Below are 55,822 nucleotides of genomic sequence, written 5' to 3'. Positions count from 1 at the left end.
GGCTACTCGCTGACCGTGCCGATCACCAACCCGGACATGGCCCCGACTTCGACCATTCTCGACGAGACCTACAAGGTCGCGATCACCCGTTTCGACAACCGCATCCGCGTCGGCGGCATGGCGGAAATCGCCGGTTTTGACCTGTCGCTCAACCCGCGTCGGCGCGAAACCCTGGAGATGATCGTCAACGACCTTTATCCTCAGGGCGGCAATCTGGCCGAGGCGAGCTTCTGGACCGGTTTGCGTCCGACCACGCCGGACGGTACACCAATCGTGGGTGCCACACCGTTCAAGAACCTGTTCCTCAACACCGGTCACGGCACCCTGGGTTGGACCATGGCGTGCGGTTCCGGTCGTTTGCTGGCCGATCTGATGGCGAAGAAAAAGCCGCAGATCAGCGCCGAAGGCCTCGATATTTCCCGTTACGGCAACAAGCCTCAGGAGTCCGCAAAACATGGCAATCCAGCGCCAGCTCACCAATGAGCGCATGAGTCAGATCGTTACCCACAACGGCACCGTGTATCTGGCCGGTCAGGTCGGCGATGACTTCAACGCCGGGGTCGAACAGCAGACCCGCGACGTGCTCGCCAACATCGAGCGTTTGCTGGATCTGGCAGGGACTGACAAGCAGCATCTGCTGTCGGCGACGATCTACCTGAACGACATCGAGGCGCACTTTGCCGGGATGAACTCGGTGTGGGATCAGTGGCTGCCCAAAGGCGCCGCCCCGGCCCGCGCCACCGTCGAAGCGAAGATGGCCAAGCCGAGCATCCTGGTCGAGATTTCCATCGTCGCCGCGTTGCCGTAACCGTTTCAAAGATCCCTCTCCCGGCGCTGTTGGCGGTTCACGCCGTCAGCCAGCGCCGGTTTTTATTCCCATGACCGCCTAGAAGTCTGCCGCCATGCGTCCTGCCCGTGCCCTGATCGACCTAGAAGCCCTGCGCCACAACTACCGAATTGCCCGCGAAGTCACTGGCGCCAAGGCGCTGGCGGTGATCAAGGCTGATGCCTACGGGCACGGCGCGGTGCGTTGCGCCCAGGCGCTGGAAGCCGAGGCCGACGGGTTCGCCGTCGCCTGCATCGAAGAAGCACTGGAGCTGCGCGCGGCGGGCATCAAGGCCCCGGTGCTGTTGCTCGAAGGCATTTTCGAAGCCGATGAACTGGCGCTGATCGTCGAGCATGATTTCTGGTGCGTGGTGCATTCGTTGTGGCAGCTCGAAGCCATCGAGCAGGCGGCATTGAGCAAACCGATCACCGTGTGGTTGAAGCTCGATTCCGGGATGCACCGTGTGGGCCTGCATCCGAAGGATTACGCGGCGGCCTATCAGCGCCTGCTGGCCAGCGGCAAAGTGGCGAAGATCGTGCTGATGAGCCACTTCGCCCGCGCCGATGAGTTGCACGAGCAGAGCAGCGCCGATCAGGTCGCGGTGTTCGAAGCGGCGCGTCAGGGCCTGACGGCCGAAGTCAGCCTGCGCAACTCGCCAGCGGTGCTCGGTTGGCCGCAGATCCCCAGCGACTGGGTACGCCCGGGCATCATGCTCTATGGCGCCACCCCGTTCGAAGAAGCCAACGCCGTGGCCGAGCGCCTGCAACCGGTGATGACCCTCGAATCGAAAGTCATCTGCGTGCGTGAATTGCCCGCCGGCGAGCCGATCGGCTACGGCGCCAAATTCATTACCGACAAGCCGATGCGCATCGGCGTGGTGGCCATGGGGTATGCCGACGGCTACCCGCGTCAGGCACCGACCGGCACGCCAGTGCTGGTGGCCGGTAAACGCAGCCGGATTCTTGGCCGTGTGTCGATGGACATGCTGTGCATCGACCTCACTGAGGTGCCGGAAGCAGAACTCGGGTCGACCGTCGAGCTGTGGGGCAAAAACATCCTCGCCAGCGAAGTGGCGCAGTGGGCGGACACCATTCCGTACCAGATATTCTGCAACCTGCGTCGGGTGCCAAGGCTCTATTCCGAGGGTTGACGCCGCTGCGGGGGCCAAGTGTTGTAAATACTGAACGCTGTCGCCATGATAACGCTCAATATTCTTACAACATCAGGAGGCTCCCGCCTTGGACGTCGGTGAACGACTGCAATCGATCCGCAAGCTCAAAGGGCTTTCCCAGCGTGAACTCGCCAAACGCGCGGGCGTCACCAACAGCACCATTTCGATGATCGAAAAGAACAGCGTCAGCCCTTCGATCAGTTCGCTGAGGAAGGTACTGGGCGGGATTCCCATGTCCATGGTCGAGTTCTTTTCCGAAGAAATCCTGCAGGAAGTCCCGACCCAGATCGTCTACAAGGCCAACGAGCTGATCGACATCTCCGACGGCGCGGTGACCATGAAGCTGGTCGGCCGCGCGCACCCGAGCCGGGCCATCGCATTCCTCAACGAAATCTACCCGCCCGGCGCCGATACCGGCGAAGAAATGCTCACCCATGAAGGCGAGGAAACCGGGATTCTGGTGGAAGGTCGTCTGGAACTGGTGGTGGGGCTGGAAACTTTTATTCTCGAAGCCGGCGACAGCTACTATTTTGAAAGTACCAAGCCGCACCGTTTCCGTAATCCGTTCGACGCGCCTGCGCGACTAATCAGCGCAGCCACGCCGGCGAATTTTTAAACACAGAGGCGCCAGGCCATGACGGCGAAGGCATCCGAAGAGTTTTTCCACTGCGCGGTATAACCCCTTCGACTATGGGGTTGTTTCAGTGTGGCGGGCTACCCGCTATACTTGCGCCCGCCTGCGAACCGTGGCCGCAGGCGTGAATAGCCACCATTGAGGGTGAACGCGTGAACCTAATTATGAAAATGCTGGCCGCACCAGCAACCGTACTGGCCCTCTGGGCTGTCAGCGCTCAAGCTGCGACGAATGACGACATTGCCAAGCGCCTCGAGCCAGTGGGCCAGGTGTGCGTTCAGGGGCAGGAATGCAAAGGAATGGAAGTCGCTGCCTCTGCGGGCGGCGGCGGTGGTGCGAAGACCCCGGATGAAGTGATTGCAAAACATTGCAACGCTTGCCACGGCACTGGTTTGTTGGGCGCCCCGAAAATCGGTGACACCGCCGCCTGGAAAGACCGCGCCGATCATCAGGGCGGCCTCGACGGCATCCTGGCCAAAGCCATCACCGGCATCAACTCCATGCCACCCAAAGGCACCTGTGCCGATTGCTCGGATGACGAGTTGAAAGGCGCGATCCAGAAGATGTCCGGCCTGAAATAAGCCGCGCTTCTGACGAAAAAGACCGTCTTCGGACGGTTTTTTTGTGCCTGCGATTCGCGACGTGGGCTGTCCTTTGCAGCAAAGTCGAGGCAAGCTCGGTCTACCTCTATTCACGGAACGGGCAGGAGGCTACAGATGGTGCAGTTGTGTTCGATCGAACAGGCGGTGGACGAGGTGCTCGCACGCTTGCCGGCGCATATCCACATGGGCATGCCGCTGGGGCTGGGCAAGCCCAATCACTTCGTCAACGCGCTGTACCGGCGCATCAAGGGCCTGCCCGAACGGCAACTGACCATGTACACCGCGCTGTGCCTGGGGCGGCCGACGCTGGGCGACGGTCTGCAGAAGCGCTTCATCGAACCCTTCGTCGAGCGTGTATTCGGTGATTACCCCGAATTCGATTTCCTCACCGACCTGCGCCGCGACAGCTTGCCCGCCAACATCCGCATCGAACAGTTCTTCATGCAGCCCGGCAGCCTGCTCAACAGCGCGCCGGCCCAGCAGGATTACGTCAGCAGCAACTACAGCCACGCCGCCCGCGACATCAATGCCGCCGGCCTCAATCTGGTGGCGCAGTTACTTGCCAGCAGCAGCGAACATCCCGATCGGTTGAGCCTGAGCTGCAACCCGGACATCACCCTCGACCTGCTGCCGATGATCGCCAAGCGCCGTGATGCCGGGGAGACCATTCTGCTGGTGGGTCAGGTGCACACCGACCTGCCGTACATGCCCGGCGATGCCGAAGTCGATATCGACACCTTCGACCTGCTGATCGACGCGAAGGACAGCAGCACGCTGTTTTCCACGCCGAACATGCCGGTGGGCTTTCAGGATCATTTCATCGGTTTGCACGCCAGCACGCTGGTGCGCGACGGCGGCACCTTGCAGATCGGCATCGGCTCGATGGGCGATGCGCTGACCGCCGCACTGCTGGCACGGCAGGCGGACAACGCCGGTTATCAGGCCCTGCTCAATGACATCAATCTCAGCCAGTGGGCGCAGTTGATCGAACGCGAGGGCGGCACCACGCCATTCGCCAAAGGCCTGTATGGCTGCAGTGAGATGTTCGTCAATGGTTTGCTGGTGCTGGCCGATGCCGGGATCATCCGGCGCAAAGTCTACCCCGACATGCAGACTCAGGAGCAGGCCAACGCCGGCACCCTCGATGAAGCGGCGCAGACCGATGGCATCTCGGTGCACGGTGGCTTCTTCCTCGGCCCGCGCAGTTTCTACGAGCGCCTGCGCGAGTTACCGCAGAGCAAGCGCCTCGAATTCAACATGACCCGCATCAGCTACATCAACGAGCTGTACGGTCAGGAAGAGCTCAAGCGCTTGCAGCGCCTCGATGCCCGGTTCATCAACACCGTATTCACCATGACCCTGATGGGCGCGGGTGTGGCCGATCAACTGGAAGACGGGCGGGTGCTCAGCGGGGTTGGCGGGCAATACAACTTCGTCGCCCAAGGCCACGCGCTGCACGATGCGCGCTCGATTCTGATCCTGCGCAGCTGGCGCGAGTCCGGCGGCGAGGTCAGTTCGAACATTGTCTGGGAGTACGGCCACTGCACGATTCCACGGCACCTGCGTGACATCGTGGTCACCGAGTACGGCATCGCCGACCTGCGCGGCAAGTCCGATGCGGTAGTGATCGAGTCGTTGCTCAATATCAGCGATTCACGCTTCCAGTCGGGGTTGATCGAGCAGGCACAAAAGGTCGGCAAGCTGCCGAAGGACTTCCGCCTCGATCCGCGATTTGCCGACAACACCCCGCAACGCTTGCAGGCCATCGCCGCAAAGCATCCGAACCTGTTTCCGGAGTATCCGCTGGGTTGTGATTTCACCGCGATCGAGCGCGATCTGTTGCGAGCGCTGAACTGGCTGAAAAGTAAGTTCAAGCTGAGTGAGATATTGGAGCTGGGCAAGGCTGCGCTGGATGCGCCGGAGGCTGCGTTGTATCCCGAGCATCTGGAGCGGATGCAGCTGACCAGCCCGGAAGGCCTGAAAGAAGACCTGTTCCAGCGCCTGCTGCTCACCGGCCTGAAGGCCACCGCGCAATAAAAAACGACAAAAAACTGTGGGAGCGGGCTTGCCCGCGATGGCGGTGTATCAGTCAACGTGGATGTTGAAGGATAGGTCGCCATCGCTGGCAAGCCAGCTCCCACAGGAATTGCGGTGTATTCGCGTCTTTCAGCCGTTACTCGATGAAGGTGACGACACCATCCTTCAGCGACTTCACGCGAGCCAGCGATTCAACGCGATAGCCCTGCGAGTCCAGCTCGGCACGCCCACCCTGGAATGACTTCTCGATCACGATGCCCAGACCGGCAACCGTGGCGCCAGCCTGTTTGATGATCGAGATCAGCGCCTGCGAAGCCTTACCGTTGGCCAGGAAGTCGTCGATGATCAGCACGCGGTCGCTGCTGGTCAGGTGACGCGGGGAGATGGCCACGGTGCTTTCGGTCTTCTTGGTGAACGAGTAAACGGTCGCCGACAGCAGGTTTTCGGTCAGGGTCAGGGACTGTTGCTTGCGGGCGAAGATCACCGGCACGCCGAGGTTCAGACCGGTCATGATCGCCGGGGCAATGCCCGAGGCTTCGATGGTGACGATCTTGGTGATGCCCGAATCCTTGAACAGCGTGGCGAATTCGTCGCCGATCAGCTTCATCAGGGCCGGGTCGATCTGGTGGTTCAGGAAGGCGTCGACCTTCAGGACCTGGTCGGAAAGCACGATGCCTTGTTCGCGGATTTTCTGGTGCAATGCTTCCATGAAGCTGTCCTCATTTGGCGCTTTGTGCGCCGAAGGTCTAGTAAAAAGTGGTCAATTCTAGCGCTTTAACATCGCGCGTATATCAGCCAGTGCGCTGTTGCCCCGCACGGCTTTGACTTCGGTCGGTGTGTCGTCGTTGCCTTCCCACGCCAGATCGTCCGGCGGCAGTTCATCGAGGAAGCGGCTGGGCGCGCAATCGATGATCTCGCCGTACTGTTTGCGTTTGGCAGCGAAGGTGAAGGCCAGGGTCTGACGCGCGCGGGTGATGCCCACGTAGGCCAGGCGGCGTTCCTCTTCGATGGTGTCGGCTTCGATGCTGGAGCGGTGCGGAAGGATTTCCTCTTCCATGCCCATGATGAACACGTAAGGGAATTCCAGGCCCTTGGACGCATGCAGGGTCATCATCTGCACGCCTTCGGCGCCGTCCTCTTCTTCCTGCTGACGCTCGAGCATGTCGCGCAGGACCAGTTTGCCGATGGCGTCTTCGACGGTCATCTCGCCGTCTTCGTCTTTTTCCAGGGTGTTCTTCAAGGCCTCGATCAGGAACCAGACGTTGCTCATCCGGTAGTCCGCAGCCTTGTCGCTGGAACTGTTGGTACGCAGCCAGTTCTCGTAGTCGATGTCCATGACCATGCTGCGCAGGGCCGAGATCGGGTCTTCGCCGGCGCACTGTTCACGGACCTTGTCCATAAAGCGTTTGAAGCGCGACAGGCGATCGGTGAAGCGGCTGTCCAGATGCTCGCCCAGACCGATTTCGTCAGTGGCGGCGTACATCGAGATCTTGCGTTCGGTGGCGTAGTTGCCGAGTTTTTCCAGGGTCGTGGAGCCGATTTCCCGACGCGGCACGTTGATCACCCGCAGGAAGGCGTTGTCGTCATCCGGGTTCACGATCAGGCGGAAGTAGGCCATCAGGTCCTTCACTTCCTGACGCCCGAAGAAACTGTTGCCGCCGCTCAGGCGATACGGCACTTGGTGATGCTGCAACTTCAGTTCGATCAGCTTGGCCTGGTAGTTGCCGCGATAGAGAATCGCAAAATCGCTGTACGGGCGGTCGGTACGCAAGTGCAGGCTGAGGATTTCCATGGCCACGCGCTCGGCTTCGGCGTCCTCGTTGCGGCAGCGGATCACGCGGATCTCGTCGCCGTGGCCCATCTCACTCCACAGCTGCTTTTCGAATTCGTGCGGGTTGTTCGAGATCAGCACGTTGGCGCAGCGCAGGATGCGGCTGGTGGAGCGGTAGTTCTGCTCCAGCATCACCACTTTCAGCGACGGATAGTCGTCCTTGAGCAGCATCAGGTTTTCCGGCCGCGCGCCGCGCCAGGCGTAGATCGACTGGTCGTCGTCGCCCACCACGGTGAACTGGTTGCGCTTGCCGATCAGCATCTTCACCAGCAAGTACTGGCTGGCGTTGGTGTCCTGGTATTCGTCGACCAGCAGGTAACGCACCTTGTTCTGCCACTTTTCGAGAATGTCGGCGTGCTCTTCGAAGAGCTTTACCGGCAGCAGGATCAGGTCGTCGAAGTCCACCGCGTTGAACGCTTTGAGTGTGCGCTGGTAGTGGGTGTAAACGATGGCAGCGGTCTGTTCCTTGGGATTGCGCGCGTTTTCCAGCGCCTGGGCCGGCAGGATCAGGTCGTTTTTCCAGGCGCCGATCATGTTCTTGATCTCGTCGACGCCGTCGTCGCCTGCGTATTCCTTTTGCATGATGTCGGTCATCAGGGCTTTGACGTCGGTCTCGTCGAAGATCGAGAAACCGGGTTTGTAGCCCAGCCGCGCATGCTCCTTGCGGATGATGTTCAGGCCCAGGTTGTGGAAGGTGCAGACCGTCAGGCCGCGACCTTCACCGGCACGCAGCAGGGTGCCGACCCGCTCCTTCATCTCGCGCGCAGCCTTGTTGGTAAAGGTCATGGCGACAATGTACTGGGCGCGGATGCCGCAGTTCTGGATCAGGTGCGCAATCTTGCGGGTGATCACGCTGGTCTTGCCGGAGCCAGCGCCGGCGAGCACCAATAGAGGGCCGCCGACGTAGTTCACGGCTTCTTGCTGCCGGGGATTGAGTCGGGACATACGAAAATTCGGGAGTCGTTGACGAAATGGGCCGGCATTTTAACAGGCTCAGCGATTTGTGCTGCTCTCTCCGACTTGTGACGCACCACGCGATTCAAATTTGCCGGTTTTGTTACTTTCGCGGAGGATACACGGTGATTTTGCGGCTAATGTTCTCATTCGTGACACAAAATAACGTTCTGATAATCGTTGTCATTGAACATCGCAACGGCATAATGCCCCGCCCACATCATTGCAGAGTCTAGGGAGCTAGCTTGTCTACGCCTGTCGAACCCTTGCGTTTGCTGCTACTGGCCGAAGAGCCAGCGTGGACAGCGTTATTGCGCGAGTGTCTGGCTCCGATGGGGAGCGCGGCGGTGCTGATCAGCGCGCCGAGCTGGGAGTCGGTCAGCAGTCTGTTCGAAGACAATCGCCACGCGGTGTTATTGACCGTTCCCGCGTTGCAGCCGGCCCCGGGCCGTTGCAGCCTGCCGACGGTGTTGCTGCTGGAGCACGAACCCGCCACTGCGCCGGTGGGTGTCAGTGACTGGCTGGTGTTTGACGCGCTTGACGCCGGCATGCTGCGCCGCTGCCTGCGCCACGTGCGTGAACGCGGCGTGCTGGAAAACACCCTGCAACGCCTGGCCGAACAGGATCCGCTGACCGGCATCGCCAACCGTCAGGGCTTCCAGACCCTGCTCGCGGCGCGTCTGGCGGAAAACGACGGCCGTGGCCTGGCCCTCGGGCATCTCGATCTCGACAACTTCCGCCACGCCAACGACGCCCTCGGCCATCAGGCCGGCGACCGGCTGATCCTGCAGGTCGTTGCGCGGCTGAAAAGCCAGCTCGAGGCCGGTGATCAACTGGCGCGGCTGGGCAGCGACGAATTTGCCTTGCTGATCGACACTCGCCGTGCGCCACAACGCGCCGAGTGGATGGCCGAACGCATCACCGAAGCCTTGTCCGAGCCGTATTGGGTCGATGGCGAAAGCCTGTTGATCGGCTCCAGCCTCGGCATCGCCCATGCCCGCGCACAAGGTGGCGCCGATCCGCTGATGTGGCATGCGCACATCGCCATGCAGCAGGCCAAGAGCACCCAGGGCTGCACGTTCCATATCTTCAACGAACGCATCAATCGCAACGCGCGGAGCATGGCCGACCTCGAAAGCGAACTGCGCCGGGCCTTGCGTCGTGATGAGCTGGAGTTGCACTACCAGCCACGGCTGAATCTGGCGGACGGGCAAATCGTCGGCCTCGAAGCGCTGGTACGCTGGCGTCATGGCGAGCGTGGTCTGCTGCCGCCGAGCGAATTCGTGCCGCTGGCTGAACAAAGCGGTTTGATCGTGCCGCTGGGTTACTGGGTGATTTCCCGCGCCCTGCGTGACATGCAGGCGCTGCGCGAGCGCGGGCTGCCTGCGCTGCACATGGCAATCAACCTGTCATTCCGCCAGTTTCAGGACAGTCAGTTGCTGCCGACGCTCAGTCGGCTGATTGCCGAGCGTGGGGTCGAGGCGCAGTGGCTGGAATTCGAACTCACCGAAACCGCCGTGATGCGCCGCAGCGATCTGGTCAAACAGACCATGGATGCCCTCGGCCGCCTCGGCGTGCGCTTCTCGCTGGATGACTTCGGCACCGGGTTCTCATCGTTCGTGCACCTCAACAGCCTGCCGATCACCTTGCTGAAGATCGACAAGAGCTTCGTCGGCGGCATGGAGCAGCGCGAAGAGAACCGCAAACTGGTGCACGCAATGATCAACCTCGCGCACAACCTGCATCTGGAAGTGGTGGCCGAAGGCGTGGAAACACCGGAACAGCTGGAGTTGTTGCGCGGCTTTGGCTGCGACCAGGTGCAGGGGTATCTGATCAGCCGGCCGTTGCCGTTGGCGGAGTTGGTTGAGTACCTGACGTTTGGCTCAAGCCAGCAGGTTTCTGTGGAGGCCGTTTAAAAGATCGCAGCCTGCGGCAGCTCCTACACAAATCCCTGTAGGAGCTGCCGAAGGCTGCGATCTTTTGATCCTAATCTGCGCGAACGGCCTCAAACCTCTGTGACACAGGCTCCAGCCGGATCATCCGCTTCATCTTCCATTCAAACGCCAGCGTCAGGCTCACCGCCGCACACGCCAGCCCCAGCGCCAGCCCCCACCAGACGCCCGTTGGCCCCCAATGCAGGTGAAACGCCATCCACCACGCCGCCGGCGCGCCGATCAGCCAATAGCAACCGAGGCCGACCAGAAACGTGGTTTTAGCGTCCTTGAGTCCACGGATACAGCCCATGGCAATCGTCTGTGTACCATCGAACAGCTCAAACCATGCCGCCACCGCCAGCAGGCTCACCGCCAGGCGGATCACCTCGGCAAACGCCGGGTCGTGGTGATCGAGGAACAACCCGACCAGTTGATTCGGCAACAGCCAGAACACCATGGCGAAACCCAGCATCACCACTGCGCCGAAGACGATGCCGACCCGGCCGGACATGCGTGCATCGCTCAGTTGCCCGGCGCCGTAGTGCTGGCCGACGCGCATGGTGATCGCGTAGGACATCCCCGCCGGCACCATGAACGCTACCGAAACGATCTGCAGGGCAATCTGGTGTGCGCCCAGTTGCGTGCTGCCCATGGTACCCATGCACAGCGCGGCGAAGGCGAACAAACCGACCTCCACGGCATAGGTGCCGCCAATCGGCAGGCCGAGTCGCCACAGTTCTTTCAGATACTGACGATTTGGCCGCGACAGGCCGGCGCGCAACGGGTAAGCGTCGTAGGCCGGGTGCCGACGGATGTGCCAGGCCAGCGCCAGCGCCATGCAGTTGGCAACGATTGCCGTGACCAGGCCGATGCCGGTCAGCCCCAGTTTCGGCAGGCCGAACAGGCCGGTGATCAGCGCGTAATTGAGCAGGAAGTTGGCCACAGTGCCGCCCAGGCTGATGACCATTACCGGCGTCGCCCGGCCGATCGCACTGGTAAAGCCGCGCAGGGCCATGAAGCTCAGATAGCCGGGCAGGGCAAAGGGCAGGGCGATGAGGAATTGCCCGGCGGCATGGACATTGGTTTCGGTTTGGCCGAACAGCAGTAACACCGGTTTCAGATTCCACAGCAGCAGACCGGCGCCCAGCGCCATCAGCCATGCCAGCCATAATCCGGCCTGAGTCAGGCGGGCCGCGCCGATGATGTCGCCGGCGCCCTGCCGGATCGCCACCAGGGTGCCGACCGCTGCGATCACGCCGATGCAGAAAATCGACACGAACGAATAACTTGCCGCGCCCAGTCCGCCACCGGCCAGCGCTTCGGGACTCAGGCGCGCCATCATCAGCGTGTCGGTCAGCACCATCAGCATGTGCGCCAACTGTGAAGCAATCAACGGCCCCGCCAGCCGCAGGATGGCCCAGAGTTCGGTACGCACAGGATGCTGCATGGTCATCACCACCCATTTATCAAAGGGAACACGAGACCGTCGATTCTCGGCGCTTGGCAGGGTTTGCACAAAAGGATAAAAAGGATGGGTGGCATGATTAAAACTCATCATGAGAACACCCCGTCGGGTTGACCGGATGCCGCTAGAGGAGCTTTGTGTATGTCCCGTCGTCTTCCACCCTTGTATGCCCTGCGCGCATTCGAAGCGGCGGCGCGGCACAGCTCGTTCACTCGGGCGGCCGAGGAGTTGTCGATCACCCAGAGTGCCGTCAGCCGGCACATCAAGACGCTGGAAGAGCATTTCGCCTGCAAGCTGTTTCACCGCAGCGGACGCAACCTGCAACTGACGGAATCGGCGCGGATGTTGTTGCCCGGCATTCGCGAGGGCTTTGCAGCCCTTGAGCGCGCCTGCAACACCTTGCGCGCCGAGGACGACATCCTGCGCATGAAAGCGCCATCGACCCTGACCATGCGCTGGCTGCTGGCGCGACTCAGTCGTTTCCGCCATCTGCAACCGGGTAACGAAGTGCAATTGACCAGTGCGTGGATGGACGTGGATTCGGTGGATTTCAACAATGAGCCATTCGATTGCGCGGTACTGCTCAGTGACGGGCACTTCCCGCCGGACTGGGAGGCCAGCCTGCTGTTTACCGAAGAACTGATCCCGGTCGGCGCGCCGAACCTGCTGAACGATCAACCCTGGGACGTGGCGCGGCTGGCCTCCACCGAGTTGCTGCACCCGACCCCGGACCGGCGTGACTGGCGCAGTTGGCTGGAGCATATGGGGCTGTCCGATCAGGTCTCGCTCAAGGGTGGGCAGGTGTTCGATACCCTCGAACTGGGCATGATCGCTGCCGCCCGTGGCTATGGGGTATCGATGGGGGATCTGCTGATGGTCGCCGAGGATGTGGCGCAGGGCCGCTTGAGCCTGCCGTGGCCGACTGCCGTCGCCAGTGGCCTGAATTACTACCTGGTATGGCCGAAAACCCGTCCGGGAGGTGAACGTTTGCGCCGTCTCAGTGATTTTCTGCAAGGCGAAGTGCGCGCCATGGTGCTGCCGCAGGTCAAGCGCTTGAGCTGAAACGTTAGAGCCGCCACAATGCCGGCCTTGCGCCATAACCCCGCTATTTACTCAAGTATTCGGTTTAACCGCCGAAAATGAGCATGTGGGACCGTCGTGCCGGTCTCCACGATTCCACCCCCATTATTAGAATTTTCCGAGCAGGTGCTGCGATCAAGGAGGATCCGGTGGCTCGGCCAGGAGCTGTTCATGTCTCAACCTCGCGCTCGGATCGCTTCGCAGCTGGGCCTCGCGCTCGCTGTGATATTGGCGATCGTCATCAGCGGCAGTACGGTATTCGCCCTGCGTTCGCTGGATTCCGCCAATCTCGCCACCCGTGAAGAACACCTCGCCAGTGAGGCGAGGCTGCTGGCTGACCAGTTGAGCACCTTCCACGGCACGCTGCGCGAGAGCACGCAGCGCCTGAGCGGGTTGTTTGAGAAGCGTTTCAGCGCGGGCCTGAGCATTCACCCGGATGAACCGGTGAACGTCGCCGGCACCCAGACCCCGGGCCTGCACCTGGGCAGTGAAGTGCTGAACAACAACTTCAAGGAAGTCGACGAGTTCAAGCAGATGACCGCTGGTGTCGCCACGCTGTTCGTGCGCAGCGGCGAAGATTTCGTGCGCGTCAGCACCTCGCTGACCAAACAGGACGGCACGCGCGCCATCGGCACTTTGCTCGATCATGCGCACCCCGCCTATGCCAGGTTGATGGCGGGGCAGGGCTACGTCGGCCGTGCCTTGTTGTTCGATCGTTCCTACATGACCCAATACACCCCGGTGCGCGACAGCAGCGGCAAGGTGATTGCGGTGTTGTTCGTTGGTTTTGACTACACCGATGCGCAGAACGCCCAGTTTGCCAATCTCAAGCGTTTCCGCATCGGCCAGACTGGTTCGTTGGCGCTGCTGGATGAGCAGAATAAATGGCTGGTGGCGCCGGCCGGCGTGCAAGCGCTGGATCAGGCCGTTCCGGTGATCAAGGGGCTGGCGGCGAAACCGGGCAAGGGTGAGTTCTGGAGCGACACCTCTGAAGACTTTTACAGCATTGCTGTTCCGTTCGAGGGCGGGCCTTGGTCGGTGGTGGCGAGCATGCCGAAAACCGAGATCCGCGCGGTGACCTGGAGTGTCGGTACGCAACTGGCTATCGGCAGTCTGCTGGCGATGTTGTTGGCGGTCGGTTCGGTGGTCTGGCTGCTGCGCAGCAAACTGGCGCCATTGAGCGATCTGGTACGTCAGGCCGAAGCCTTGGGCGCCGGTGATCTGAGCGTGCGCCTGAACGTGTCGAGCAATGACGAGATCGGCCAGCTGTCCCGCGCGTTCAACCAGATGAGCCAGGCGCTGTCGACCATGGTCGAGCACATCCGCCGCGCCTCGCAAGAGGTCAACAGCCGCGCCCAGGCGCTGTCCGGTTTGTCCGGCGGTGCGTACGAAGGTATGGAACAACAATCGGGTGAAATCACCAGCATGGCCGGCGCGGTGGAAGAGTTCAGCGCCACTTCGCTGAACATTGCCGACAACATGGGCGCGACTCAGCGTCTGGCGCAGGAAAATGCCCAGCAAACGCAGATCGGTCGCAGCTCGATGGAAGAAGCTTCGTCCTCGCTGGAGCAAATCGCTGGCGCGCTGAACACCACGGCGTCCGTGATCAACACGCTGGGTCAACGCTCTCAGGAAATTGGCGGCATCGTCAGTGTGATCACTTCGATTGCCGAACAGACCAACCTGCTGGCGCTCAACGCGGCGATTGAAGCGGCGCGGGCCGGTGAACAGGGCCGTGGTTTTGCCGTGGTGGCTGATGAAGTGCGTAACCTGGCGTCGCGCACCCGTCAGGCGACCGATGAAATTTCCGGGATGATCCACAGCATCCAGCAGGAAACCGGCAACGCCATCAGCACCATGGAACAGGGCAATGTGCTGATGCAGGAAGGCCTGTCGCGCAACGCCAATGTGGCTTCGGCGCTGGCGCGGATCGATGAACAGAGCCGTTCGGCAGGGCAGCAGTTTGCGGCGATTACCACGGCGACGCAGGAGCAGAGCAGCACGGCGACGCTGCTCAGCAGCAATCTGCAGAGTATTGCGCTGGCCAACAGCGAGCAGCGTGAAGTGGTTTCCAACCTCGCGGTCACCGCCAAAGAGCTTGAAAAGCTGGCGGCGGATCTGCGTTCCGAGGTTGATCGCTTCCGTTGATTCGGCCTTGATATAGCTTTCGCGAGCAGGCTCGCTCCCACAGTTTCCGGGGTCGCTCATAAATCGTTTGAGCACCCGAATACTCTGTGGGAGCGAGCCTGCTCGCGAATGCAACGCCGCCGATCCATGGCAAATCACTCTATATGTCTCTCATCTTTTCTTGCTGAAACGTTTCCGCAGCGCTATAAAAATGGCACAACTCCAATAAAGGCTGCTGCCATGACCCCGCTCAAACTCGCCGTTGCACTCGGCGTACTCTCTGCTGCTTCCCACGCCATGGCCTGGGATTACGTACTCCTCGATACCAACAAACCCGCGCAAAACTGGACAATCACCAGTGAGCAGCTCGGGGTGAAAACCGACAAGGCTTTCTCCGTGAGTCTGCGAACCTTGCACGGCGGACGACAGGAAGGTGTCAGCATCGTCGATATCGATAACGGCATTATGAAACTCTCGGTGGTGCCAACCCGTGGCATGAATGTCCTGCAGGCCTCCGTCGGTAATGTACGCATGGGTTGGGATTCGCCGGTCAAGGACGTGGTCAACCCGGCCTTCATCGAACTCAATGGGCGCGGAGGTCTGGGCTGGCTGGAAGGCTTCAATGAACTGGTGACCCGCTGCGGTTACGAATGGGTCGGCCATCCCGGCATGGACAATGGCGAGTTGCTGACCCTGCACGGCCGCGCTGCCAATATCCCGGCCAGCAGCGTCACGCTGCACATTGATGAAAAACCGCCCTACGCCATCAGCCTGCGCGGCGAACTGAAAGAGCAGGCGTTCAAGAAAGTCGACTTTTCGGTGATGACCGAGCTTGTCACTGAGCCCGGCAGCACCCGTTTTGCCCTTAACGATACGCTGACCAATAACGGCGATTATCCGAAGGAATACCAGGCGCTGTACCACAGCAATTTCAGCACGCCATTCCTCGAGCAGGGCGCGCGGTTCGCAGCACCGGTGAAACAGGTCTCGCCCTTCAACGACAAGGCCAAAGCCGAGTTGGCGGACTGGCAGACCTATCGCGGGCCGACCAAGGACTATGACGAAACCGTCTACAACGTCATACCTTACGCCGACGCCAAAGGCGAAACCTTGACCGTGCTGCATGACAAGGCTGGCAGCCTCGGTGTCTCCGTCGGCTTCAATACCCGGCAGCTGCCGGTATTTTCTCTGTGGAAAAACACCGACACCCAAGGGCAGGGCTATGTCACGGGCCTTGAGCCGGGAACCAGTTTTTCCTACAACCGCCGCTATCAGCGTCCGCTGAACCTGGTACCGACCATTGCGCCAAAGGCCAGCCAACAGTTTCAGATCAGCTACAGCCTGCTGGCAGACAAAAGCGCTGTGGATAACGCATTGAAGCGCGTGACCGAGATTCAGGCCGGGCGCGAAACCGAAGTACGGCAGGCGCCGCTGGTGGATTTGACCGAGCATTAAGGCATTGCCGGGCGGTATTGCAGCGCCTCCGCCAAGTGCTCACGCTTGATCGCATCCACTTGCTCAAGGTCCGCCAGTGTGCGCGCAACCTTGAGCAAGCGATGTGCCGAACGCAGTGAGAGTGTCAGCCGTTCACAGGCTGACTCGAGCCATTTCTCATCGGCTGTGGATAACTGGCAGTGCCGCTTGAGCTCCGGTAGATCAAGAAAGGCGTTGGCACAACACTGGCGCTTTTGCTGGCGTTCTCGTGCCTCGGCCACCACGGCTGCCGCACTGGCACTGTCCTCGCCCGGTTTGACCAATGGATTCAACGCCGTTGCCTCCCGCGCCACCGTCAGGTGCAGATCGATCCGATCCAGCAACGGCCCCGAGAGCTTGTTACGGTAGCGCTGCACCATGTCTGGTGTACACGAACACTTGCCGCTCGGTTCGCCCAGATATCCACAAGGGCAGGGGTTCATCGCTGCTACCAACTGAAAGCGCGCGGGGAATCGCACGCGATCCTTGGCTCTGGCGATCACGATATATCCGGATTCCAGAGGTTCGCGCAGTACCTCCAACACCTTGCGATCAAATTCCGGAAGCTCGTCGAGAAACAGCACGCCGTGGTGGGCGAGGGTGATTTCGCCGGGTTGTGGTTTCGAGCTGCCACCGACCAGCGCCGGCCCCGATGCAGAATGGTGCGGTTGACGGAATGGACGCTGCGGCCAATGAGTCAGCGGCACGCCGCTGGCGACCGATTGAATCGCCGCCACTTCCAGCGCTTCGGATTCGGACAGGGGCGGCAGCAGGCCTGGCAGGCGACTCGCCAGCAACGTTTTGCCAGTGCCCGGTGGCCCGCTGAACAACAGGTTGTGCGCGCCTGCCGCGGCAATCAGCAGCGCCCGTTTGGCGGCCATCTGCCCTTGCACTTCGTTGAGGTCGGGATAAGGTTTCGCCGCGTGGATCAGCCCGTCCGAGACATAAGGCTCGACCGGAGTATGTCCGTTGAAATGCGCCACGGCTTCCAGCAGATGATCCACCGCAAACACTTTCAGGCCAGAAGCCAGACAGGCCTCCTCGGCATTCGCCCGCGGCACCACCAGGGCCCGCCCGGCCTTGCGCGCCGCCAGCGCCGCTGGCAACACCCCGCGCACCGGCCGCACCGCGCCGGACAGCGCCAGTTCACCGAGGCATTCCACCTCATCCAGCGTGAGACACGGCACCTGCACACTTGCCGACAGAATCCCCAAGGCAATCGCCAGATCGAACCGCCCGCCGTCCTTGGGCAAATCCGCCGGCGCCAGATTCAGGGTGATCCGCCGCGCCGGAAACTGCAGCCCGGAATTGATGATCGCGCTGCGCACCCGATCCTTGCTCTCCTTCACCGCCGCCTCGGGCAGGCCGACCATGGTCAGCGACGGCAGGCCGTTGGCCAGATGAACTTCGACGGTAACGGCAGGTGCATCCACGCCTATCTGGGCGCGACTGTGGACGATGGACAGGGACATGGTCGTTCCTTGAGCTGAATCGGGGGCCGCTTCCTGCGGGTTTTTGAAGGGTAGTCGGGGAAAGGGGAGCTGGCGCGCGCGAACTTTCACTGGATGTTGCGGGAGGAGGTCAACCAATTTCGAGGCGAAAAAAAACCGCCTTGAGTAGACGGTTTTCAGTTTGCAGGCTTCGGTGAGGCCAAGGCCTGCGTATCCTTTGCGGACACACTCGTGTATGTGCAGGTTATGCACGTTTTCACGTTGACGCAAGCACCGACATCATTTGTCCAAAGTCAATATCACCTTGAAATGATTGACTCATTAAGGTGTGAAACATTGCTTAATCACTTGATACAACTTGTTTAAGTCCCCTTCGAACTACCGGCATAACATCCCCGGCGACGATGCCCACTCCTCGAGTTTTCGTGAAGTGTGGTCGGGAGCTAAAGATTTCATGTTCCTCGACACGGTATGAGACCCGTGCCGGTGCTGTTTTTGGGGAACCCACACCCGGCCGCCTTGGCGGACACACTCGTGTGTAGTCCCGAAGATGTTCGTACGCCGGAAAGTGCATCGGAGGTTTGGCCCCACGCAAGGAGGGCCAAAGTATGTCCAAGTTTCTTAAACATAGGTGGCGCCTCGTCAGAATCGCGTTATGGGCTTTTCGCCTGTACGAGTTTCTGCGAGACCGTTGGAATAATTCGTTGTAGAGGATTGATCTGACGGAAACCGCTCCTGCCTCGGCGGGGGCGGTTTGATGTCTATTCGCAAACTTGAAGGCGTCTCGGCCCGGCGGCTGCAGTCTTACTCGGCCGGCGGCGTCAGCCTGGCTTCCAGTTCTGCGACTTTGGCTTCAAGGCTTTCAAGGCGGGCGCGAGTTCGAGCCAGGACGACCATCTGGCTATCGAATTCTTCACGGCTCACCAGATCCAGTTTGCTGAAAGCACTTTGCAGCAGCATCTTGAACTGGCTTTCGATTTCGGCTTTTGGCAGCGGGGTGTCGCCGCTGAACAGGCGGGAGGCAGTGCCGCTCAGGGCGTCGAGGAAGTCTTTGGGCGCGAGCATGGAATGTGTCCTGTAAACAGTGGCGCGCAGTGTATCACGCAGTGTCTATAGTCATTGACGCAGGCACGGATGCACGCTTTTCGCGCAAGCGGACGGACGGCAGCGCACCGTTGTTGTGCGTAACCGTCGGGCGTTTTTCGTGCAAACGCCTGTGGCAGCGGCCAAAGGATTGAAATCAGAGGAATTTGGCGAGATGGCAAGCTTTCTGCTTAGTCGGTAGTGACCCATGCACTGATGCAGTCGCTGTGACGAATGCAGTGCGGCAGGCGGAGCGGGGAGTTTCGCCGGCAGCGGTTAGCTGGCGTCAGTCGGGCAGGCAAGGCCGACGATGCGTTACAAAGCCAGGCACTGCGCTTAGACTTGAGTCGGGTTTGTTTTCCTGGGGCAAGTCCACCAATTCGGGAGAGAGTTTCATGAAGCTAGTCACTGCCATCATCAAGCCGTTCAAGTTGGACGACGTGCGCGAGTCGCTGTCCGAAATCGGCGTGCAGGGCATTACCGTTACTGAAGTCAAAGGCTTCGGCCGGCAGAAGGGTCACACCGAGCTGTATCGCGGCGCGGAATATGTGGTCGATTTTCTGCCCAAGGTGAAAATCGACGTGGCCATCGACGACAAGGATCTGGATCGGGTTATCGAGGCGATAACCAAAGCGGCCAACACCGGCAAGATCGGTGACGGCAAGATCTTCGTGGTCAATCTGGAACAGGCGATTCGCATCCGTACCGGCGAAACCGATACCGACGCGATCTAAGCGCCGCCACAAACCCAACGCCCCAGGAGAAAACAATATGACTCTGCGTAAATTCGCAGGGCTAGGAGCCCTGTTGTCCATCGTAATGCCCGGCCTTGCAATGGCGGCAGACGAAGTGGCGGCCCCGGTCCTCAATTCCGGCGATACCGCCTGGATGCTCACCTCGACAGCCCTCGTGCTGTTCATGACCATCCCGGGCCTGGCGCTGTTCTACGGCGGCATGGTCCGCTCGAAAAACATTCTTTCCGTGATGATGCAATGCTTCGCCATTACCGGTCTGATCAGCATCCTGTGGGTCATTTATGGCTACAGCATTGCGTTCGACACCACCGGCATGGAGCAGGGCGTCGTCAACTTCAACTCGTTCTTCGGCGGCATGGGCAAGGCGTTCCTCGCCGGTGTCACGCCTTCGAGCCTGACCGGCCCGGCGGCGCTGTTCCCTGAGGCGGTGTTCATCACCTTCCAGATGACCTTCGCGATCATTACCCCGGCGCTGATCGTCGGTGCGTTCGCCGAGCGGATGAAGTTTTCCGCGATGCTGATCTTCATGGGCATCTGGTTCACCCTGGTCTATGCACCGATCGCGCACATGGTCTGGTCCGGTAACGGCGGCCTGATGTGGGACTGGGGTGTACTCGACTTCGCGGGTGGCACGGTGGTGCACATCAACGCCGGTGTGGCCGGTCTGATCGCCTGCCTGGTATTGGGCAAGCGTAAAGGCTTCCCGACTACCCCGATGGCGCCGCACAACCTCGGTTACACCCTGATGGGCGCGGCGATGCTGTGGGTCGGCTGGTTCGGTTTCAACGCCGGTTCCGCTGCAGCGGCCAACGGCACTGCCGGCATGGCGATGCTGGTTACTCAGATTGCAACCGCTGCGGCTGCGCTGGGCTGGATGTTTGCCGAGTGGATCACCCACGGCAAGCCAAGTGCGCTGGGCATCGCCTCGGGTGTGGTTGCCGGTCTGGTGGCAATCACCCCGGCTGCTGGCACCGTGGGCCCGATGGGCGCACTGGTGATCGGTCTGGCGGCGGGTGTGGTGTGCTTCTTCTGCGCCACCACCCTGAAACGCAAGCTTGGTTATGACGACTCCCTGGACGCATTCGGCGTGCACGGTATCGGCGGTATCCTCGGTGCGATCCTGACCGGTGTATTCGCTGCACCGTCGCTGGGCGGCTTCGGCACCGTGACCGACATCGCGGCGCAAGTGTGGATTCAGTGCAAAGGCGTCGGCTTCACAGTGATCTACACCGCGATTGTCACCTTCATCATCCTCAAGGTGCTGGACGCCGTGATGGGTCTGCGTGTGACCGAGGAAGAAGAATCGGTTGGCCTGGACCTGGCACAACACAACGAACGCGGCTACAACCTGTAAGTACGCGCATCGAAAAAACTTGCCCGGCTTGCCGGGCATTTTTTTGTCCGGGATTTGTCATTGAGAGAGCAACTGAAAGGATTTTTCGTACGGCTTTCGTCGTGTTTACGATGGGCATTTTTCTGCGGCCAATGGCTTACATCATTGCAGGAATATTAGGGCCTTTGTTTTTTCCCAGAGCGCGCTAGAATGCGCCCCGAACGTGCGGAGAACTGTATGTGGCAACAGACTCTGATAACTCTGCGGGCACGGCCCCGGGGCTTTCATCTGGTAACGGACGAGTTACTCGCCGGCCTGCCTGAACTCAAGGCGTGCCGGGTCGGTCTGTTGCATTTGTGGCTGCAGCATACCTCGGCGTCGTTGACCATCAACGAGAACGCCGATCCGGCGGTCCGTCGCGACTTCGAACGATTTTTCAATCGTCTGATCCCACAAGGAACAGACGGCTATGAGCATAACGACGAAGGCCTGGACGACCTCCCGGCGCACTTCAAAGCCAGCGTGCTTGGCTGCCAGATCAGTCTGCCGGTATCGGCGGGACGTCTGGCTCTGGGAACCTGGCAAGGCGTTTATCTGGGCGAGCACCGTGATCATGGCGGTGCCCGTAAAGTCCTCGCCACCTTGCACGGTGAAGGGGCGTAAACCGCTGGTCACCAGCGGTTACCGATTTTTTTCCGGCGACTTTCGACAGTCGCCAAAGCTGGTCTATAACTAATCTGCTTTTCGCAAGTCATGAGGTAGAACATGAGCGACGATGATCTGGAAAACGACGACCTCGAAGTAGGCGACGAAGACGAGGCCGAGGACGGTCTGGAAGCAGCAGCGGAAGACGTTGCTGAAGACGATGGCGGTGACGATACGCCGGCCCCGGCTGCCAAAGGCAAAGCCAAGGCTGCGGTGTCGGTAGACGAGTTGCCGAGCATCGAAGCCAAGAACAAGGAGCGCGACGCCCTGGCCAAGGCCATGGAAGAATTCCTTGCGCGCGGCGGCAAGGTGCAGGAAGTGGAGGCCAACGTGGTCGCCGATCCGCCCAAGAAGCCGGACAACAAGTACGGCAGCCGCCCTATCTGAGGCGTGTCACTTGCTTGCTGAAAAAGCCCGCCGTCGCTGCGGGCTTTTTCATGCCTGGAACAAATACTCCAGACTCGCCGCGATCCCTTGCAGGGGTGAGCCTTGTGGTGAGGGGATTTATCCCCGATGGGTCGCGAAGCGGCCCCTGATGCAGCACGCCCCACAGTCCTGACACACCGCGCAAGATGACTTCACGGCTGCTGCGCAACCGATCGGGGATAAATCCCCTCACCACAAAAAAGCGGTTGTGTGTCAGCAGGCGGTGGCATTCCAGCGGGCGAGCACTGCTGGCAGATCCGTGAGGTTACGGATTTCAGCATCCGGCTGTCGCTCGGCTTCCCAGACCTTGCCCGTCGGGTTGAACCAGATCGCGCGCATGCCCGCTTGCTGCGCGCCGGCAATGTCATCGCCTGGGTGATCGCCGATATGTACGGCGGTTTCGGCTGTGGCACCACCACGCTGCAACGCCTCGTGAAACAGCCGCGCATCCGGCTTGGCGATACCGATGTCTTCGGCGCACAACGCAAACTTGAAGTAATCGGCGAGCCCGAGGCGGCGTACGTCGGCATTGCCATTCGTGACCACGCCGAGGGCGTAGTGGTTGGCGAGGATTTCCAGGGTGGGTTCGACCTCGGGAAATACCGTGATCTGGTGCCGTGCCTGCAGGAACACTTCAAAACTTTTGTCGGCCAGATCCGAAGCTTCGCCGTGGGCGTACCCGGCGTCTTCCAGTGCGTGGAACAGCACCCGCCGGCGCAGCGCGCTGATGCGGTGCTTGAGGCCCGGTTCGCGGGTCAGCACCCGCTCGCGAATCGCCCACAGATGCTCCACCGGCACCGCGCCCAGGTTCGGTGCGTGTTCGCTCAGCCATTCGCGCAATACCGCTTCGGCGCTGACGATCACCGGGGCGGTGTCCCACAGGGTGTCGTCGAGGTCGAAGGTGATCAACTGGATGTTCATGAATCGTCGCCTTTGCTGCGTTTGGCCCGGGGGTGGGCGCTGTCGTAGACCGCCGCCAGGTGCTGGAAGTCCAGGTGGGTGTAGATCTGCGTGGTCTTGATGTCCGAGTGGCCGAGCAGTTCCTGCACCGCGCGCAGGTCCTGCGAGGATTCCAGCAAGTGGCTGGCGAAGGAGTGCCGCAGCATGTGCGGGTGCAGGTTCTGCCCCAGTTCACGTTCGCCGGCCAGTTTCACTCGCACCTGAATCGCCCGAGGGCCGAGGCGCCGGCCTTGCTGGCTGACGAACACAGCGTCGTCGGCCGGGTTGGTCATGGCCCGCAGCGGCAGCCATTGCTCCAGTGCTTCGCGAGCCTTTTTGCCGACCGGCAGCAGGCGGGTCTTGCTGCCCTTGCCGAGCACCTGAACCATGCCGTCGGCCAGATCCAGCTGATCGAGGTTGAGCCCGGTCAGTTCGGACAGGCGCAGGCCCGAGGAGTAGAACAGTTCGAGAATCGCTTGATCGCGACGGGCGAGAAAATCGTCCTCGACCGCACCTTCCAGCAGTTGCAAAGCACGGTCGGTGTCGAGGGTTTTCGGCAGGCGCCGTTCGCCTTTCGGCGGCGCCAGTCCGGTCGCCGGGTCGTGGTCGCACAGGCCTTCGCGATTCAGATAGTGATAGAGCCCGCGCACCGCCGAGAGCAGACGGGCAAGGCTGCGCGAGGATTGTCCCTGAGCATGCAGCCGGGCAATCAGGCTGCGCAGACGCTGAATATCCAGCGCCGCCCAACTGCCGATGTTCTGCTTGATGCACCAGCCGAGGACTTTATCGAGGTCGCGGCGGTAGGCCGACAGGGTGTGCGGCGACACCTGTCGCTCACTGCGCAGGTGTTCGCAGTAAGCGTCCAGTTGTCGTTCCATGTTCAGCGTACCGAGCGCAAGGAGCTGTTGACCCGTGGCAGCACGCGGCCCATGACTTCGGCGATGTAGCTGAGAAACAGCGTGCCGACGGAACTCTTGTAGTGCTGCGGATCGCGGCTGGCGATGGCCAGAATACCGTGGATGCCTTGGTGGCTGACGGCGACCACGGCGGTGGAGCCGATCTGCTTGCGCTGCTCTTCGCCGAACAGGAAGTCCAGCTCATGTTCACGCAGAGTGCCGCTGACGCTCTTGCCTTCGGTGAGCAGACCGCCGATCGCGGTTTGCGCGTCGGCATGAGTCACCCAGCGGCCAACCGGTACCGGGTTGTCGCCGAGCAGGATCAGGCTGACAAAGGGCACCTGAAAGTCCTGGCGCAGACTGTCTTCGACACTGATCACCACGTCTTCCAGGCTGGCCGCGTCCATCAGCGACAGAATCAGGCGCCGGGTCTTGTCGAACAGCCGGTCGTTGTCGCGGGCGACGTCCATCAAATGCGAGAGGCGATGACGCATCTCGATGTTGCGGTCGCGCAAAATGCTCATCTGCCGTTCGACCAGCGATACGGTGTCACCGCGCTGGTGGGGAATGCGCAAGGCGGGCAGCAGTTCTTCGTGCTCGACGAAGAAGTCCGGATGAGCCTCCAGGTATGCGGCAACCGCTGCCGCCTCCAGGCTCTCGGACGCTGATTCGTCGGACTGTCGGGCGGGTACCTGAGGCTTATCGGTCATGGCTTCTGCTCACTCAAAGACGCACTTGTCCTTCGTATACACGCACTGCCGGGCCGGTCATCAGCACTGGCTGGCCAGGGCCTGCCCATTCAATGGACAGACGCCCGCCGGGCAGGTCGATCAACAGCGGCGAATCCATCCACCCCTGGCTGATAGCCGCGACAGCCGCAGCGCAAGCCCCGGTGCCGCAGGCCTGGGTCTCCCCGGCGCCGCGTTCCCAGACGCGCAATTGCGCGCGGTGGCGGTCGATGACCTGGATGAAACCGACGTTGACCCGTGCCGGAAAGCGCGGATGGTGTTCGATTTTCGGTCCCAGTTCATGCACCGGTGCGGTATTGATGTCCTGCACGCGCAGCACCGCATGGGGGTTACCCATCGACACGGCGGCCAGTTCGACCGTGGTGCCGTCGACTTCCAGCTGATAGCTGGACGCCTGCGCCGGTGCGTCGAACGGAATGTCCGCTGGCACCAGGCGTGGTGCGCCCATGTTCACGCCGATCTGGCCGTCGTTACGCACATCCAGCTCGATGATGCCGCCCTTGGTCTCGACGCGAATCTGCCGTTTGGCGGTCAGGCGTTTGTCGAGCACGAAACGCGCGAAGCAGCGCGCACCGTTGCCGCACTGTTCCACTTCCGAGCCATCGGAGTTGAAGATCCGGTAACGGAAATCCACGTCCGGGTTGCTCGGCGCTTCGACAATCAGCAACTGGTCGAAACCGATACCGGTGTGCCGGTCGCCCCATTGCTTGGCGTGCTTGGGCTGAATATGCGCGTGCTGGCTGACCAGGTCGAGAACCATGAAGTCATTGCCCAGGCCGTGCATTTTGGTAAAACGCAGCAGCATGGGTTACTCCGGCAGCAGGCTTTCGCCGGCAAACAGCTCAGCCACGGTTTCGCGGCGGCGCACTTCCAAAACCTGATCACCGTCTACCAGCACTTCAGCGGCACGGCCGCGGGTGTTGTAGTTGGAACTCATCACAAAGCCATAGGCACCGGCCGAATGCACGGCCAGCAGGTCGCCTTCTTCCAGCGCCAGCTCACGATCCTTGGCGAGGAAATCGCCGGTTTCGCAGATCGGGCCGACGATGTCGTATTTGCGCGCAGCGGAGTCACGCGGTTTGACGGCGGTGACGTCCATCCAGGCCTGATACAGCGCCGGGCGGATCAGATCGTTCATCGCCGCGTCGACGATGGCGAAATCCTTGTGTTCGGTGTGCTTGAGGTATTCGACCTGGGTCAGCAGCACGCCGGCGTTGGCGACGATGAAGCGGCCCGGCTCGAACACCAATGCCAGATCACGACCATTCAAACGCTCGCGCACAGCCTTGATGTAGTCGCCGGCCAGTGGCGGCTCTTCATCGCGATAACGCACGCCCAGGCCGCCACCGAGATCGATGTGGCGCAGGTGGATGCCGCAATCGCCGAGGCGATCGACCAGATCGAGCAGACGGTCGAGGGCATCGAGGAACGGTGGCAGGCTGGTCAGTTGCGAGCCGATGTGGCAATCGACACCGATCACTTCCAGGTTCGGCAGGTGCGCGGCACGCACGTACACATCTTCGGCGTCGGCGATCGCGATGCCGAACTTGTTCTCTTTGAGACCGGTGGAAATGTACGGGTGGGTGCCGGCATCGACGTCCGGGTTGACGCGCAACGAGATCGGCGCGCGAACGCCCAGCTCGGCGGCCACCACTTGCAGGCGCTCCAGCTCGTCGGTGGATTCGACGTTGAAGCAGTGCACGCCGACTTCCAGCGCGCGACGCATGTCGTCACGGGTCTTGCCGACACCGGAGAAGACGATCTTGTCGGCGCTGCCGCCAGCGGCCAGCACACGCTCCAGTTCGCCACGGGAAACGATGTCGAAACCGGCGCCGAGACGGGCCAGGACATTCAGCACGCCGAGGTTGGAATTAGCCTTTACGGCGTAGCAGACCAGGTGCGGCATGCCCGCCAAGGCATCGGCGTAGGCCAGATACTGGGCTTCGATGTGCGCACGCGAGTAGACATAGGTGGGCGTGCCGAAGCGGTCGGCGATGGCGGACAGCGCCACACCTTCCGCGAACAGTTCCCCGCCACGGTAGTTAAAAGCGTCCATGGCGATCCCTTATTGGTAAACGTCGTGCTTGTGTGCTTTGGACGGCTGCTTTTGCGAAGACTGGGCTTGCTCGGCCGGGTCCTGATCGTCATCCGGCAGGTACAGCGGGCCTTTTTGACCACAGGCCGAAACGAGGCAGGCAACCGCGACGAGCGCAGCAAGGGAAGAGATCAGGCGCTTCATGGCGAAATCCTTGAAAATGCGTTAATTGCGCCGGAGTATACCGGCCACCCGGCAGCTTGCCTATGCGAGGGGGTTCCCGTCCGGCGGGGCTCTCTGGATACTGGCAATTCCTGCGGGAGCGCTGGATGGGAAATGGTGCTTGGTCGTTAATCTTTGCAATCGGCCGGCAGCGTCCGTATCTTGCGGCGCTTGAGCCTGACCCGACATTTTTTGAGGTTGCCACAATGAGTTTGTCCGAAGCGCGTTTCCACGATCTGGTCGATGCCACCCAGCAGGCGTTGGAAGAGTTGCTGGAGGATCATGCCGACGATATCGAGATCACGGCCGGCATGATGACCATCAAGTTCGATAACGGCAGCCAGTTGATCATCAGTCGCCAGGAGCCGCTGCGTCAGCTGTGGCTGGCGGCGCGTTCCGGTGGATTCCATTTCGACTACGACGAAGAGTCGGGCAAATGGAGCTGCGAGAAGTCTGAAGAACTGCTCGGTGAAGTACTGGCTCGTTGCGTTCAGGACCAGACCGGCCTCGAGCTGGACTTCGAAGAGATCTGATCGTGACCGAGGTTGCCCCGCGCCCACCCAAGCCGCTCTACAGCAACGTCAGTCCTGCGGTGCCGTCACCGTGCAGCGGCGTGTGCCGGCTGGATGAGCAGAAGGTTTGCCTTGGCTGCTTCCGCCATGTCGAGGATATTCGCGAATGGCGCTCGGCGGACGATCAACGCCGCCGGGTGATTGTTGCCCAGGCCGCCAGGCGCAGAACCACCTCCCTGTAGGAGCTGCCGAAGGCTGCGATCTTTTGATCTTGCTCCTTGAAAAGCAAAGATCGCAGCCTGCGGCAGCTCCTACAGGGTTAGCGGGGTGCCGGGTGGGTGGCTTGTATATTTTTTGAGCTGTGATAGTGTCCGAACACGCCTCAACCCATCGAGGCCTGGTGAAAACCCCGTCTTTTTTGGCGGGGTTTTGCTTTTTTTGTGTGCAGAAGAAAGGAGTCTGCCCGGATCATGACCGCACCTTCCATCACCCTTACCCGTCTGGACGTACAACGTCTGGAGCGCCTGATCGACAGCCTGGATGACACGCTGCCGGGCGTGATCGCGCTGCAAACCGAACTGGACCGCGCCGATACACTGGTCGGCCACGATGAAGTGCCCGCTGATGTCGTGACGATGAATTCCCGCGTGCACTGCCGCGAAGAAGGCAGCGGCAAGGATTATCACCTGACGCTGGTCTATCCCAAGGATGCCAATGCTGACGAAGGCAAGATCTCGATCCTCGCACCGGTCGGCAGCGCGCTGCTGGGCCTGAAGGTCGGTCAGCACATCGACTGGCCCGCGCCGGGTGGCAAGACCCTGAAACTGACTTTGCTGGAAGTCGAGTCGCAACCGGCCAACGGCGGTGATTTCCGCGAGTGACCCCGCCTCAGATCTGTTCGAGCGCCTCGTTCAGGGCGCGCTCCAGGTCGGCCTTGTAGCGCAAATACAGATTGCTTGAACTCTGCCCGTCACCAAGCAGGCCCGAGAGGTCCAGGTCGGTGATGTAGCAGCGATAGCGCTCGGTTTCGCGGCGCTGTTCGACGATCTCCCGGGCGACCACGCTAAACAGCTGGTCGCCATGTTCGAGCTCGCTGAATTCTCGTTGATTGCAATACAGGGTGACCTGCACTTCGCCCGGTGCGGCTTTGCCAATGATTGCCTGCACATCGTAGAACGGTTTGTTCACCGGGGTTTGCGGCGCCGGCCGTGCTTCGACCCGGCGCGCGCGCCCCGGGCCTGAAGGCAATAACTGGTAATACAAGGTTTCGAGGCTGATCGCCGGGCTGCCGTCCATCGGCAACAGTGCTTCTCGCCGGTACTGGATCGATTGCAGGAATCGCTGCAGCGGCACCAGCAGGCTCTGTTCGTCGTGGTACGGCAGATGCTGTTGCCACAGCGCGTTGAACTCATCCAGCACGTACGACTCGGCCTGCTGTTCGGTAATCCGGTAGAACACCTGAATCGCCTCCGGCTGGCCCATGGGCAGAATCAGCGCGAGGTCATGATCCTCCAGCGCCATCGGATCCAGGTGCAGCGGGCTATAGCGCGGCTGTTCTTCACCCAGATAATCGAGCAGCGCCGGCAGGGTGGCGAGCGCGACATGATTGACCTGGCCCGGCACCAGTTCCAGCACGTGATAGTGCTGTTGCACCTGAATCAGGTAGCGGTGGTTGAGCTCGCTGAGCAGCAGAGTCTGCGCAGTATCGATGACTTCTTCGACGCGCCGGGCAATGAACTGTGCGCGGTTGTGGCAGAAGCAGCGCACTTTCAATGACGGCTGCTGCGGGCCGCGCGGCAGGTTGTTGAGGTAGTCGCGCAGGCAATCTAGCAATGCGTGGGGACCGTCGAAGCGGTTGACCAGCACTTCGTTCCAGCTGTTGAGCGTGACCTGATCGAGGGTCAATACAAGGTTTTCGCGCACCCCGGCGTAACTCAACGAATCGGTGCGCTCGGTGGTCATCAGGATGTTCAGGTCGCGATGATGCTTGAGCGGGTCGACACCGACGTTGACCAGTATCAGCACCTCGCTCGGCATCGCGGCGCGCAGCAGCGGCTCTTCTGCAACGGTTGGCAGGGGCAGGGCGATGCACTGCTGCAGGCTGCCGAGCAAGTTGAACAACTCGAACTCGCTCATGTCGCTGGTGCCGGGATGAAGGGCCAGGCGCGTGCTGCTGTCGATCACGCCGTTGCGATGGCACCAGGTCAGCAGCTCGAGCAACTCGCGGCTGCGCTTGATCGGCGCAAAGTGCTCCCATTCCAGGGCGTTCAGGCTGCCGTTGTACAAGCCCCACTGGGTTTGCCCGGGCTCTTTCTTGTTCGGCGACTGCACCAGGGTCAGGGTGTCTTCGGCCAGGTCCGGGGCGATGCCGGGATTGATGAATTCGACCTTGTCGGCCTTGCGCTCGAACGCGGCGTACAGGCGACGGCCAAGCACGTTCAGGTCGCGCTTGTTGATCAGGCTGACGGTCTGTTCGCTGCGGGCAAACTGGGTCAGGAAGCGGTAGCTGTAATTCAGCTCATTGACCAGGGCGCGGCGTTCAGCGCTGACCTGGCGGACTTTCCACTGGCTGCGGCTGTCGAGCAAGGCCAGTTGGCGCTGATCCCAATGCCATTCGTGCGCCAGGCGCTCCAGCAGCGAGCGCTGCCAGCTCTGGGTGCGGCTGCTGCCAGTGAGCTTGCGGTTGACCTTGAGGTACAACGCGCGTCGTACCAGCTCCAGCCGCTCCGGCTCGTTGCGGGCGGTCAGGTACTCTTCGATGCGTCGGTACACGACCATGTACGGATCCAGCTCATCCAGATCCAGTTGATTGGCAAACACGGCCTGCTTGTAACGCAGGCTCAAGCACTGCACTTTCGGGTGTTCGCTGGCGTAGACCTCGGTCAGCAACAATTTGAGTACCGATTTGTAGGGCGACTCAATGCCCTTGAACAGTTGCCACAGGCCGGCGCCGATGAACTCGCCCGGCGGAATCGTCGCCAAATGCCCGAGATCCAGCGTCTCGTCGGCGCGGATGAAGCGCTTGGACAGCAAAGTGTGGGTGTACAAGTCGTACGCACTTTCTTCGTAGACCGGCACCAGCCACCAGATCGGCGTGCGTCCGCCCAGCCAGATCGCGGTGCGATAAAACTCGTCCAGCAGCAGATAGTGCTGAGTGCTGCCGCAATTTTCGGAGCTGAGCTGGCTGTCGCGTTCGCCTGTGACGAAACGCACCGGGTCGATCAGAAAGAAGTGCGCCTCGGCGCCCTGGGTCGCGGCCCAGGCTTCGAGCAGCTGGCATTTTTTGCGCAGCTCGGCGATCTCGCTTTCGCCCAGATCCGGCGCATGGCAGACCCACACGTCCATGTCGCTCTGATCGGCCTGGGCCAGGGTGCCGAGGCTGCCCATCAGGAACAGCCCGTGAATCGGCCGTGGCGGGTTGCTGCCGTGGCGTGGTTTGTAGGAGAACGAGCGAGTCAGGCGTTGTGCTTCGGCGAGGGCGATGGCGTCCGGTTCATAGTTGGACAGCCCGGCTGGCGTGCTGCCGGACACATAGCCCGGCAGCAGCGGATGATTGACGTGGAAGAACAGCGGCAGCAGGGTCAGCACGCCTTGCTGGCGGGTCGACAGCCCTTCGAGTGCCCGGCCAAGGCGACCTTCATTGAGCTTGAGAAAACGCGCGCGCAGCTGGCTGAGTACCTTGCGGTCGATGCCTTCGTCCAGATCGGGGCGGATTTCATGGGTGCGCGTCATGTCAGCTCAAACCGGCTCGTGGGCTCGGACGAAGAGGGTCTCGGAATGGGAGGCAGTTTAGCCTTTGCACGGCGGGACTTTTAAGCTGAATTTGTTTTTTGACGTCAGATTTTTAGCGCGAGGGCCGGGCAGGCCCGCGGAAATCCCGTGGCAGGAGTTCCCGTGGGCAAAAGAAGGGGGGATCAGGCGGTTTCCTGCTCTCTCAGAATGGTCAGCACGGTTTGCACATTTTGCGCGGCATCGCGACCCAGGCTGGTCAGATACCCGCCATCGGGCTGGTCGGTGAGTTCTTTTTCGAAGAGGCGTTTGGCGGCGGCAATGTGTTTCGGGGCAGCGGTCTGATGAATTTTCAAACCTTCCTGGGAACTGTCCAGGTTGAAGAGTGCGAGGACTTCCAGTTCGGCAACCAACTCAGGGGTAAGCGACATAAGGACTCCAGACTTTCTAGGAATTGGACGACAGCGTCCCTAAGGTGAACCCGCTTTTGCGGCATGTCCAGTGCTCAGATCAGGGATTTTGTCTTGAGGCGGATTCCAGTGTAGTCGGGGCCGGAGAGATGGCTGGATGGATGGGTGACAAATTGTGTGGGAGCGAGCCTGCTCGCTCCCACAAGGGGCTGTGTTTTGCTTACTGCTTTTCCGGTGGCAGCTCGGGCAGCGCACGCAGTGCGGTTTCATACCACTCGGTATCGAACGCGCGGTCTTCGTCGAGCATCGCGTCAATCTCATAGGCCAGCACGTGCGCCATCAGATTGAGGATCTCTTCGCGCTCGACACCCACCAGGGTCAACTTGTTGAAGGTCGCCTTGGCGGCTGGCGGGTTGTCGCTTTCGATCTGGTTCTCGATGGCTTCGATCAACGTCGCCTCGGTGAACTCTTCTTCGTCGTTGTCGATGTCTGTCGGCTCGCTCATGGCAGGCTCCTCAAGGAAAGGCGCCAGTTTACCCGCATTCAGCGGCGTGATGCTGCTGGCAGGATCGTGACGGGCGATCTATAAACAGTGCCTGCCCACCCCGCACGGCCTGGAGGCTATGTGATGTTCAAGCTCTATGGATTCGCTGTCAGCAACTACTACAACATGGTCAAACTGGCACTGCTGGAAAAAGGCCTGGCGTTCGAAGAAGTCACCTTCTACCCGACGCAGACCCCGGAGTCGCTGGCGATCAGCCCGCGCGGCAAAGTGCCGGTACTCGGTGTCGATGCCGGATTTATTAACGAAACCGCGATCATCCTCGAATACCTTGAGCAGACCCAGAAAGGTACGCCGCTGTTACCGAGCGATCCATTCGAGCGAGCGCAGGTGTTGGCGATTGCCAAGGAAATCGAGCTGTACATCGAGCTGCCGGGTCGCGCCTGTTATGGCGAGGCCTTCTTCGGCTCGCCGGTGCCTGACGCGATCAAGGAGAAAACCAAAGCCGAGCTGTTGCTGGGTTTTGCGGCACTGGGCCGACACGGCAAGTTCGCGCCGTACGTGGCGGGCGACAGCCTGAGCATTGCGGATCTGTACTTTCTGTACAGCGTGCCGCTGGCCTGTGCGGTCGGGCAAAAACTGTTCGGGATCGATTGGCTGGCGGAGATGCCGAAAGCCAAGGCGCTGCTGGAGCAGCTTGAGCAGAATCCGCATGTGCAGAAGATTGCTGCGGACAAAGAGGCGGCGATGCCGGCGTTTTTGGCGATGATCGCTGCCAAGAAGTGATATTGCGGCGTTTGTAAATAGGTAATCGCTGGCAAGCCAGCTCCCACAGGTCTTTGGGTCGAACACAAAATCGTGTTCCAACAAAGAACCCTGTGGGAGCGGGCTTGCCCGCGATGCTTTTAGCGGCTTGCGATCAACGTCTGACCGCGAACCACCGCTGCCTTGACCTGCGCCGGCGCAGTCCCGCCGATGTGGTCACGGGCATTCACCGAGCCTTCCAGCGTCAGTACGGCAAACACGTCCTGCTCGATCTGGTCGCTGAACTGGCGCAATTCTTCCAGGCTCATCTCGGCCAGATCCTTGCCGGTATCCACGCCGTATTTCACCGCGTGACCGACGATTTCGTGGCAATCACGGAACGGCAGGCCACGGCGTACCAGGTAGTCCGCCAGGTCGGTGGCGGTGGAGAAACCGCGCAGGGCCGCTTCACGCATGATCGCGTGTTTCGGCTTGATCGCCGGGATCATGTCGGCAAAGGCGCGCAGCGAATCGCGCAGGGTGTCGGCGGCGTCGAACAGCGGTTCCTTGTCTTCCTGATTGTCCTTGTTGTAGGCCAATGGCTGGCCTTTCATCAGGGTCAGCAGGCCCATCAGCGCGCCGAATACCCGGCCGGTCTTGCCGCGTACCAGCTCCGGCACGTCCGGGTTTTTCTTTTGCGGCATGATCGAGCTGCCGGTGCAGAAACGATCCGGCAGATCGATGAACTGGAATTGCGCGCTGGTCCACAGCACCAGCTCTTCGGAGAAGCGCGACAAGTGCATCATCGCGATGCTCGCGGCCGAGCAGAATTCGATGGCGAAGTCGCGATCGGAAACGTTGTCCAGCGAGTTACCGCCGACGGCATCGAAACCCAGCAGTTGCGCGGTGTATTCGCGGTCGATCGGGTAGGTGGTGCCGGCCAGCGCAGCGCTGCCCAGCGGCATGCGGTTGGTGCGCTTGCGGCAGTCGACCAGACGCTCGTAGTCGCGGCTGAGCATTTCGAACCAGGCCAGCATGTGGTGGCCGAAGGTCACCGGTTGTGCGGTCTGCAGGTGAGTGAAGCCGGGCATGATGCTCGCCGCTTCACGGTCGGCCTGCTCCAGCAGGCCTTTTTGCAGGCGAGTGATTTCGGCCAGGATCAGGTCGATTTCGTCACGCAGCCACAGGCGGATGTCGGTGGCGACCTGATCGTTACGGCTGCGCCCGGTGTGCAGTTTCTTGCCGGTGATGCCGATGCGGTCAGTCAGGCGCGCTTCGATGTTCATGTGCACGTCTTCGAGGTCGACGCGCCAGTCGAACTGGCCGGCCTCGATTTCGCCCTGGATGGTCTGCAGGCCATCGATGATGCTGTCGCGCTCGGCATCCGTCAGCACGCCGACCTTGGCCAGCATGGTGGCGTGGGCGATCGAGCCCATGATGTCGTGGCGATACAGGCGCTGGTCGAAAGTGACGGAGGCGGTGAAGCGGGCGACGAAGGCGTCGACGGGTTCACTGAAGCGGCCGCCCCAGGACTGATTGGTCTTGTCAGTGCTCATGAATTCGCTCGTATCGGCTTGGAGAAAGAAGGCGTGAAACGCTGGCGCGGATAATAACAGGGTTGCCAATCCTGTCGCTGACACCGGTCGATACGTTTTTTTCTCATCTGCTCGTTCATAGTCGGCGCCGTCTGCAAGGGATTTGCGCAAGGATATTTTTCGATTGAGCAATATCGGCCCGGCAAGCGTCTACAGTTGGACATAAGGGTCGGCGCGACTGCAGATCGCGCTAAGGTCTGGACGCCGACTATAAGAAGAGGGGGTGGGTGGATTTGTCCTTTGGCATACCCCGTGAAAAACGCAGAAAACAGCGGGCTTTGAGCAGTACGACCCGGACACTGGCAAATATTGCTGGCCGACGTACGGCACTTTTTGGCGCTCGGGCTAGTCTTAGCGTGGATCGCGGTGACGGACGTCACTTCACCTGTCTACGCTATCCTTGTGCGAGACTCACGCAGGAATCCAGCGCAATATGAATGTCCTGATCGTTGATGACGAACCACTGGCTCGCGAGCGCCTCAGCCGAATGGTGAGCGAGCTCGAGGGTTATACAGTTCTGGAGCCCAGCGCCACGAATGGCGAAGAGGCGTTGGCGCTGATCGACAGCCACAAGCCGGATATCGTGCTGCTCGATATCCGCATGCCGGGCCTCGATGGCCTGCAGGTGGCTGCCCGTCTGTGCGAGCGTGAAACGCCGCCGGCCGTGGTGTTTTGCACCAGCCCCGATGAATTTGCCGTGGAAGCCCTGCAGGCCAGCGCCGTGGGCTATGTGGTGAAACCCGTGCGAACCGAACATCTGCATGACGCCCTGAAGCGGGCTGAACGTCCCAACCGGGCGCAACTTTCGGCCCTGACCCGGCCTGCCGCCGAAAGCGGCAACGGCCCGCGCAGTCATATCAGCGCCCGAACCCGAAAAGGCATCGAACTGATCCCGCTGGATCAGGTGGTCTATTTCATTGCTGATCACAAGTACGTGACCCTGCGCCATGAAAGTGGCGAGGTGCTGCTGGACGAGCCGCTCAAGGCCCTCGAAGACGAATTCGGCGAGCGTTTCGTGCGCATCCACCGTAACGCGCTGGTCGCCCGCGACCGTATCGAGCGTCTGCAACGCACGCCGCTGGGGCATTTCCAGCTATTTCTCAAAGGCCTCAATGGTGATGCGCTGATCGTCAGCCGGCGGCATGTGGCCGGTGTGCGCAAGATGATGCAGGGCCTCTGACCCGGTCTTCGCGCGCGGTTGCACTTTCTTCTGCCGGGCATTGCAGGCCAGGGAGGCCACGCCGTTTCTGATTCAAGTCAAAGTGGATTTGGCTGAGCTGTTATTATCCGTCGTATCTATTCAGTACGGATTGATCCATGTCCTCTCGCGAAATCCGCATCGCCACCCGTAAAAGTGCGCTGGCCCTCTGGCAGGCCGAATACGTCAAAGCCCGTCTTGAGGAGGCCCATCCGGGTCTGCTGGTGACGCTGGTGCCCATGGTCAGTCGCGGCGACAAGCTGCTCGACTCACCGCTGTCGAAAATCGGCGGCAAGGGGCTGTTCGTCAAGGAACTGGAAACCGCGCTGCTGGAAAACGAAGCCGACATCGCCGTGCATTCGATGAAAGACGTGCCGATGGACTTCCCCGAAGGCCTGGGCCTGTTCTGCATCTGCGAACGTGAAGACCCGCGTGATGCCTTCGTTTCCAATACCTATCAAAGCCTGGACGCGCTGCCTGCCGGCGCCATCGTCGGTACTTCCAGCCTGCGTCGTCAGGCGCAACTGTTGACCCGTCGCCCGGATCTGGAAATCCGCTTCCTGCGCGGCAACGTCAACACCCGTCTGGCCAAGCTCGATGCCGGCGAGTACGACGCGATCATTCTCGCGGCAGCCGGCCTGATTCGTCTCGGTTTCGAAGACCGCATCACCTCGGCGATCAGTGTCGACGACAGTCTGCCGGCCGGTGGGCAGGGCGCGGTCGGCATCGAATGTCGTAGCGCCGATACGCAAATCCACGCCTTGCTCGCACCGCTGCATCATGCCGATACCGCTTCGCGCGTGACCGCTGAACGTGCTCTGAACAAACATCTGAATGGCGGCTGCCAAGTGCCGATCGCCTGCTACGCCGTGCTTGAGGGTGAGCAATTGTGGCTACGTGGCCTGGTGGGCGAGCCGAGCGGTGGCAAGCTGCTCAGCGCCCAGGCCCGTGCGTCGCGCGCCGATGCTGAAACACTGGGTGTGAAGGTCGCTGAAGACCTGCTCAGTCAGGGTGCCGACGAGATTCTCAAAGCGGTGTATGGCGAGGCAGGTCACGAGTGACTGCCTGGCGCCTGCTGCTGACGCGTCCTGCGGATGACTGCGCGGCGCTGGCCAGGGTGTTGGCCGCAGAAGGTTTTTTCAGCAGTTGCCTGCCGCTTCTGGACATCGTGCCGCTGCCGGTTTCTGACAAGATACGTCGGGCACTGGCGCAACTGTCGGGCTGCAGCGCAATCATCGTGGTCAGCAAACCGGCGGCGCGAATTGCGCTTGATCTGCTGGACGCTCATGGGCCTGGGTCGTTGTCGATGCCGTGGTTCAGCGTCGGCGCGGCGACTGCGCAGATTCTTCGCGATCACGGTCTCGACGTACACTTTCCCGCCGACGGCGATGACAGCGAAGCTCTGCTGCAATTGCCGCGTCTGCGCGAAGCGGTCAGCGGGGCCGACGCGCAGGTGCTGATCCTGCGCGGGGAGGGCGGTCGCGAGTTGCTCGCCGAGCGCCTGCGTGCGCTAGGTGCTAGTGTCGATTATCTGGAGTTATACAGGCGTGACCTGCCAGCCTATGCCCCGGATGAACTGCCACGACGGATCGAAGCGGAACGCTTGAACGGGCTGGTGGTCAGCAGTGGACAGGGTTTCGAGCACCTGTGCCAACTGGCCGGCGCTGCCTGGCCGGCGATTGCGCAGTTGCCGTTGTTTGTGCCAAGCCCAAGGGTCGCCGAGCTGGCACGTGCCGCCGGGGCCCAAACAGTTGTGGATTGCCGTGGCGCGAGTGCTGCGGCTTTGCTGACGGCGTTACGGGAGCATCCCGTGCCCGTTCTCTAATGCAAAGGATGGATACGTGAGCGAAACAGCCTTGCCTAAAGATGATGTCCAGCCTGTGATCGATGCCCAGGTTGAAACGCCACCGCCGGCCCAAGCGCCGCGCCGAGGCAACGGCCTGGCCATTGTCGCCCTGTTGCTCGGCGCTGCCGGCGTGGCGATCGGTGGCTGGGGTGTCTGGCAGGTGCGTCACCTGCAGACCAACACTGCGCAGCAGTCCGGCCAGGTGCAGGCGTTGAACGATCAGGCGCAGAGCCTCAAGCTCAACGAACAGCGCCTGACCGAGCGCCTCGCGCAACTGCCCGGTGCCGATGAACTCGCCGAGCGCCAGCGTCTGGTGACGCAACTGCAGGGTGATCAGCAACGCCTCAATCAGCGCCTGGAAACCGTCCTCGGTGCCAGCCGCAAGGACTGGCGTCTGGCCGAGGCCGAGCATCTGCTGCGACTGGCCAGCCTGCGCCTTTCGGCCTTGCAGGACATCAGCAGCGCGCAGGCGCTGGTGCAGGGCGCTGACGAAATTCTCCGTGAGCAGAATGATCCGGGATCGTTCGCTGCCCGCGAGCAAGTGGCGAAAACCCTCGTCGCGCTGCGCAGCACCGAACAGCCGGATCGCACCGGCCTGTTTCTGCGCATTGGTGCCTTGCGTGACCAGGTCATCGAACTGACCGAACTGGCCCCGGAGTACAAGGATCGTGGCGAGTCACTGCTGGGCCTGACCGCTGACGGCGATGGCGCCAGTCGCTGGGCGCAGTGGTGGGATCAGGTGTCGCGTTACATCCGCATCGATTTCAATGCCGACAAGAACGTGAAGCCACTGCTGGCCGGGCAAAGCCTGAGTCAGGTGCGTCTGGCTCTGAGCCTGGCGCTGGAGCAGGCGCAATGGGCGGCGCTCAATGGCCAGGCGCCCGTCTACACCCAGGCGCTGACCGAAGCGCGGGACGTGCTCAAGGGCAATTTCAACCCGGACAATCCGCAGAGCAAAACCATGCTCGAACAGGTTGCCGAGCTGAGCCAGCAACCGGTCACCGTCAAGACGCCGGACCTGACCGGCACATTGAGCGCGGTGCAGGCTTATCTGGAGCGGCGTAACGTCAACGCTGAAGAGTCGGTCAAACCGTTCGCCAAACCTGCCGCCAGCACCGCGCAGGAGACTACGCCATGAAACGCCTGTATGTGATCGTGTTTCTGGTGATTGCGGCGACAGCGGCACTGGGCCTGGCGATTGCCGAGCACTCCGGGTACGTGCTGATCGCCTACAAGAGCTTCCGTTATGAATCGAGTCTGTGGGCGACGCTGGCATTGATCGCCGTGTTGTGGCTGCTGATTTGGGGCATCAAAGCCCTGGTCGAGTTGGTCATGGCCTCCAGTGGTGTGGTCAACCCGTGGTCGCGACGTAATCGCAGCCGGCGGGTGCAGGTGGCCATCGAACACGGGCAACTGGATCTGGCCGAAGGTCGCTGGGCCAGCGCGCAACGTCATCTGTCTCGCGCCGCCGAGGCCGAGCGCCAGCCGTTGTTGTATTACCTCGGCGCGGCACGCGCGGCCAACGAGCAAGGCAAGTACGAGGAGTGCGATCAGTTGCTTGAGCGTGCGCTGGAGCGCCAGCCGCAGGCCGAACTGGCGATTGCCTTGAGTCATGCGCAATTGCAGACCGATCGCGGTGATACCGACGGCGCCCTGGTGACCCTGCAAGCGATGCACGAGCGGCATCCGCATAACGTGCAGACTTTGCGGCAGTTGCAGCGTCTGCATCAGCAGCGCGGCGACTGGTCGGCGGTGATTCGCCTGTTGCCGGAACTGCGCAAGGACAAGGCTCTGCCGCCAGCCGAACTGGCTGAACTGGAAAGGCGAGCCTGGGGTAACAACCTGTCCCTGGCGGCGCATCGTGACGAGGATGGCAAGGTTGGTCTGCAGTCGCTCACCCGTGCCTGGGAGCAATTGACGTCCGCGCAGCGCCAAGAGCCGGCACTGGTGCTGGCATACGCCGAGCAACTGCGTCAGCTGGGTGCACAGGTTGAAGCGGAAGAAGTCCTGCGCAGCGACCTCAAGCGCAAGTACGACAGCCATCTTGCACGGCTGTATGGCCTGGTCCGCGGCAGTGATCCGGCGCGTCAGTTGCAGACCGCCGAAGGCTGGCTCAAAGAGCATCCGGCGGATCCGAGCCTGTTGCTGACCCTCGGTCGTCTCTGTCTGCAAACCAGTTTATGGGGCAAGGCACGGGATTACCTGGAAAGCAGTCTGCGGCTGCAGCGCAATCCGGAGGCCTGTGCAGAGCTGGCGCGTCTGCTTGCGCAACTGGGTGACACCGAGCGCAGTAACCAGTTGTTCCAGGAAGGTCTCGGATTGCTGGATGAGCGCCTGCTGGCCGCGCCGTTGCCAGTGCCGGTTCACGCCTGATATCGCGAGGGAGCATGCTCCCTCGTGAACGTTCAGTGAGCGAATAATTACCTCCGGCGGGCGTCTTGGGCGATGTCCTACAGCGGACTACGCCTATTCCTCTCGCGTCTGTCGGGTTTTCCCTACACTTCTGGTGAACTGTCGCCAGAGCTCCGCCTTGAAAGGCTGACAAGCTTTCCTCTACCGTAACTGCCTGTCTCCATTGCTACGGAAAAGCCATGTCGTTGGCCTGTTCACGCTCCTTGTTATTCACGGCTTTCACTGCAGGGGCTATGGCCCTGGGAGCTTCCTATTATCTCGAGTATGCGGTCGGGCTGACGCCCTGCAGCCTGTGCCTGGCGCAACGATTCTTCATGGCGGTGCTGACGTTGTGTTGCGGTGTGGCGGCAGTCCATGGACCACGGCGTTTCGGCCTGTCGCTTTACTGGGGCGCTGCGCTTGGCCTGAGCCTGGGCGGGACGACGGCAGCCTGGCGACAGGTGTTGTTGCAGAGTGACCCGCTGGTGCAGATGACGAGATGCGCGCCAGATTCCGAAGCGTTGTTCAGCAATCTGCCATGGTTGTGTGCCACGGTGCGGATGCTCAGAGGGGGTGGCGATTGCGCAGAAATTTCCTGGACACTGTTCGATTTGAGTATCCCCGAGTGGAGCCTGCTGTTCTTTGTGGCAATGTTCATCCTGTCTGTGTACCAATTGCTGAGGCTGGTCTGGAGCGCTCTGCAGCGCTCCCCCAGCGGCGAAGCGTCGCACCGCGCGCTGGTCAGGGATTAAACACTTGTATGAACTTTATCTCCTGCGTACCTTGAAGCCACAGGCGTGCGGGCATAATCTGGCCCGCACGTGTCATTGGATTTATGTTGCTCGATGACGCTCTGCCCGGTTCGCCTCCAAGCGATAACAGCCAGAAAAGGGGCGCGGGTGTAGAGCAGCATGACCCACAAGGGAAGAGAGATCGCCATGCTCGAAAGTTGTCAGAATGCTCAGGAACGCTGGGGTGGAGTTCATCTGCTGATCGACCGCTGGTTGCAAGAGCGTGAAGAACTGATCGGTGCCTACGACAAGCTGGGCGACAAGCCGCAGGCTCTGTCCGAGAACCGTAAACCCTTGCTGGAATTCTGCGGTGTGCTTGTCGATTATGTCTCGGCCGGGCACTTCGAGATCTACGAACAACTGACCGGTGAAGCCAAGGCGTTCAACGACAAGCGCGGCCTCGAACTCGCCGAAACCCTTTACCCGCGTATTGACGTCATCACCGAAAAACTCCTCGCGTTCAACGACCTTTGCGATGCGGGCAAATGCGTCGCCGAGAAGTTCAAGGAGCTGGGTGGCCTGCTGCACGAGCGCTTCGAGCTGGAAGACTGTCTGATTGAAGTGCTGCACACGGCACACAAGGAAGAAGATACCGCTCAGGCCTGATTGATTTTCTCAGGCACAAAAAAACGCGATGCGCCGAAAGCGCATCGCGTTTTTTTGTGCCCGTGAATCGGCGTGAATCAGCTCGTTGCACCGCGCAATTCGATCTCAAACACCAGCGGTGTGAACGGCGCGATCAGATCACCCGCACCATCGGCCCCGTAGGCCTGATCCGATGGAACCACCAGTCGCCACTTGGCACCTACCGGCATGTTCTGCAGTGCGGTACGCCAGCCGGCAATCACACTGTCGAGGCTGAACCATTGCGGCTGAGTGTTCTGGTCGAACACCGTGCCATCCGGTAATCGACCGACGTACAGCACCTGCACTTTTCCATCGGGCCCGGCCTTGGCACCAGTGCCTGGGGTCAGCTCGGTCAGGAGAATGCCGTCGGCCAATTCTTTCACCCCCGGTTTGGCTTTTTCGGCGGTGAGAAAACGTTGTTCGTTTTCCATCGCGGCATCGCTTGAAGGCAGCGTTGAGTGTTCGGCGTTTTGCGATTCGTGATCGGCGAGGATCTGCTCGATCCGTGCTTCGCTCAGTGCCAATGGCTTGCCTTGATAGGCCTGCTGCAATCCGTCGACCAACGCCTGAATCTGCAATTGCGGGACCTCTTGGCGCAAGCGCTCACCGAGGCTGGCGCCGAGGCTGTAGGCCAGATCGTGAGCATCGTTCGCGGTGGTTTTTTCGTCGGCGTGGGCGGCAGAAAAAATCATCCAGAGGGATAAAACAAGGTAGCGCGACATGGGCACACTCCGTCCTGAGATGCGGGCGATTATGCCAGCGCGAACGTCTGCAACGGTGAACTGCTTTTGTCTTTGTGCAGAACATTTTCGCTTCGTTGCAACGCAACGGTTTCGTTACTGTCAAGATGACCTAGCGGCGGTAACTGCAGAGGTCTAGTATGAGCCGCACTCACGTCAGCCAGGAGGTAAACCATGTCGGCCACCAAGAAGCCTGTAAACACTCCGTTGCACTTACTCCAACAACTCTCGGGCAGCCTGCTCGAGCATTTGGAAAACGCTTGCTCCCAAGCCTTGGCTGATGCTGAAAAACTGCTCGCCAAACTGGAAAAGCAACGCGGCAAGGCGCAAGAAAAGCTGCACAAATCCCGCACCAAATTGCAGGACGCAGCCGCTGCCGGTAAAGCCAAGGCGCAGAACAAGGCCAAGGCTGCAGTCAAAGAACTCGAAGATCTGCTCGATGCGCTGAAGAATCGCCAGTCCGACACTCGCAGCTACATTCTGCAACTCAAGCGAGACGCCCAGGAAAGCCTGAAACTGGCCCAGGGTGTCGGTCGTGTGCAAGAAGCCGCCGGCAAAGCGTTGACCTCTCGCGCAGCAAAACCTGCAGCAGTGCCTGCGAAGAAAGCAGCCGCGAAACCTGCGGCGGCAAAAGCGCCGGCGAAAACTGCTGCAGCCAAACCAGCGGCAAAACCAGCGGCCAAGGCACCGGCTAAAACCGCCGCCAAACCTGCTGCCAAAACCGCAGTGAAAAAACCGGCTGCAGCGAGCGCTGCGAAACCGGCTGCTCGTACTGCCGCTGCCAAACCTGCAGCGACAAAACCGGCTGCCAAGCCAGCGGCAAAACCTGCTGCGCGCAAAGCCGCTCCGGTAAAAACCGCTGCTGCTAAACCAGCTGCCAAAGTCGCGGTAAAACCGGCTGCCAAACCTGTCGCGAAAACCGCCGCTGCAAAACCGGTCGCGGCAAAACCTGCTGCCAAGGTTGCTGCCAAACCAGTGGCCAAGCCCGCTGCTAAAACCGCGGCCAAACCAGCGACCAAACCTGCAGCAGCAAAACCTGCGACCGCTGCGGCCAAGCCTGCTGCCAAACCAGTAGCCGCTAAACCAGCCGCCAAGCCGGTTGCAAAACCCGCCGCGAAAAAACCGGCCGCTGCCAAACCCGCTGCCGCCAAACCGGCGACTGCACCGGCTGCCAAGCCAGCTGCTCCAGCGCCAGCCGCGGCACCTGCTCCAGCCGCTTCCACCTCGACCACCTCGACTGCGCCAACGCCAGCCGCTGCGTCGAGCGTCAGCAGTAACCCGACCAGCGCTTCCTAAGTGCCGGTTGCCGCGACGCGCAGCACTTGCAGCGCGTCGCGGTTCGGGCTGGCGGTCGCCCCCGCAAGACTCTCCAGCCATTGTCCCGACGCTGAGGCGTCATCGCGAGGCCAGTGCTGAGCGACCTGTTCCAGCTGCCACAGCAGATGCCGTTCGGCTTCCAGCTCCAGCGCTTTCATTTGTTCTCGCAGACCCTTGAGTACCGGATCATCTTCGGCCAGGGTTTTCCATTGAGTGCGCAGCGCACGCAGTGGCTGCACCACCTCCCGATCCCAAGGCCCCACCAGTTTTTTCAGCTGCTCTACGCGCTGTTCGTCACAGGCCGCGCCACGTTGCTCAAGCCACAAACCACAGAGCAGCAGGCAGACGTTGGCCCCCGCCGTTTGCAGTTGCAGGCAGGCAGGTTCCACGCCCGGTCGGGCGTAGGTGGCAAGGGAAAAGCTCCACAGGTCAGAGGACATCGTGCTACTCGCGCCAGTTGTGAGCGAAGCTGGTAGACTCCGCCGCCATTATGATCCGACTTCAGAACCTGACTTTACAGCGTGGCCCGCAACGTCTGCTAGAAGACGCCGAGCTGACCCTGCACGCCGGCCACAAAGCCGGCCTCATCGGTGCCAACGGCGCCGGCAAATCCAGCCTGTTTGCCTTGCTGCGCGGCGAGTTGCACCCGGACTCGGGCGATTGCCTGCTGCCGGCCGATTGGCGCATCGCGCACATGCGCCAGGAGGTCGACACCCTCGAGCGTCTGGCGGTCGACTATGTGCTCGATGGCGACTTGCGTCTACGTGAGGTGCAGCGTGACCTCGCCGTCGCCGAAGCGGCCCACGATGGCACGGCGCTGGCCCGCCTGCACGCCGAACTCGACAGCGCCGACGGCTATACCGCCGACGCTCGCGCCCGCAAACTGTTGGCCGGCCTCGGGTTCACCAATGAGCAGATGGACCGTCAGGTAGGCGATTTCTCCGGTGGCTGGCGGATGCGTCTGAACCTGGCGCAGGCCCTGATGTGTCCGTCGGATTTGCTGCTGCTCGACGAACCGACCAACCACCTGGATCTCGATGCGATCATCTGGCTCGAAGAGTGGCTGAAAAGTTACCCGGGGACCTTGCTGCTGATTTCCCACGACCGCGACTTCCTCGATGAAGTGGTCGATCACGTGGCCCATGTCGATCAGCGCAAACTGACCCTGTACCGGGGCGGCTATACCGCGTTCGAGCGTGCCCGTGCCGAGCGTCTGGCCCAGCAGCAACAGGCCTACGAGAAGCAGCAGGCGCAACGTGCGCACATGGAAAGCTACATCGCCCGCTTCAAGGCCCAGGCCACCAAGGCCCGTCAGGCGCAGAGCCGGATCAAGGCGCTGGAACGCATGGAAGAGCTGTCGGCGGCCCACGTCGATTCGCCGTTCGACTTCGTCTTTCGTGAATCGACCAAGATCTCCAGCCCGCTGATCGACCTGTCCGATGCGCGTCTGGGTTACGGCGAAAAAACCATCCTGGAGAAGGTCAAGCTGCAACTGACCCCGGGTGCGCGGATCGGTCTGCTCGGGCCGAACGGTGCCGGTAAGTCGACCCTGATCAAGAACCTCGCCGGCGAGCTCGAACCGCTGGCCGGGCGCCTGACACGCGGCGAGAACACCGTGGTCGGCTACTTCGCCCAGCATCAGCTCGACTCGCTGGATGCCAAGGCCAGCCCGTTGCTGCACCTGCAGCGTCTGGCGCCGACCGAACGCGAGCAGACCCTGCGCGACTTCCTTGGCGGTTTCGACTTCCGTGGCGCGCGTATCGACGAGCCGGTACTGAATTTCTCCGGTGGCGAAAAAGCGCGTCTGGCCCTGGCGTTGATCGCCTGGGAGCGGCCGAACCTGTTGCTGCTCGACGAGCCGACCAACCACCTCGACCTCGAAATGCGCCTGGCGCTGACCATGGCGCTGCAGGAATTCAGCGGCGCGGTACTGGTGGTGTCTCACGATCGGCACTTGCTCAAGAGCACCACCGACAACTTCTACCTGGTCGCTGACGGCAAGGTCGAAGAGTTCGATGGCGACCTTGAAGACTACGCGCGCTGGCTGGTGGAATACCGCCAGCGCAACGCGCCGGTCAGCAACACGCCGGTTAACCCGGACAAAACCGACAAGAAGGCCCAGCGCCAGGCCGCCGCTGCATTGCGTCAGCAACTGGCGCCGCACAAGCGCGAAGCCGACAAGCTCGAAGCCGAGCTCGGCAAACTGCACGAGAAACTCGCCAAGGTCGACGCCAGCCTCGGTGACAGCGACATCTACGAGCCGGCGCGCAAGAACGAGTTGCGTGATCTGCTGGCCGAGCAGGCCAAGCTGAAAGTGCGCGAAGCCGAGCTGGAAGAAGCCTGGATGGAGGCGCTCGAGACGCTGGAAAGCATGCAGGCGGAGCTGGAGGCGCTGTCCTGATGGACGCGTTCAAGTGGCCATTGCCGGCGGTGTGGGTCGAGCCGATCTGGCTCGGCGTGCAGATTCTGCTGATCCTGCTGGCCGGCTATCTGGCCCAGCGCTTCGTTGCCAAAGGCCTGACCCGTCTGGGTGAGCGCTACCCGTTTCCGCCGCAGTTGCTGATGCCGCTGCGCGGCGGTCTGCGCTGGCTGATCATGGGCAGTGCGCTGATCTTTGTGCTGGAACGCCTCGGGGTGTCGGCCACGGTGTTGTGGACGGCGCTGTCGGGTTTCGTCGCGGTGGCGGCGGTGGCGTTCTTCGCGATGTGGAGTGTGCTGTCGAACCTGCTCTGCGCGATCCTGATCTTCACCGTCGGCCCATTCCGCCTCGGCGATGTGGTGGAGCTGGTCGACACCACTGACAAACCCGGGGTCAAAGGCCGGGTGGTGGCGATCAATCTGCTTTACACCACGTTGATCGAGGCAGAGGAGCTCGGGACGGGCAGCGCCATGGTACAAGTGCCGAACAGCCTGTTCTTCCAGCGCTCGGTGCGACGTTGGCGCGGCAGCGATGTGTTTCCGTCCAACGGGTTCGAGAAGTAGTTTTTCCAGATACGATCAAAAGATCGCAGCCTGCGGCAGCTCCTACAGAGATCGCATTTCAATGCAGGAGCTGCCGCAGGCTGCGATCTTTTGCTTTTAGGCCCAAACCGCATTAGCTTTGACGTCTGTCACGATTCAGAGTCGAGGTGTGCGATGGAGCTTCAAACATGGCTGGCAGTCTTTGCCGCCTGCTGGGTGATCAGTCTGTCCCCGGGTGCTGGCGCCATTGCGTCGATGTCCAGCGGCCTGCAATACGGTTTCTGGCGCGGTTACTGGAACGCGCTGGGCCTGCAAGTCGGCCTGGCGGTACAGATTGCGATTGTCGGTGCTGGGGTCGGCGCGATCCTCACTGCTTCGGCCACCGCGTTCTATGCGATCAAATGGTTCGGTGTGGCCTATCTGGTCTATCTGGCGGTCAAGCAATGGCGTGCGCTGCCCATGGACATGAGCGATGACGCAGCAGTCCGGCCGATCGGCAAACCGCTGGCGCTGGTGTTTCGCGGCTTCCTGGTCAACATCAGTAACCCCAAGGCGCTGGTGTTCATGCTGGCGGTGCTGCCGCAGTTCATCAATCCCCATGCACCGCTGCTGATGCAGTACCTGGTGATCGGCGTGACCATGATCTGCGTGGATCTGGTTGTCATGGCTGGCTACACGGGTTTGGCGTCCAAGGTGCTGCGTCTGTTGCGCACGCCGAAGCAGCAGAAACGCATGAATCGCACGTTTGCCGGGCTGTTCATTGGTGCGGCGGCGTTTATGGCGACATTGCGTAAAGCGGCGGTCTAAAAGCTTCGGCCAGAAAAAAGGCGACCTCTTGAGGTCGCCTTTTTCGTCTCTGACGATACATCTGGGTTACACCCAACTGTGGTGAGGGAGCTTTTGTGGTGAGGGGATTTATCCCCGATGGGCTGCGTAGCAGCCCCTTCTTTCAAGATCAAGAGGGGCTCGCTTCGCGAGCCATCGGGGATGAATCCCCTCACTACAGAGTTGTTCACTCAGCCGGTCAGTGCAAAATCACCGGCGCCGTATCACGCGGCAGGTTGTTGCGCTGCTGTGCCTCACGCGGCTGCTCGTAACCGCCGCCACCGAGCTGCATGCTCAGTTGCCCGGCGACGTCTTCGCCCAGGGCTTTCGACACTTCACGCACCACCCGCGGGCGGTTCAGCGAGATCTTGATGTCGCGGCCGTTCACCAGTTTGGTGTCCTGCGCTTCGCCCATCGCCGTGAAGGCCGAGGTGATCTCGTAGGTTTTGGTGTTGATCAGGCTGAAATCCGCCACCAGCGTCAGACCCAGCACTGCCGAATAGCTGTCGGTGTGCGCCAGCTCGTTCATGTCCTGGGTAAAGTCGATGTCCGAAACGGTGCCGAACAGCACGTAGTCGGCGCCTTTGAAGCTGCCGGCCTTGATCCGTTTGATCACGTCATAGACGTCACCCTTGGACGACGCGGTATACGGCGTGCCCTGCACCAGCTGGAACATCCCGGTGCGCAGGATCTCGCCCTTGATGTCGCCGGTGAATTTACGCAGTTCACCCTGTTCGATGTAGCTGGTGGTCGCTTCCAGCTCGTTGTAGTTCGACGAACCACTGGAGCTGTAGTAACCCTCGCGGTAATTGCTCTGCGCCGAAACGATGTGGATGTACTGCTCCACGCGCTCCTGATACGCCAGATCCGTTACCGCGACTTTCGGGGCCGCTTGCACGCTGAACGCGCAAGCCAGGGCCATCATGCCAATCCATGCGCGCATTGCTTAACGCTCCGTGGTTTTGCGAATCTCTTTTTCGTCCATCCACTCGGCCAGACCGCTTTCAACGTCGATCAGTTGCAGGCTGAATTTGTAGAAGACGTCCTTGTAGTCGCTGCTGCGCTTGACGATCGAGCTGATCGAACCTTCCAGACGGTATTTGGCGGCGATCATGTTGCCGGTCTTGGCCACGGTGCTCTTCTTGTACAGACCGCTCTGGTTTTGCAGCTTGAGCTGATCGACCTGGCTCTGCATCGCGGTGTTGTCGCTGGCGAAGCGGGCAGTGCCGGACTTCATCAGTTGAGTCTTGATGCTGGTGGTGATTTCGCGGGTATCGATGTACTCGCTGGTCTTGTTTTTCACGTCGTAGACCTGCACCACCGGGCGGCCCTGCAGAATGCCGGACTGGGCCAGGGAGCGGGTCATCGATTCGGCGATCATCTGCAGGTCGGTCGAACCGAATTCGTTGGTCACGGTTTCAACCGCTTTGGTGTCGCCGTAGCTGATGTTCTTGCTACCCAGGGTCGGCGAGGTGTTGGCGCAACCGGAGGCCAGCAGGGCGAGGACAGCGATCAGGGAAAAGCGTGCAAACATGGGGATGCTCTCTAATACAGGAATAGGTTGGCGGGCTTAAGGCGTCTTGAGTTCGAGACGGAAGTCCACGGCTTTCGGGGTCGGGGCGATGCCCTGGATGAAGCTGGTCTGAGCGCCGTACATCATCTGGCTTTTCCAGACCTCTTCCTCGGCGATCGGGAAACCTTCCGCACCGAGCCAGGCGAAGCGGTAGTAGAACGTCTTGTTGCTGTTGAGGGTGTTGGTCAACTGCACATTGACGGTCATGAAGCCGTTCTCGCGGGCGACGCGCATGGCGCCGACCGCGATGTGTTTCTGCGGGCCCATGGCCACGACCTTGCTCGCGGCGCTGCCCGGCTCCGGTGGTGGCGGGGTGGCGCAGCCGCTGGCCAGGACGGCGAGGGCGGCAACGGCGATGAGTTTCAAGCGCATGCAAAGACTCCGTTCTTAAGGTTGTTTGAGGCTGGCGACGTTGGTCGCGCCGGCGCTCGGGATGACGTGGGCGGCGACGCCACCGGCAAATACCTGGTTGCCCACCGCTCGCAGGCTGATCACTTGATAACGCTGATCGACGGTGACCTTGACCAGCGAACCGCCGACGGCGCTCGGCAGGCTGACTTGATGCTCGCCTTTCTTCAAGCGCAGACGTACCACCTGGGTGTTGTCCGGCAGGGTGCGCCACGTACGGGTATCGGCACCTTCCAGCACGGCTGAAGAGATACCCACGGCCAGACCGGCCAGCGGATTGGTTTCGTTGATCTTCTTCTGTGCCACGCCTTTGGTGATTGCGCGCACGGTGGTGCGCACAATGATCCCCGGCATGTCATCGCGCAGGGCGCGGCGGGACATGGCGGTGGTGCTGTTGAGGGCCGTCAGGTTGACTTGCTGGCCATCGACACCGATCTGCGCAAGCGGTGCGGTGGAGGTGTCCGGCTTGATGATCGGGAACGACAGTGGAGTGATCACCACATTGTTGGAGATCGGCAATGGCAGCGGCACGCGGATCGAATCGCGCGAAGGTGCCAGACCGCTTTGCACCACGATCAGGATGTCGCTGTCGTCGGATTTGCTCGGCTTGTCGAGGTTGACCAGCGCCTGCTCCAGCAGCGGGGTGTTCGGGCGCAGTTCGGCCGCCTTGCGGTAGCCCGGTGCAGCCAGGTCTTTCTCGCCCAGGGCTTCGTAGACGAAACCGGCCAGGTAATGGCTGAACGCACTCTGGTAGCTGTTTTTCAGGCTGACCACTTCCGGCGCGTCGAGGCTGGCGACCGGGTAGCCTTGCAGATCCTTGTACTGAGTCTTGATCCCTTCTTTTTCGGCCTCTTCCTCACTCTTGAGGTATTCCTTGTCGCGCAGGTCGGCGATCACCGCTTCACGTTCGTGGGTTTTCTTGATCGCGGTGCGGGCGCCATCGAAGTCGTTGACGGCCAGCAGGTTGAGGGCCATCTGGGTGGTCAGCATGACTTTCTCGTAGTCATAACCTTCGTAGCGACGGACCTTGTCGTTGACGATGAAGCTGCCGAACTGGGCCAGGTATTTGCCGGAGTCGAGCTTGACCGAATCCTCCCACTGACCGACCACCTGGTCGGCGCTGGTCCAGGCGCTCTGGCTGCCGGACAGGTCACCCTTGGCGCGCAGCAACTCACCTTTCTCGAAGTAATAGAGCAGATCTTTGTCGGGGCCGGTGTTGTTCTTTTCCAGCAGGCTCAGTGCGGCATCGACGTTGCCGGTGGCCAGTTGCTGGTTGGTCTGGGCCAGTTCCGAATCGTAGTTGCGAAACGCCGAACAGCCGGACAGCAGAGTGACAGCGCTGAGCGCGATCAAGGTGGGAGTGCGCAATGCCATGGGGGTACTTCTTCCCTGAGCTAGTAACTGCATCAGCCGCCGGTGCTGGTCGGGCTGGTGTGACCCATCGACAGTGGCGCTGGCCTCCTGCCAATTCCTCATAACCAGAGGAGCTTTTATGCCGCGTCGCTATAGCGAGGGCGCGGCATTATAAGCGGGCGATGCTGGCCATGTAATAGCTTTTTAATCGCACTTGTTAGTTTGGTGCCATTACTTATTTCAGGCTGGATACTCGATTTTCCACTGAGATGCGGGACTGAAAAGCGCTGCCGTTGGCGTAAATCTGTCCACCGAGCACGCGCAGGCCGATCATCTGCCGGTGCTGGTCGATACGGATCTTCAGCGGTGCCGCAATATTCGACAGGCTGATCAGATGCTCGCCCTTTTTCAGGCGCAGGCGCACAACCTGCGTCAGGTCAGGCAGGGTGCGCCAGGTGCGGGTGTCGGCGTGTTCGAAATTGTCCCAGTGGGTCACGTAGGACGCCTTGCTCGGGTTGCGTCGATTGTCCGTGCCTTGAACATCTGCGGCGAGGAATGCCCGATAGGTTGTGCGCTGGATAATCCCGGGCATGTCGTCACGCAGCGTGCGCAAGGACATTTCGGTGATGCTGTTGACCGTGATCAGTTTTTTCTGGCGACCATCGATACTCACTTGGGTAAGCGGCGGGGTTGAGGTGTCCGGCACCATCACTGGAAACGAAATGTTGGCGACGATGACTTGCCCGTCTGCCAGCTTCACCGGGTACGGCACGCGTACTGAACTGCGGGCAGGTGCCAGCCCGCTTTGCACAATGATCAGCACGTCGCTTTCATCGGCCTTGAGTCCGGGGCTGTCGAGGTCGCGCAGTGCCTGTTGAAAAAAGGCTACGTCCGGGCGCAGTTCAATGGCCTGACGATATCCGGGCGCGGCAAGATCCTTTTCACCCAGCGCTTCATAAGTGAAGCCCGCGAGATAGTGACTGAATGCACTTTGGTAACCGTTTTTCAGGGCAATCACCGCAGGCGATTCGAGCATTACCACCGGGTAGCCCTGCAGATCCCTGTAATGCACACGTGCGCCCTGGGCCTTGGCTGCTTCCTCGATTTTTTCGTATTCCAGCTCCCGTTGCCGAGCGATCAGCGCTTCGCGTTCGTGGGTTTTCTTGATGTCGGCGCGAGCGCCATCGAAGTCATTTAGCGCCAACTGATTGAGGGCCATTTGCGTGGTCAGCATGACCTTTTCATAGTCGTAGCCATCGTAGCGGCGCAGCTTGTCGTTGATGATGCTGCCCCAGTGATCGCCCATTGCAGCAAGCAACTTGTCGCCAGTGGTCTGGATTGTGTCCTGGCGTTCGATAATCATCTGTTCGGCGCTGCGCCAACTGGTCTGGCTTTGCGCAAAATCGCCGCCGGCACTGAGTACGGCGCCTTTTTCGAAGTAGTAGAGCAGGTCTTTTTCCGGGTCCGGATTGTTCGCTTCGATCACTGACAGGGCACCTTCGATGTTGCCGTTTTTGAGCGGCGCGGTGGTCTGTTGCAGCTCCAGATCGTAATTGCGATACGCACCGCAACCGTTCAGTTGCACAACGGTGGCGATCAACAGGGGTAGCAGCAAGCTATGGCGCATGAAGAGGGGTCGTCCTTGAGCGGCGAATGCAATGAGGTGGCGCAGTATAGAGTGCGGTAGTGGCCAAGTGATTTTTCCGTTTTCGCAGGTTCATGGCCCCCGTCCCAGGTGGCGTACGTCGACAACGCTTGAGTGAAAAGCGTTCGAAGTGAACAATATGTAACTTCGCATTTCCATTTGAGACTCATTCATGACTGCCGCGTCCCGATTTCTGGCCTGGCTGGTGTTCCCGTTGTGCGCCCTGAGCAGCTTCAACCTGCTGGCCGACACGGTGGAAGGCGCCCCGCAAGCGCTGCACCTGCTCGATTACATCAGCGCCGACTACCCGCCGACGGTCGAAGCGGGCAAGGTCGTCGACGACGGCGAATACCGCGAGCAGCTGGAATTCACCCAAGTGCTGCAAGGACTGATCGGCGGTCTGCCGGCCAAACCGGAGAAGGCTGCGCTGGAGCAGGGCGTCGAAGCTCTGCATGCGGCTATCACGGCAAAGCAGGACGGTGCCGACGTCGCCCGTCAGGCCCGGCAACTGGGGGCGAAACTGGCGGTGGCGTATGAGGTCAGCCAGGCGCCGATCATCACGCCGGATCCGACCCGTGGCGCGCCGCTGTATGCGCAAAACTGCTCGGTTTGTCACGGTGCCAACGGGGCCGGTGACGGTCCGGCAGGTCTCGGCATGGCGCCGCCACCGGCCAACCTGCGCGATTCCGCGCGGATGGATCATCTGAGCCTGTACGCGATCTACAGCACCCTCGGCCAAGGTGTCGAAGGCACCGACATGCCGGCGTTCGCCGATCAACTGGACGACCGTCAGCGCTGGGACCTGGCGACCTACATCGCCGGTTTCAGCGCCGACCCGGCCGCCGCCAAGTCCGACAAGACCTTCAATATCGCTGATCTGGCACGCCAGACGCCGGCCGAAGTACAGGCTGCCGAAGGTGCGCCAGTCGCCGCGACCTTCCGTGCCCAGCGCGCCCAGCCACCGCAGGTCAAACGCGGCCCGGCGCAATTGCTCGACTACACTGCCGCGACGCTGGACAAAAGCCTGGCGGCGTACCGCGCCGGTGATCGTGATCAGGCCTATGACCTGTCGGTGGCGGCGTATCTGGAAGGTTTCGAACTGGTCGAAAGTTCGCTGGATAACGTCGACGCCAACGTACGCAAGGACACCGAAAAATCGCTGATGGCCTACCGTCAGTCGTTGCAGGACGGTCTGCCGGTGGCGCAGGCCGAAGAGCGCCTGGCCGCGGCCAAGGGCAAGCTCAAAGCGTCTGCCGAGCTGCTCGGCAGCGATGGCCTGAGCTGGTCGCTGAGCTACATCTCCGGTCTGCTGATTCTGCTGCGCGAAGGCCTCGAAGCGATTCTGGTGCTGGCGGCGATCCTCGCGTTCCTGCGCAATACCGGCCAGCAATCGGCGGTGCGCAGCGTCAACGTCGGCTGGGGCCTGGCGCTGCTCGCCGGTCTGGGTACCTGGGCGCTGGCGGCGTATGTGATCGACGTCAGCGGCTCGCAGCGTGAACTGCTCGAAGGCGCGACGGCGCTGTTCGCCAGCGTCATGGTGCTGTGGCTCGGTGTGTGGATGCACGACCGGCGCCACGCTGCAGCCTGGCAGGACTACATCAAACAGAGTCTGGTGGGCGGCGGCGGGCGTTTCGGCTTCGCGATCCTCGCGTTTTTCTCGGTGTATCGCGAGTTGTTCGAAGTGATCCTGTTCTACGAAACGCTGTGGCTGCAGGCCGGTCCCGCCGGGCATGATGCGGTGCTGGCCGGTGGTGCGACGGCGCTGGTGCTGCTGATCGGTCTGGCCTGGGTGATCCTGCGTGGCTCGGCGAAACTGCCGCTGGCGCTGTTCTTCAGCATCAACGCCGGTCTGCTCTGCGCGTTGTCGGTGGTGTTCGCCGGGCATGGCGTGAAGGCGTTGCAGGAAGCCGGGATCTTCGGCACACGGCCGGTGGCGTTCTTCGATTTCGACTGGCTGGGGATTCATGCCGACGCTTATTCGCTATCGGCGCAGGCCGTGGCGATTCTGGCGATTGTCGTGTTGTATGGGCGCAGCCGGATGGTTGAGAAGAAGCGGGTGATTGCTTAAGAGCATTCGCTGCGCTCACATTCGCGGGCAAGCCACGCTCCCACAGGTTTAGCGTTAACCTTGTGGCTGCGCGGCTTGCCCGCGATGCTTTTAGAAGAGGAAAAAATGATGCGCGTATGGATCGATGCCGACGCCTGCCCGCGGGCCGCCAAGGAGCTGGTGGTGAAGTTCGCCCTCAAGCGCCGGTTCGAAGTGGTGCTGGTGGCGGGGCAACCGCAGATCAAGCCGGGGCTGGCCATCGTCAAACTGATCGTGGTGCCCAGCGGCCCGGATGCGGCGGACGATTATCTGGTCGAGCACGCGGTGCCCGGAGAGCTGGTGATCTGCAGCGATATTCCGCTGGCCGATCGCCTGGTGAAGAAAGGTGTGGCAGCGCTGGACCCGCGCGGCAAGGAGTTCGACGCGCAGAACATGGGCGAGCGCCTGGCCGTGCGCAACCTGTTCACCGACCTGCGTGAGCAGGGTCAGATCAGCGGCGGCCCGGCACCGTTCGGCGAGCGTGAGAAACAGGCGTTTGCCAATGCACTGGACAGGATCCTCACGCGCCTTGCACGTCAGTCCTGATTCAACCGTATTCCTGTGGTGAGGGGATTTATCCCCGATGGCCTGCACAGCAGGCCCAATGCTTCAAGATGCAAAGGGCTGCTGCGCAGCCATCGGGGATAAATCCCCTCACCACGAAAACCCTTCAGAAAGGTCGCATCAAACATCGTTCTCGTGCGTCAGTTCGAGCACCCGGTCGACCAGCTTGTTGATCCCCGAAGCCGCCTCACTGATGTTCTGCGCCAGCATGTAGGCCGGGGTGGTCACCAGTTTGCGCGCCTTGTCTTCGATGATCTCGCTCACCGCACAGTCTTCGTGGGTGGCGCCCATCTTGTTCATCGCGGTGGCGGTATCGGCATCGTTGCCGATGGTGCAGGTTACGCCCGGGCCGTAGATTTTCGCCGCCAGTGCCGGCGAGATGCACATCAGACCCACCGGTTTGCCCGCTTCGGCAAACGCTTCAGCCAAGGCCAGCACCTCAGGCTGTACCGTGCAGCCGGCACCTTCTACGGCGAAGTTCGAGAGGTTCTTCGCGGCGCCAAAGCCGCCAGGCACGATCAGCGCGTCGAAGTCTTCGACGTCGGCCTCACGGATGTCCTTGATGTTGCCGCGGGCAATGCGCGCCGATTCCACCAGGACGTTGCGCGTTTCGGGCATTTCTTCACCGGTCAGGTGATTGATCACATGCAATTGCGCGATGTTCGGCGCGAAGCACTGCACCTGCGCGCCGCGTTGATCCAGGCGCAACAGGGTGATGACGCTCTCGTGGATCTCGGCGCCATCGTACACGCCGCTGCCGGACAGGATCACTGCAACTTTTTTGCTCATGGGTTTCTCTCCAGATTCATGGCGCTAAATGTCCACTAAATTGTCGTACGTTGCCATAGGGGAAAAGGGCGGCTAGACCTAGGATCTGTCCATAGAATCCGACCGGGGCGCGCCATGGACTTCATTCTGTATGCAGTGCCGTTTTTCTTCGTGCTGATTGCCGCCGAACTGCTTGCCGATCGCTGGCGCGGGACCCGACACTATCGCCTCGCCGACTCGGTCAACAGCCTCAGCGCCGGGGTGTTGTCGACCACTACCGGGCTGCTGGGCAAGGGTGTCGGGCTGCTCACGTATGCGTTTGCCCTGGAACACCTGGCGCTGCTCAGGTTGCCGGCAGACAGTCTCCGGGTCTGGGTGCTGGCCTTTGTCTTCTATGACTTCTGCTACTACTGGCTGCATCGCCTGGGCCACGAGCGCAACATCCTCTGGGCCGCGCATTCGGTGCATCACCAGAGCGAGGAGTACAACCTCTCCACGGCGTTGCGCCA

General features: G+C 61.1%; 55 protein-coding genes and 1 pseudogene (2 of these 56 only partly in view). 33 read left to right on the top strand and 23 right to left on the bottom strand.

From position 1 onward, the window contains the following. The 6 genes from dadA to AC193Q_RS19355 all read left to right on the top strand — a co-directional run. Positions 1-483, top strand: partial view of a D-amino acid dehydrogenase gene (dadA, locus tag AC193Q_RS19380; RefSeq protein ID WP_025112723.1) — the 3' end only. The gene continues 822 nt to the left of window position 1, outside the view; 483 of the gene's 1,305 nt are visible here — the last part of the coding sequence; its start codon lies beyond the left edge, outside the window; the stop codon is at positions 481-483. Continuing rightward, positions 455-808, top strand: coding sequence for a RidA family protein (locus tag AC193Q_RS19375; protein ID WP_041071962.1), 354 nt, complete (start codon positions 455-457; stop codon positions 806-808). The genes dadA and AC193Q_RS19375 overlap by 29 nt, the downstream gene beginning before the upstream one ends. Before the next feature lie 94 nt (positions 809-902). Further along, complete coding sequence (alr, locus tag AC193Q_RS19370) at positions 903-1,976, top strand: alanine racemase (protein WP_121182610.1); 1,074 nt, start codon at positions 903-905, stop codon at positions 1,974-1,976. 88 nt (positions 1,977-2,064) lie between these two features. Then, positions 2,065-2,613 carry a cupin domain-containing protein gene (locus AC193Q_RS19365; protein ID WP_007920393.1) on the top strand — a complete coding sequence of 183 codons (549 nt, stop codon included), beginning with the start codon at positions 2,065-2,067 and terminating at the stop codon, positions 2,611-2,613. Between the two features lie 182 nt (positions 2,614-2,795). Then, positions 2,796-3,212 (top strand): c-type cytochrome, encoded by a 417-nt coding sequence (locus AC193Q_RS19360; RefSeq protein ID WP_041071964.1) that lies wholly within the window; start codon positions 2,796-2,798, stop codon positions 3,210-3,212. Positions 3,213-3,347: 135 nt separating this feature from the next. Continuing rightward, complete coding sequence (locus tag AC193Q_RS19355) at positions 3,348-5,270, top strand: acetyl-CoA hydrolase/transferase C-terminal domain-containing protein (RefSeq protein WP_483878702.1); 1,923 nt, start codon at positions 3,348-3,350, stop codon at positions 5,268-5,270. A gap of 136 nt (positions 5,271-5,406) precedes the next feature. Here AC193Q_RS19355 and AC193Q_RS19350 read toward each other — a convergent pair whose 3' ends face one another. Together AC193Q_RS19350 and rep are read right to left on the bottom strand one after the other, a co-directional pair. Further along, positions 5,407-5,979: a xanthine phosphoribosyltransferase gene (locus AC193Q_RS19350; protein ID WP_003229440.1), complete on the bottom strand. Its 573-nt coding sequence runs from the start codon at positions 5,977-5,979 to the stop codon at positions 5,407-5,409. A gap of 57 nt (positions 5,980-6,036) precedes the next feature. Further along, positions 6,037-8,046, bottom strand: coding sequence for a DNA helicase Rep (rep, locus tag AC193Q_RS19345; RefSeq protein WP_027610430.1), 2,010 nt, complete (start codon positions 8,044-8,046; stop codon positions 6,037-6,039). 254 nt (positions 8,047-8,300) lie between these two features. Between rep and AC193Q_RS19340 the strand changes: the two genes are divergently transcribed. Further along, a complete protein-coding gene (locus AC193Q_RS19340) occupies positions 8,301-9,971 on the top strand; it encodes a putative bifunctional diguanylate cyclase/phosphodiesterase (protein WP_041071967.1) in 1,671 nt (556 codons plus the stop codon). 70 nt (positions 9,972-10,041) lie between these two features. Here the strand turns inward: AC193Q_RS19340 and AC193Q_RS19335 are convergent, their stop codons facing one another. Then, positions 10,042-11,442, bottom strand: coding sequence for a NorM family multidrug efflux MATE transporter (locus AC193Q_RS19335; RefSeq protein WP_182403003.1), 1,401 nt, complete (start codon positions 11,440-11,442; stop codon positions 10,042-10,044). Between the two features lie 153 nt (positions 11,443-11,595). Between AC193Q_RS19335 and AC193Q_RS19330 the strand changes: the two genes are divergently transcribed. The 3 genes from AC193Q_RS19330 (at position 11,596) to AC193Q_RS19320 (ending at position 16,116) form a co-directional block, all read left to right on the top strand. Then, positions 11,596-12,516: a LysR substrate-binding domain-containing protein gene (locus tag AC193Q_RS19330; RefSeq protein ID WP_483878701.1), complete on the top strand. Its 921-nt coding sequence runs from the start codon at positions 11,596-11,598 to the stop codon at positions 12,514-12,516. Between the two features lie 189 nt (positions 12,517-12,705). After that, positions 12,706-14,682 (top strand): methyl-accepting chemotaxis protein, encoded by a 1,977-nt coding sequence (locus tag AC193Q_RS19325; RefSeq protein ID WP_095668026.1) that lies wholly within the window; start codon positions 12,706-12,708, stop codon positions 14,680-14,682. A 219-nt stretch (positions 14,683-14,901) separates the two neighbouring features. Further along, on the top strand, positions 14,902-16,116 hold the full coding sequence (locus AC193Q_RS19320) for an aldose 1-epimerase family protein (RefSeq protein ID WP_121182604.1): 1,215 nt from the start codon (positions 14,902-14,904) through the stop codon (positions 16,114-16,116). On the opposite strand, the gene AC193Q_RS19315 is transcribed toward AC193Q_RS19320, so the two are convergent. Beyond that, positions 16,113-17,606: a YifB family Mg chelatase-like AAA ATPase gene (locus tag AC193Q_RS19315; protein ID WP_121182602.1), complete on the bottom strand. Its 1,494-nt coding sequence runs from the start codon at positions 17,604-17,606 to the stop codon at positions 16,113-16,115. The genes AC193Q_RS19320 and AC193Q_RS19315 overlap by 4 nt on opposite strands. Positions 17,607-18,389: 783 nt before the next feature. Further along, positions 18,390-18,650 carry an accessory factor UbiK family protein gene (locus tag AC193Q_RS19310; RefSeq protein WP_041071977.1) on the bottom strand — a complete coding sequence of 87 codons (261 nt, stop codon included), beginning with the start codon at positions 18,648-18,650 and terminating at the stop codon, positions 18,390-18,392. A 413-nt stretch (positions 18,651-19,063) separates the two neighbouring features. On the opposite strand from AC193Q_RS19310, the gene glnK reads away from it, so the two are divergent. The 4 genes from glnK to sutA all read left to right on the top strand — a co-directional run bounded on the left by glnK (position 19,064) and on the right by sutA (position 21,848). Then, positions 19,064-19,402 (top strand): P-II family nitrogen regulator, encoded by a 339-nt coding sequence (glnK, locus tag AC193Q_RS19305; RefSeq protein ID WP_002555808.1) that lies wholly within the window; start codon positions 19,064-19,066, stop codon positions 19,400-19,402. A gap of 37 nt (positions 19,403-19,439) precedes the next feature. Continuing rightward, positions 19,440-20,777 (top strand): ammonium transporter, encoded by a 1,338-nt coding sequence (locus AC193Q_RS19300; RefSeq protein WP_027610437.1) that lies wholly within the window; start codon positions 19,440-19,442, stop codon positions 20,775-20,777. A 216-nt stretch (positions 20,778-20,993) separates the two neighbouring features. After that, positions 20,994-21,419: a secondary thiamine-phosphate synthase enzyme YjbQ gene (locus AC193Q_RS19295; RefSeq protein WP_003229414.1), complete on the top strand. Its 426-nt coding sequence runs from the start codon at positions 20,994-20,996 to the stop codon at positions 21,417-21,419. Between the two features lie 102 nt (positions 21,420-21,521). Next, positions 21,522-21,848 carry a transcriptional regulator SutA gene (sutA, locus tag AC193Q_RS19290; protein WP_007951900.1) on the top strand — a complete coding sequence of 109 codons (327 nt, stop codon included), beginning with the start codon at positions 21,522-21,524 and terminating at the stop codon, positions 21,846-21,848. A gap of 252 nt (positions 21,849-22,100) precedes the next feature. Here the strand turns inward: sutA and AC193Q_RS19285 are convergent, their stop codons facing one another. Genes AC193Q_RS19285 through lptM form a run of 6 tightly spaced genes read right to left on the bottom strand, consistent with a single transcriptional unit; the run spans position 22,101 to position 26,710 of the window. Further along, positions 22,101-22,808, bottom strand: a complete 708-nt coding sequence (locus tag AC193Q_RS19285) for an HAD-IA family hydrolase (RefSeq protein ID WP_121182600.1) — start codon at positions 22,806-22,808, stop codon at positions 22,101-22,103. Further along, a complete protein-coding gene (gene xerC / locus AC193Q_RS19280) occupies positions 22,805-23,704 on the bottom strand; it encodes a tyrosine recombinase XerC (protein ID WP_041071985.1) in 900 nt (299 codons plus the stop codon). Before xerC ends, AC193Q_RS19285 begins: the two co-directional genes overlap by 4 nt. A gap of 2 nt (positions 23,705-23,706) precedes the next feature. Continuing rightward, a complete protein-coding gene (locus AC193Q_RS19275) occupies positions 23,707-24,432 on the bottom strand; it encodes a DUF484 family protein (RefSeq protein WP_121182598.1) in 726 nt (241 codons plus the stop codon). Positions 24,433-24,445: 13 nt separating this feature from the next. Then, on the bottom strand, positions 24,446-25,276 hold the full coding sequence (dapF, locus tag AC193Q_RS19270; protein WP_095668029.1) for a diaminopimelate epimerase: 831 nt from the start codon (positions 25,274-25,276) through the stop codon (positions 24,446-24,448). Positions 25,277-25,279: 3 nt separating this feature from the next. Further along, positions 25,280-26,527 carry a diaminopimelate decarboxylase gene (gene lysA / locus AC193Q_RS19265; RefSeq protein WP_047297260.1) on the bottom strand — a complete coding sequence of 416 codons (1,248 nt, stop codon included), beginning with the start codon at positions 26,525-26,527 and terminating at the stop codon, positions 25,280-25,282. Between the two features lie 9 nt (positions 26,528-26,536). Then, positions 26,537-26,710, bottom strand: coding sequence for an LPS translocon maturation chaperone LptM (gene lptM, locus AC193Q_RS19260; RefSeq protein ID WP_007911098.1), 174 nt, complete (start codon positions 26,708-26,710; stop codon positions 26,537-26,539). A gap of 224 nt (positions 26,711-26,934) precedes the next feature. Between lptM and cyaY the strand changes: the two genes are divergently transcribed. From cyaY to rnk, 3 genes are all read left to right on the top strand, one after another. Then, positions 26,935-27,261, top strand: a complete 327-nt coding sequence (gene cyaY, locus AC193Q_RS19255) for an iron donor protein CyaY (protein ID WP_041071991.1) — start codon at positions 26,935-26,937, stop codon at positions 27,259-27,261. 2 nt (positions 27,262-27,263) lie between these two features. Continuing rightward, positions 27,264-27,482, top strand: a complete 219-nt coding sequence (locus AC193Q_RS19250; protein WP_047297259.1) for a DUF1289 domain-containing protein — start codon at positions 27,264-27,266, stop codon at positions 27,480-27,482. Between the two features lie 228 nt (positions 27,483-27,710). Further along, positions 27,711-28,121, top strand: coding sequence for a nucleoside diphosphate kinase regulator (rnk, locus tag AC193Q_RS19245; RefSeq protein WP_103521296.1), 411 nt, complete (start codon positions 27,711-27,713; stop codon positions 28,119-28,121). A gap of 7 nt (positions 28,122-28,128) precedes the next feature. On the opposite strand, the gene AC193Q_RS19240 is transcribed toward rnk, so the two are convergent. The 3 genes from AC193Q_RS19240 to AC193Q_RS19230 all read right to left on the bottom strand — a co-directional run bounded on the left by AC193Q_RS19240 (position 28,129) and on the right by AC193Q_RS19230 (position 31,884). Further along, complete coding sequence (locus AC193Q_RS19240; RefSeq protein ID WP_121182596.1) at positions 28,129-30,972, bottom strand: class I adenylate cyclase; 2,844 nt, start codon at positions 30,970-30,972, stop codon at positions 28,129-28,131. Positions 30,973-31,154: 182 nt separating this feature from the next. Then, entirely contained in the window at positions 31,155-31,400 is a 246-nt protein-coding gene (locus tag AC193Q_RS19235; protein WP_003229392.1) for a TIGR02647 family protein, read from the bottom strand. A gap of 199 nt (positions 31,401-31,599) precedes the next feature. Next, the gene (locus AC193Q_RS19230; RefSeq protein ID WP_007964529.1) at positions 31,600-31,884 is read right to left on the bottom strand and encodes a hypothetical protein; all 285 of its coding nucleotides are present in this window, start codon (positions 31,882-31,884) and stop codon (positions 31,600-31,602) included. Between the two features lie 123 nt (positions 31,885-32,007). Between AC193Q_RS19230 and AC193Q_RS19225 the strand changes: the two genes are divergently transcribed. Further along, positions 32,008-32,667: a glutathione S-transferase family protein gene (locus AC193Q_RS19225; protein ID WP_121182594.1), complete on the top strand. Its 660-nt coding sequence runs from the start codon at positions 32,008-32,010 to the stop codon at positions 32,665-32,667. 119 nt (positions 32,668-32,786) lie between these two features. On the opposite strand, the gene argH is transcribed toward AC193Q_RS19225, so the two are convergent. Then, the gene (gene argH / locus AC193Q_RS19220) at positions 32,787-34,181 is read right to left on the bottom strand and encodes an argininosuccinate lyase (protein WP_047297255.1); all 1,395 of its coding nucleotides are present in this window, start codon (positions 34,179-34,181) and stop codon (positions 32,787-32,789) included. A 335-nt stretch (positions 34,182-34,516) separates the two neighbouring features. Between argH and AC193Q_RS19215 the strand changes: the two are divergent. The 8 genes and pseudogenes from AC193Q_RS19215 to AC193Q_RS19180 all read left to right on the top strand — a co-directional run. Then, positions 34,517-34,657: pseudogene (locus AC193Q_RS19215) on the top strand (sensor histidine kinase); the annotation flags it as partial. Beyond that, positions 34,654-35,400 carry a LytR/AlgR family response regulator transcription factor gene (locus tag AC193Q_RS19210; protein ID WP_041072003.1) on the top strand — a complete coding sequence of 249 codons (747 nt, stop codon included), beginning with the start codon at positions 34,654-34,656 and terminating at the stop codon, positions 35,398-35,400. The pseudogene AC193Q_RS19215 and the gene AC193Q_RS19210, both read left to right, overlap by 4 nt. 137 nt (positions 35,401-35,537) lie before the next feature. Further along, a complete protein-coding gene (gene hemC, locus AC193Q_RS19205) occupies positions 35,538-36,479 on the top strand; it encodes a hydroxymethylbilane synthase (RefSeq protein WP_095668034.1) in 942 nt (313 codons plus the stop codon). Then, on the top strand, positions 36,476-37,243 hold the full coding sequence (locus tag AC193Q_RS19200) for a uroporphyrinogen-III synthase (protein ID WP_121182592.1): 768 nt from the start codon (positions 36,476-36,478) through the stop codon (positions 37,241-37,243). The genes hemC and AC193Q_RS19200 overlap by 4 nt, the downstream gene beginning before the upstream one ends. Positions 37,244-37,259: 16 nt before the next feature. Continuing rightward, positions 37,260-38,402, top strand: a complete 1,143-nt coding sequence (locus AC193Q_RS19195; RefSeq protein WP_047297252.1) for a uroporphyrinogen-III C-methyltransferase — start codon at positions 37,260-37,262, stop codon at positions 38,400-38,402. Continuing rightward, on the top strand, positions 38,399-39,637 hold the full coding sequence (locus tag AC193Q_RS19190) for a heme biosynthesis protein HemY (protein WP_121182590.1): 1,239 nt from the start codon (positions 38,399-38,401) through the stop codon (positions 39,635-39,637). The genes AC193Q_RS19195 and AC193Q_RS19190 overlap by 4 nt, the downstream gene beginning before the upstream one ends. A gap of 218 nt (positions 39,638-39,855) precedes the next feature. Next, complete coding sequence (locus tag AC193Q_RS19185; RefSeq protein ID WP_121182588.1) at positions 39,856-40,407, top strand: disulfide bond formation protein B; 552 nt, start codon at positions 39,856-39,858, stop codon at positions 40,405-40,407. A gap of 186 nt (positions 40,408-40,593) precedes the next feature. Beyond that, positions 40,594-41,052 carry an Rsd/AlgQ family anti-sigma factor gene (locus tag AC193Q_RS19180; protein WP_047297249.1) on the top strand — a complete coding sequence of 153 codons (459 nt, stop codon included), beginning with the start codon at positions 40,594-40,596 and terminating at the stop codon, positions 41,050-41,052. A 77-nt stretch (positions 41,053-41,129) separates the two neighbouring features. On the opposite strand, the gene AC193Q_RS19175 is transcribed toward AC193Q_RS19180, so the two are convergent. Next, the gene (locus AC193Q_RS19175; protein ID WP_121182586.1) at positions 41,130-41,795 is read right to left on the bottom strand and encodes an FKBP-type peptidyl-prolyl cis-trans isomerase; all 666 of its coding nucleotides are present in this window, start codon (positions 41,793-41,795) and stop codon (positions 41,130-41,132) included. Positions 41,796-41,987: 192 nt separating this feature from the next. Here AC193Q_RS19175 and AC193Q_RS19170 point away from each other — a divergent pair, with 192 nt between their 5' ends. Beyond that, positions 41,988-43,109: an AlgP family protein gene (locus tag AC193Q_RS19170; RefSeq protein WP_121182584.1), complete on the top strand. Its 1,122-nt coding sequence runs from the start codon at positions 41,988-41,990 to the stop codon at positions 43,107-43,109. On the opposite strand, the gene AC193Q_RS19165 is transcribed toward AC193Q_RS19170, so the two are convergent. Continuing rightward, complete coding sequence (locus AC193Q_RS19165; RefSeq protein WP_095668039.1) at positions 43,106-43,570, bottom strand: TIGR02444 family protein; 465 nt, start codon at positions 43,568-43,570, stop codon at positions 43,106-43,108. The genes AC193Q_RS19170 and AC193Q_RS19165 overlap by 4 nt on opposite strands. Before the next feature lie 50 nt (positions 43,571-43,620). Between AC193Q_RS19165 and AC193Q_RS19160 the strand changes: the two genes are divergently transcribed. The 3 genes from AC193Q_RS19160 to AC193Q_RS19150 all read left to right on the top strand — a co-directional run bounded on the left by AC193Q_RS19160 (position 43,621) and on the right by AC193Q_RS19150 (position 46,898). Next, entirely contained in the window at positions 43,621-45,531 is a 1,911-nt protein-coding gene (locus tag AC193Q_RS19160; protein WP_047297245.1) for an ATP-binding cassette domain-containing protein, read from the top strand. Beyond that, positions 45,531-46,112, top strand: a complete 582-nt coding sequence (locus tag AC193Q_RS19155) for a mechanosensitive ion channel family protein (RefSeq protein WP_121182582.1) — start codon at positions 45,531-45,533, stop codon at positions 46,110-46,112. The genes AC193Q_RS19160 and AC193Q_RS19155 overlap by 1 nt, the downstream gene beginning before the upstream one ends. Positions 46,113-46,265: 153 nt before the next feature. Continuing rightward, entirely contained in the window at positions 46,266-46,898 is a 633-nt protein-coding gene (locus AC193Q_RS19150; protein WP_483878699.1) for a LysE family transporter, read from the top strand. A gap of 217 nt (positions 46,899-47,115) precedes the next feature. Here the strand turns inward: AC193Q_RS19150 and AC193Q_RS19145 are convergent, their stop codons facing one another. The 5 genes from AC193Q_RS19145 to AC193Q_RS19125 form a co-directional block, all read right to left on the bottom strand. After that, positions 47,116-47,859, bottom strand: a complete 744-nt coding sequence (locus AC193Q_RS19145; RefSeq protein WP_121182580.1) for a penicillin-binding protein activator LpoB — start codon at positions 47,857-47,859, stop codon at positions 47,116-47,118. 3 nt (positions 47,860-47,862) lie between these two features. Continuing rightward, complete coding sequence (gene lpoB, locus AC193Q_RS19140) at positions 47,863-48,450, bottom strand: penicillin-binding protein activator LpoB (protein ID WP_003229365.1); 588 nt, start codon at positions 48,448-48,450, stop codon at positions 47,863-47,865. Positions 48,451-48,486: 36 nt separating this feature from the next. After that, complete coding sequence (locus AC193Q_RS19135; RefSeq protein WP_047297242.1) at positions 48,487-48,861, bottom strand: YcfL family putative periplasmic lipoprotein; 375 nt, start codon at positions 48,859-48,861, stop codon at positions 48,487-48,489. A 15-nt stretch (positions 48,862-48,876) separates the two neighbouring features. Beyond that, entirely contained in the window at positions 48,877-50,271 is a 1,395-nt protein-coding gene (locus AC193Q_RS19130) for a COG3014 family protein (RefSeq protein WP_121182578.1), read from the bottom strand. Between the two features lie 214 nt (positions 50,272-50,485). Beyond that, complete coding sequence (locus AC193Q_RS19125) at positions 50,486-51,877, bottom strand: hypothetical protein (protein ID WP_121182576.1); 1,392 nt, start codon at positions 51,875-51,877, stop codon at positions 50,486-50,488. Positions 51,878-52,067: 190 nt separating this feature from the next. Between AC193Q_RS19125 and AC193Q_RS19120 the strand changes: the two genes are divergently transcribed. After that, positions 52,068-53,963: an FTR1 family protein gene (locus tag AC193Q_RS19120; RefSeq protein ID WP_483878698.1), complete on the top strand. Its 1,896-nt coding sequence runs from the start codon at positions 52,068-52,070 to the stop codon at positions 53,961-53,963. A 108-nt stretch (positions 53,964-54,071) separates the two neighbouring features. After that, complete coding sequence (locus tag AC193Q_RS19115) at positions 54,072-54,527, top strand: YaiI/YqxD family protein (protein WP_047297238.1); 456 nt, start codon at positions 54,072-54,074, stop codon at positions 54,525-54,527. A 138-nt stretch (positions 54,528-54,665) separates the two neighbouring features. Here AC193Q_RS19115 and elbB read toward each other — a convergent pair whose 3' ends face one another. Beyond that, on the bottom strand, positions 54,666-55,334 hold the full coding sequence (gene elbB, locus AC193Q_RS19110; RefSeq protein ID WP_145593676.1) for an isoprenoid biosynthesis glyoxalase ElbB: 669 nt from the start codon (positions 55,332-55,334) through the stop codon (positions 54,666-54,668). Between the two features lie 114 nt (positions 55,335-55,448). On the opposite strand from elbB, the gene AC193Q_RS19105 reads away from it, so the two are divergent. Beyond that, a protein-coding gene (locus AC193Q_RS19105; protein WP_121182572.1) for a sterol desaturase family protein crosses the window boundary here: on the top strand, positions 55,449-55,822 show its beginning. Its footprint extends 862 nt past the window's final position; the window shows 374 of its 1,236 coding nt (coding positions 1-374); its start codon is at positions 55,449-55,451; its stop codon lies beyond the right edge, outside the window.

This window comes from Pseudomonas sp. F2, from assembly GCF_057174385.1.
Note: the sequence above shows the minus strand (reverse complement) of the source record. Positions and strands in the feature narration are given on the sequence as shown.

Coding starts and splice junctions, on each gene's coding strand:
- AC193Q_RS19160 (WP_047297245.1), top strand. CDS start 43,621: ATGATCCGACTTCAGAACCTGACTTTACAGCGTGGCCCGCAACGTCTG.
- lpoB (WP_003229365.1), bottom strand. CDS start 48,450: ATGTTTGCACGCTTTTCCCTGATCGCTGTCCTCGCCCTGCTGGCCTCC.
- rnk (WP_103521296.1), top strand. CDS start 27,711: ATGACCGCACCTTCCATCACCCTTACCCGTCTGGACGTACAACGTCTG.
- elbB (WP_145593676.1), bottom strand. CDS start 55,334: ATGAGCAAAAAAGTTGCAGTGATCCTGTCCGGCAGCGGCGTGTACGAT.
- AC193Q_RS19170 (WP_121182584.1), top strand. CDS start 41,988: ATGTCGGCCACCAAGAAGCCTGTAAACACTCCGTTGCACTTACTCCAA.
- AC193Q_RS19120 (WP_483878698.1), top strand. CDS start 52,068: ATGACTGCCGCGTCCCGATTTCTGGCCTGGCTGGTGTTCCCGTTGTGC.
- AC193Q_RS19330 (WP_483878701.1), top strand. CDS start 11,596: ATGTCCCGTCGTCTTCCACCCTTGTATGCCCTGCGCGCATTCGAAGCG.
- AC193Q_RS19300 (WP_027610437.1), top strand. CDS start 19,440: ATGACTCTGCGTAAATTCGCAGGGCTAGGAGCCCTGTTGTCCATCGTA.
- AC193Q_RS19360 (WP_041071964.1), top strand. CDS start 2,796: ATGAAAATGCTGGCCGCACCAGCAACCGTACTGGCCCTCTGGGCTGTC.
- alr (WP_121182610.1), top strand. CDS start 903: ATGCGTCCTGCCCGTGCCCTGATCGACCTAGAAGCCCTGCGCCACAAC.
- AC193Q_RS19325 (WP_095668026.1), top strand. CDS start 12,706: ATGTCTCAACCTCGCGCTCGGATCGCTTCGCAGCTGGGCCTCGCGCTC.
- sutA (WP_007951900.1), top strand. CDS start 21,522: ATGAGCGACGATGATCTGGAAAACGACGACCTCGAAGTAGGCGACGAA.
- AC193Q_RS19375 (WP_041071962.1), top strand. CDS start 455: ATGGCAATCCAGCGCCAGCTCACCAATGAGCGCATGAGTCAGATCGTT.
- AC193Q_RS19175 (WP_121182586.1), bottom strand. CDS start 41,795: ATGTCGCGCTACCTTGTTTTATCCCTCTGGATGATTTTTTCTGCCGCC.
- cyaY (WP_041071991.1), top strand. CDS start 26,935: ATGAGTTTGTCCGAAGCGCGTTTCCACGATCTGGTCGATGCCACCCAG.
- AC193Q_RS19210 (WP_041072003.1), top strand. CDS start 34,654: ATGAATGTCCTGATCGTTGATGACGAACCACTGGCTCGCGAGCGCCTC.
- glnK (WP_002555808.1), top strand. CDS start 19,064: ATGAAGCTAGTCACTGCCATCATCAAGCCGTTCAAGTTGGACGACGTG.
- AC193Q_RS19310 (WP_041071977.1), bottom strand. CDS start 18,650: ATGCTCGCGCCCAAAGACTTCCTCGACGCCCTGAGCGGCACTGCCTCC.
- AC193Q_RS19295 (WP_003229414.1), top strand. CDS start 20,994: ATGTGGCAACAGACTCTGATAACTCTGCGGGCACGGCCCCGGGGCTTT.
- AC193Q_RS19240 (WP_121182596.1), bottom strand. CDS start 30,972: ATGACGCGCACCCATGAAATCCGCCCCGATCTGGACGAAGGCATCGAC.
- AC193Q_RS19275 (WP_121182598.1), bottom strand. CDS start 24,432: ATGACCGATAAGCCTCAGGTACCCGCCCGACAGTCCGACGAATCAGCG.
- AC193Q_RS19350 (WP_003229440.1), bottom strand. CDS start 5,979: ATGGAAGCATTGCACCAGAAAATCCGCGAACAAGGCATCGTGCTTTCC.
- xerC (WP_041071985.1), bottom strand. CDS start 23,704: ATGGAACGACAACTGGACGCTTACTGCGAACACCTGCGCAGTGAGCGA.
- AC193Q_RS19315 (WP_121182602.1), bottom strand. CDS start 17,606: ATGTCCCTGTCCATCGTCCACAGTCGCGCCCAGATAGGCGTGGATGCA.
- AC193Q_RS19355 (WP_483878702.1), top strand. CDS start 3,348: ATGGTGCAGTTGTGTTCGATCGAACAGGCGGTGGACGAGGTGCTCGCA.
- AC193Q_RS19235 (WP_003229392.1), bottom strand. CDS start 31,400: ATGTCGCTTACCCCTGAGTTGGTTGCCGAACTGGAAGTCCTCGCACTC.
- rep (WP_027610430.1), bottom strand. CDS start 8,046: ATGTCCCGACTCAATCCCCGGCAGCAAGAAGCCGTGAACTACGTCGGC.
- lptM (WP_007911098.1), bottom strand. CDS start 26,710: ATGAAGCGCCTGATCTCTTCCCTTGCTGCGCTCGTCGCGGTTGCCTGC.
- dapF (WP_095668029.1), bottom strand. CDS start 25,276: ATGCTGCTGCGTTTTACCAAAATGCACGGCCTGGGCAATGACTTCATG.
- AC193Q_RS19115 (WP_047297238.1), top strand. CDS start 54,072: ATGCGCGTATGGATCGATGCCGACGCCTGCCCGCGGGCCGCCAAGGAG.
- AC193Q_RS19125 (WP_121182576.1), bottom strand. CDS start 51,877: ATGCGCCATAGCTTGCTGCTACCCCTGTTGATCGCCACCGTTGTGCAA.
- AC193Q_RS19135 (WP_047297242.1), bottom strand. CDS start 48,861: ATGCGCTTGAAACTCATCGCCGTTGCCGCCCTCGCCGTCCTGGCCAGC.
- AC193Q_RS19185 (WP_121182588.1), top strand. CDS start 39,856: ATGTCGTTGGCCTGTTCACGCTCCTTGTTATTCACGGCTTTCACTGCA.
- AC193Q_RS19145 (WP_121182580.1), bottom strand. CDS start 47,859: ATGCGCGCATGGATTGGCATGATGGCCCTGGCTTGCGCGTTCAGCGTG.
- AC193Q_RS19285 (WP_121182600.1), bottom strand. CDS start 22,808: ATGAACATCCAGTTGATCACCTTCGACCTCGACGACACCCTGTGGGAC.
- hemC (WP_095668034.1), top strand. CDS start 35,538: ATGTCCTCTCGCGAAATCCGCATCGCCACCCGTAAAAGTGCGCTGGCC.
- argH (WP_047297255.1), bottom strand. CDS start 34,181: ATGAGCACTGACAAGACCAATCAGTCCTGGGGCGGCCGCTTCAGTGAA.
- AC193Q_RS19155 (WP_121182582.1), top strand. CDS start 45,531: ATGGACGCGTTCAAGTGGCCATTGCCGGCGGTGTGGGTCGAGCCGATC.
- AC193Q_RS19190 (WP_121182590.1), top strand. CDS start 38,399: ATGAAACGCCTGTATGTGATCGTGTTTCTGGTGATTGCGGCGACAGCG.
- AC193Q_RS19180 (WP_047297249.1), top strand. CDS start 40,594: ATGCTCGAAAGTTGTCAGAATGCTCAGGAACGCTGGGGTGGAGTTCAT.
- AC193Q_RS19320 (WP_121182604.1), top strand. CDS start 14,902: ATGACCCCGCTCAAACTCGCCGTTGCACTCGGCGTACTCTCTGCTGCT.
- lysA (WP_047297260.1), bottom strand. CDS start 26,527: ATGGACGCTTTTAACTACCGTGGCGGGGAACTGTTCGCGGAAGGTGTG.
- AC193Q_RS19335 (WP_182403003.1), bottom strand. CDS start 11,442: ATGACCATGCAGCATCCTGTGCGTACCGAACTCTGGGCCATCCTGCGG.
- AC193Q_RS19150 (WP_483878699.1), top strand. CDS start 46,266: ATGGAGCTTCAAACATGGCTGGCAGTCTTTGCCGCCTGCTGGGTGATC.
- AC193Q_RS19225 (WP_121182594.1), top strand. CDS start 32,008: ATGTTCAAGCTCTATGGATTCGCTGTCAGCAACTACTACAACATGGTC.
- AC193Q_RS19165 (WP_095668039.1), bottom strand. CDS start 43,570: ATGTCCTCTGACCTGTGGAGCTTTTCCCTTGCCACCTACGCCCGACCG.
- AC193Q_RS19130 (WP_121182578.1), bottom strand. CDS start 50,271: ATGGCATTGCGCACTCCCACCTTGATCGCGCTCAGCGCTGTCACTCTG.
- AC193Q_RS19230 (WP_007964529.1), bottom strand. CDS start 31,884: ATGAGCGAGCCGACAGACATCGACAACGACGAAGAAGAGTTCACCGAG.